The organism is Microlunatus aurantiacus, assembly GCF_039536605.1.
GTDB classification, from domain to species: Bacteria; Actinomycetota; Actinomycetes; order Propionibacteriales; family Propionibacteriaceae; genus Microlunatus; species Microlunatus aurantiacus.
The window spans coordinates 56,980-114,650 of record NZ_BAAAYX010000002.1 but is presented as its reverse complement, the minus strand read 5'-3'; the positions used below and the strand labels follow the sequence as shown (position 1 = coordinate 114,650).

General features: G+C 70.5%; 49 protein-coding genes and 1 tRNA gene (1 of these 50 running past the window's edge). 34 read left to right on the top strand and 16 right to left on the bottom strand.

Annotated elements, in window-relative coordinates:
- A protein-coding gene (locus ABD714_RS00630; protein WP_344810329.1) for an ATP-binding protein crosses the window boundary here: on the top strand, positions 1–1,980 show its end. Its footprint begins 3,558 nt before the window's first position; 1,980 of the gene's 5,538 nt are visible here — the last part of the coding sequence; its start codon lies off the left edge, out of view; it ends in the stop codon at positions 1,978–1,980.
- Between the two features lie 87 nt (positions 1,981–2,067).
- Here ABD714_RS00630 and ABD714_RS00625 read toward each other — a convergent pair whose 3' ends face one another.
- Positions 2,068–3,777: a protein kinase domain-containing protein gene (locus ABD714_RS00625; RefSeq protein WP_344810328.1), complete on the bottom strand. Its 1,710-nt coding sequence runs from the start codon at positions 3,775–3,777 to the stop codon at positions 2,068–2,070.
- Between the two features lie 247 nt (positions 3,778–4,024).
- Here ABD714_RS00625 and ABD714_RS00620 point away from each other — a divergent pair, with 247 nt between their 5' ends.
- Together ABD714_RS00620 and ABD714_RS00615 are read left to right on the top strand one after the other, a co-directional pair.
- Positions 4,025–5,005: a C45 family autoproteolytic acyltransferase/hydrolase gene (locus ABD714_RS00620; RefSeq protein WP_344810327.1), complete on the top strand. Its 981-nt coding sequence runs from the start codon at positions 4,025–4,027 to the stop codon at positions 5,003–5,005.
- A 12-nt stretch (positions 5,006–5,017) separates the two neighbouring features.
- The gene (locus ABD714_RS00615; RefSeq protein WP_344810326.1) at positions 5,018–5,266 is read left to right on the top strand and encodes a hypothetical protein; all 249 of its coding nucleotides are present in this window, start codon (positions 5,018–5,020) and stop codon (positions 5,264–5,266) included.
- A 126-nt stretch (positions 5,267–5,392) separates the two neighbouring features.
- Here ABD714_RS00615 and ABD714_RS00610 read toward each other — a convergent pair whose 3' ends face one another.
- Positions 5,393–6,538, bottom strand: coding sequence for a serine hydrolase domain-containing protein (locus tag ABD714_RS00610; RefSeq protein WP_344811252.1), 1,146 nt, complete (start codon positions 6,536–6,538; stop codon positions 5,393–5,395).
- 251 nt (positions 6,539–6,789) lie between these two features.
- On the opposite strand from ABD714_RS00610, the gene ABD714_RS00605 reads away from it, so the two are divergent.
- Entirely contained in the window at positions 6,790–7,281 is a 492-nt protein-coding gene (locus ABD714_RS00605) for a fluoride efflux transporter FluC (protein ID WP_344810325.1), read from the top strand.
- A complete protein-coding gene (crcB, locus tag ABD714_RS00600; protein WP_344810324.1) occupies positions 7,278–7,655 on the top strand; it encodes a fluoride efflux transporter CrcB in 378 nt (125 codons plus the stop codon). The genes ABD714_RS00605 and crcB overlap by 4 nt, the downstream gene beginning before the upstream one ends.
- Before the next feature lie 9 nt (positions 7,656–7,664).
- On the opposite strand, the gene ABD714_RS00595 is transcribed toward crcB, so the two are convergent.
- On the bottom strand, positions 7,665–8,342 hold the full coding sequence (locus tag ABD714_RS00595; protein ID WP_344810323.1) for a response regulator transcription factor: 678 nt from the start codon (positions 8,340–8,342) through the stop codon (positions 7,665–7,667).
- Positions 8,343–8,531: 189 nt separating this feature from the next.
- On the opposite strand from ABD714_RS00595, the gene ABD714_RS00590 reads away from it, so the two are divergent.
- The 4 genes from ABD714_RS00590 (at position 8,532) to ABD714_RS00575 (ending at position 13,330) form a co-directional block, all read left to right on the top strand.
- Complete coding sequence (locus ABD714_RS00590; RefSeq protein ID WP_344810322.1) at positions 8,532–9,284, top strand: phosphatase PAP2 family protein; 753 nt, start codon at positions 8,532–8,534, stop codon at positions 9,282–9,284.
- Between the two features lie 178 nt (positions 9,285–9,462).
- On the top strand, positions 9,463–10,926 hold the full coding sequence (locus tag ABD714_RS00585; RefSeq protein WP_344810321.1) for a sensor histidine kinase: 1,464 nt from the start codon (positions 9,463–9,465) through the stop codon (positions 10,924–10,926).
- A gap of 195 nt (positions 10,927–11,121) precedes the next feature.
- The gene (locus ABD714_RS00580; protein ID WP_344810320.1) at positions 11,122–12,114 is read left to right on the top strand and encodes a DMT family transporter; all 993 of its coding nucleotides are present in this window, start codon (positions 11,122–11,124) and stop codon (positions 12,112–12,114) included.
- Positions 12,092–13,330: a glycosyltransferase gene (locus ABD714_RS00575; RefSeq protein WP_344810319.1), complete on the top strand. Its 1,239-nt coding sequence runs from the start codon at positions 12,092–12,094 to the stop codon at positions 13,328–13,330. The genes ABD714_RS00580 and ABD714_RS00575 overlap by 23 nt, the downstream gene beginning before the upstream one ends.
- Before the next feature lie 11 nt (positions 13,331–13,341).
- Here the strand turns inward: ABD714_RS00575 and ABD714_RS00570 are convergent, their stop codons facing one another.
- Entirely contained in the window at positions 13,342–15,840 is a 2,499-nt protein-coding gene (locus ABD714_RS00570; RefSeq protein ID WP_344810318.1) for a hypothetical protein, read from the bottom strand.
- A gap of 264 nt (positions 15,841–16,104) precedes the next feature.
- Positions 16,105–16,186: transfer RNA gene (locus tag ABD714_RS00565), tRNA-Tyr, on the bottom strand.
- A 138-nt stretch (positions 16,187–16,324) separates the two neighbouring features.
- On the opposite strand from ABD714_RS00565, the gene ABD714_RS00560 reads away from it, so the two are divergent.
- Entirely contained in the window at positions 16,325–16,816 is a 492-nt protein-coding gene (locus tag ABD714_RS00560; protein ID WP_344810317.1) for a YajQ family cyclic di-GMP-binding protein, read from the top strand.
- 103 nt (positions 16,817–16,919) lie between these two features.
- Here ABD714_RS00560 and ABD714_RS00555 read toward each other — a convergent pair whose 3' ends face one another.
- Both ABD714_RS00555 and ABD714_RS00550 read right to left on the bottom strand, forming a co-directional pair.
- Positions 16,920–17,399 carry a hypothetical protein gene (locus tag ABD714_RS00555; RefSeq protein ID WP_344810316.1) on the bottom strand — a complete coding sequence of 160 codons (480 nt, stop codon included), beginning with the start codon at positions 17,397–17,399 and terminating at the stop codon, positions 16,920–16,922.
- Between the two features lie 377 nt (positions 17,400–17,776).
- Positions 17,777–18,334, bottom strand: a complete 558-nt coding sequence (locus ABD714_RS00550; protein ID WP_344810315.1) for a hypothetical protein — start codon at positions 18,332–18,334, stop codon at positions 17,777–17,779.
- A gap of 266 nt (positions 18,335–18,600) precedes the next feature.
- On the opposite strand from ABD714_RS00550, the gene ABD714_RS00545 reads away from it, so the two are divergent.
- The 6 genes from ABD714_RS00545 (at position 18,601) to ABD714_RS00520 (ending at position 22,908) form a co-directional block, all read left to right on the top strand.
- The gene (locus ABD714_RS00545) at positions 18,601–19,863 is read left to right on the top strand and encodes a DUF418 domain-containing protein (protein WP_344810314.1); all 1,263 of its coding nucleotides are present in this window, start codon (positions 18,601–18,603) and stop codon (positions 19,861–19,863) included.
- A 105-nt stretch (positions 19,864–19,968) separates the two neighbouring features.
- Entirely contained in the window at positions 19,969–20,421 is a 453-nt protein-coding gene (locus ABD714_RS00540) for a YtxH domain-containing protein (protein WP_344810313.1), read from the top strand.
- A 111-nt stretch (positions 20,422–20,532) separates the two neighbouring features.
- Entirely contained in the window at positions 20,533–21,027 is a 495-nt protein-coding gene (locus tag ABD714_RS00535) for an RNA polymerase sigma factor (protein ID WP_344810312.1), read from the top strand.
- Positions 21,024–21,632, top strand: coding sequence for a methylated-DNA--[protein]-cysteine S-methyltransferase (locus ABD714_RS00530; RefSeq protein ID WP_344810310.1), 609 nt, complete (start codon positions 21,024–21,026; stop codon positions 21,630–21,632). The genes ABD714_RS00535 and ABD714_RS00530 overlap by 4 nt, the downstream gene beginning before the upstream one ends.
- 97 nt (positions 21,633–21,729) lie before the next feature.
- Positions 21,730–22,287: an alpha-ketoglutarate-dependent dioxygenase AlkB gene (locus tag ABD714_RS00525; RefSeq protein ID WP_344810309.1), complete on the top strand. Its 558-nt coding sequence runs from the start codon at positions 21,730–21,732 to the stop codon at positions 22,285–22,287.
- Between the two features lie 21 nt (positions 22,288–22,308).
- Positions 22,309–22,908: a DNA-3-methyladenine glycosylase I gene (locus ABD714_RS00520; protein ID WP_344810308.1), complete on the top strand. Its 600-nt coding sequence runs from the start codon at positions 22,309–22,311 to the stop codon at positions 22,906–22,908.
- 97 nt (positions 22,909–23,005) lie between these two features.
- Here the strand turns inward: ABD714_RS00520 and ABD714_RS00515 are convergent, their stop codons facing one another.
- The 3 genes from ABD714_RS00515 to xylA all read right to left on the bottom strand — a co-directional run bounded on the left by ABD714_RS00515 (position 23,006) and on the right by xylA (position 26,299).
- Positions 23,006–23,515 (bottom strand): DUF805 domain-containing protein, encoded by a 510-nt coding sequence (locus tag ABD714_RS00515; RefSeq protein ID WP_344810307.1) that lies wholly within the window; start codon positions 23,513–23,515, stop codon positions 23,006–23,008.
- Between the two features lie 184 nt (positions 23,516–23,699).
- A complete protein-coding gene (gene xylB / locus ABD714_RS00510) occupies positions 23,700–25,109 on the bottom strand; it encodes a xylulokinase (RefSeq protein ID WP_344810306.1) in 1,410 nt (469 codons plus the stop codon).
- Positions 25,106–26,299 (bottom strand): xylose isomerase, encoded by a 1,194-nt coding sequence (gene xylA, locus ABD714_RS00505; protein WP_344810305.1) that lies wholly within the window; start codon positions 26,297–26,299, stop codon positions 25,106–25,108. The genes xylB and xylA overlap by 4 nt, the downstream gene beginning before the upstream one ends.
- 153 nt (positions 26,300–26,452) lie before the next feature.
- On the opposite strand from xylA, the gene ABD714_RS00500 reads away from it, so the two are divergent.
- The 8 genes from ABD714_RS00500 (at position 26,453) to ABD714_RS00465 (ending at position 36,808) form a co-directional block, all read left to right on the top strand.
- Positions 26,453–27,664 carry an ROK family transcriptional regulator gene (locus tag ABD714_RS00500; RefSeq protein WP_344810304.1) on the top strand — a complete coding sequence of 404 codons (1,212 nt, stop codon included), beginning with the start codon at positions 26,453–26,455 and terminating at the stop codon, positions 27,662–27,664.
- Positions 27,665–27,669: 5 nt separating this feature from the next.
- Positions 27,670–29,265, top strand: a complete 1,596-nt coding sequence (locus ABD714_RS00495; protein ID WP_344810303.1) for a beta-N-acetylhexosaminidase — start codon at positions 27,670–27,672, stop codon at positions 29,263–29,265.
- Between the two features lie 253 nt (positions 29,266–29,518).
- On the top strand, positions 29,519–31,645 hold the full coding sequence (locus ABD714_RS00490) for an ABC transporter substrate-binding protein (RefSeq protein WP_344810302.1): 2,127 nt from the start codon (positions 29,519–29,521) through the stop codon (positions 31,643–31,645).
- 46 nt (positions 31,646–31,691) lie between these two features.
- A complete protein-coding gene (locus ABD714_RS00485) occupies positions 31,692–32,678 on the top strand; it encodes an ABC transporter permease (protein WP_344810301.1) in 987 nt (328 codons plus the stop codon).
- Positions 32,679–32,687: 9 nt separating this feature from the next.
- A complete protein-coding gene (locus ABD714_RS00480; RefSeq protein WP_344810300.1) occupies positions 32,688–33,833 on the top strand; it encodes an ABC transporter permease in 1,146 nt (381 codons plus the stop codon).
- Positions 33,834–33,885: 52 nt separating this feature from the next.
- Complete coding sequence (locus ABD714_RS00475) at positions 33,886–35,061, top strand: ABC transporter ATP-binding protein (protein ID WP_344810299.1); 1,176 nt, start codon at positions 33,886–33,888, stop codon at positions 35,059–35,061.
- Complete coding sequence (locus ABD714_RS00470; protein ID WP_344810298.1) at positions 35,058–36,266, top strand: ABC transporter ATP-binding protein; 1,209 nt, start codon at positions 35,058–35,060, stop codon at positions 36,264–36,266. The genes ABD714_RS00475 and ABD714_RS00470 overlap by 4 nt, the downstream gene beginning before the upstream one ends.
- Positions 36,263–36,808 carry a hypothetical protein gene (locus tag ABD714_RS00465; protein ID WP_344810297.1) on the top strand — a complete coding sequence of 182 codons (546 nt, stop codon included), beginning with the start codon at positions 36,263–36,265 and terminating at the stop codon, positions 36,806–36,808. The genes ABD714_RS00470 and ABD714_RS00465 overlap by 4 nt, the downstream gene beginning before the upstream one ends.
- On the opposite strand, the gene ABD714_RS00460 is transcribed toward ABD714_RS00465, so the two are convergent.
- The 3 genes from ABD714_RS00460 to ABD714_RS00450 are packed head-to-tail and all read right to left on the bottom strand — an operon-like array spanning position 36,805 to position 40,303.
- Positions 36,805–38,181: a glucose-6-phosphate dehydrogenase gene (locus ABD714_RS00460; protein WP_344810296.1), complete on the bottom strand. Its 1,377-nt coding sequence runs from the start codon at positions 38,179–38,181 to the stop codon at positions 36,805–36,807. The two genes, ABD714_RS00465 and ABD714_RS00460, sit on opposite strands and share 4 nt — an antisense overlap.
- 29 nt (positions 38,182–38,210) lie before the next feature.
- Positions 38,211–38,825 carry a universal stress protein gene (locus tag ABD714_RS00455; RefSeq protein ID WP_344810295.1) on the bottom strand — a complete coding sequence of 205 codons (615 nt, stop codon included), beginning with the start codon at positions 38,823–38,825 and terminating at the stop codon, positions 38,211–38,213.
- Between the two features lie 8 nt (positions 38,826–38,833).
- Entirely contained in the window at positions 38,834–40,303 is a 1,470-nt protein-coding gene (locus tag ABD714_RS00450) for an MFS transporter (RefSeq protein ID WP_425562317.1), read from the bottom strand.
- Positions 40,304–40,634: 331 nt separating this feature from the next.
- Here ABD714_RS00450 and ABD714_RS00445 point away from each other — a divergent pair, with 331 nt between their 5' ends.
- The 4 genes from ABD714_RS00445 to ABD714_RS00430 all read left to right on the top strand — a co-directional run bounded on the left by ABD714_RS00445 (position 40,635) and on the right by ABD714_RS00430 (position 46,225).
- Entirely contained in the window at positions 40,635–42,647 is a 2,013-nt protein-coding gene (locus tag ABD714_RS00445) for a 2-oxoacid:acceptor oxidoreductase subunit alpha (protein ID WP_425562316.1), read from the top strand.
- 146 nt (positions 42,648–42,793) lie between these two features.
- Positions 42,794–43,861, top strand: coding sequence for a 2-oxoacid:ferredoxin oxidoreductase subunit beta (locus tag ABD714_RS00440; protein ID WP_344811250.1), 1,068 nt, complete (start codon positions 42,794–42,796; stop codon positions 43,859–43,861).
- 254 nt (positions 43,862–44,115) lie between these two features.
- Positions 44,116–45,240: a GNAT family N-acetyltransferase gene (locus tag ABD714_RS00435; protein WP_344810293.1), complete on the top strand. Its 1,125-nt coding sequence runs from the start codon at positions 44,116–44,118 to the stop codon at positions 45,238–45,240.
- Entirely contained in the window at positions 45,230–46,225 is a 996-nt protein-coding gene (locus ABD714_RS00430; RefSeq protein WP_344810292.1) for an alkaline phosphatase family protein, read from the top strand. Before ABD714_RS00435 ends, ABD714_RS00430 begins: the two co-directional genes overlap by 11 nt.
- 111 nt (positions 46,226–46,336) lie before the next feature.
- Here ABD714_RS00430 and ABD714_RS00425 read toward each other — a convergent pair whose 3' ends face one another.
- The 3 genes from ABD714_RS00425 to ABD714_RS00415 all read right to left on the bottom strand — a co-directional run bounded on the left by ABD714_RS00425 (position 46,337) and on the right by ABD714_RS00415 (position 49,628).
- Positions 46,337–47,161: an IclR family transcriptional regulator gene (locus ABD714_RS00425; protein WP_344810291.1), complete on the bottom strand. Its 825-nt coding sequence runs from the start codon at positions 47,159–47,161 to the stop codon at positions 46,337–46,339.
- Positions 47,158–48,345 (bottom strand): aromatic ring-hydroxylating oxygenase subunit alpha, encoded by a 1,188-nt coding sequence (locus tag ABD714_RS00420; RefSeq protein ID WP_344810290.1) that lies wholly within the window; start codon positions 48,343–48,345, stop codon positions 47,158–47,160. The genes ABD714_RS00425 and ABD714_RS00420 overlap by 4 nt, the downstream gene beginning before the upstream one ends.
- An 80-nt stretch (positions 48,346–48,425) precedes the next feature.
- The gene (locus tag ABD714_RS00415; protein ID WP_344811249.1) at positions 48,426–49,628 is read right to left on the bottom strand and encodes an NAD(P)/FAD-dependent oxidoreductase; all 1,203 of its coding nucleotides are present in this window, start codon (positions 49,626–49,628) and stop codon (positions 48,426–48,428) included.
- Between the two features lie 194 nt (positions 49,629–49,822).
- Here ABD714_RS00415 and ABD714_RS00410 point away from each other — a divergent pair, with 194 nt between their 5' ends.
- The 6 genes from ABD714_RS00410 (at position 49,823) to ABD714_RS00385 (ending at position 57,443) form a co-directional block, all read left to right on the top strand.
- Positions 49,823–50,218, top strand: coding sequence for a bifunctional 3-phenylpropionate/cinnamic acid dioxygenase ferredoxin subunit (locus tag ABD714_RS00410; RefSeq protein WP_344810289.1), 396 nt, complete (start codon positions 49,823–49,825; stop codon positions 50,216–50,218).
- The gene (locus tag ABD714_RS00405; protein ID WP_344810288.1) at positions 50,211–52,103 is read left to right on the top strand and encodes a BCCT family transporter; all 1,893 of its coding nucleotides are present in this window, start codon (positions 50,211–50,213) and stop codon (positions 52,101–52,103) included. Before ABD714_RS00410 ends, ABD714_RS00405 begins: the two co-directional genes overlap by 8 nt.
- Positions 52,104–52,223: 120 nt before the next feature.
- On the top strand, positions 52,224–53,141 hold the full coding sequence (gene rarD, locus ABD714_RS00400; RefSeq protein WP_344810287.1) for an EamA family transporter RarD: 918 nt from the start codon (positions 52,224–52,226) through the stop codon (positions 53,139–53,141).
- A 147-nt stretch (positions 53,142–53,288) separates the two neighbouring features.
- Positions 53,289–53,876 carry an HdeD family acid-resistance protein gene (locus ABD714_RS00395; protein WP_344810286.1) on the top strand — a complete coding sequence of 196 codons (588 nt, stop codon included), beginning with the start codon at positions 53,289–53,291 and terminating at the stop codon, positions 53,874–53,876.
- A gap of 229 nt (positions 53,877–54,105) precedes the next feature.
- On the top strand, positions 54,106–55,410 hold the full coding sequence (locus ABD714_RS00390; RefSeq protein WP_344810285.1) for a hypothetical protein: 1,305 nt from the start codon (positions 54,106–54,108) through the stop codon (positions 55,408–55,410).
- A gap of 68 nt (positions 55,411–55,478) precedes the next feature.
- Positions 55,479–57,443: a M13 family metallopeptidase gene (locus tag ABD714_RS00385; protein WP_344810284.1), complete on the top strand. Its 1,965-nt coding sequence runs from the start codon at positions 55,479–55,481 to the stop codon at positions 57,441–57,443.
- Positions 57,444–57,671 lie beyond the last annotated feature (228 nt).

Here is a 57,671-nt window from a genome sequence, read left to right as displayed (position 1 = left end):
GCGGCGGCCGGCGCGGCCGGTGAGCGGCTGGACATGAACTACGTCTGGGTCTACATCTGGCCGACCATCGACGCCGATCCCGAGCAGCTGACCGCGCTGCAGGGGCAGATCGCGCCGATGACCACCGGCGCCGGCATCGAGGAGCTGCTGATCGGCGGCGCGGTGGCCATGCCGGACGGGACCGAGCGGACCCTGGTCGCCGGCTTCCACTACCAACCGGGCTCCGGGGTCGTCACCACGTTGGGGGCGCCACCGCTGCACCGGTTGAAGCCGCTGGACGACTACGACCAGAAGGTGGTGCGGGCCAAGCGGCGCGGCGTGGTCTACCCGTACGAGCTGCAGTCCATGATCGCCGGACCGGGTGGCACCGCCACCGAGTACGACCTGGACGGCAGCGGTGCCCTGGCGCCCATCGAGCGCCCGTACGGTCGCAACTCGGCCGGCATCATCGCCGGGGTCATCTCCTCCCCCACCGACCGTTATCCCGAGGGCGTACGGCGGGTGCTGCTCTGCGGTGACCCGCTGCGAGCCCTCGGCGCTGTGGCGGAGCCGGAGTGCGCCCGGATCATCGCGGCGCTCGACCTGGCCGAGGAGATGGGCGTGCCGGTGGAGTGGTTCGCCCTGTCCGCCGGCGCCCGGATCTCGATGGAGTCCGGCACCGAGAACATGGACTGGGTGGCCAAGGCGCTGAAGCGGATCGTCGAGTTCACCCAGGCGGGCGGCGAGATCAACGTCGTGGTGGCCGGCATCAACGTCGGCGCGCAGCCGTACTGGAACGCCGAGGCGACCATGCTGATGCACACCAAGGGCGTGTTGATCATGACCCCGGACTCGGCGATGGTGCTGACCGGCAAGCAGTCCCTGGACTTCTCCGGTGGTGTCTCGGCCGAGGACAACTTCGGCATCGGCGGCTACGACCGGGTGATGGGACCGAACGGGCAGGCGCAGTACTGGGCGCCCGACCTGGCCGGGGCCCGCGAGATCCTGATGGCCCACTACGACCACGCGTACGTGGCCCCGGGTGAGGACGGTCCGCGGCGGGCCGACACGACTGATCCCCATGATCGCGACGTGACGACCTTCCCGCACGATCCGGAGGGCTCCGGTTTCGCCACGGTCGGCGACATCTTCTCCCCCCTCACCAACCCCGATCGCAAGAAGGCGTTCGACATCCGCACGGTGATGGCCGCCGTCGCCGATCAAGATCATCCGACGCAGGAGCGCTGGGCCGGGATGGCCGACGCCGAGACGTCGGTGGTCTGGGACGCGCACCTGGGTGGGCTGCCGGTGGCCATGGTCGGCATCGAGTCGAAGTCCGTGCCCCGGCGGGGGTTCCCGCCCACCGACGGACCGGACGTCTACACCGCCGGCACCCTGTTCCCCCGGTCGTCGAAGAAGACCGCCCGGGCGATCAACTCGGCCAGCGGCAACCGGCCGCTGGTGGTGCTGGCCAACCTGTCCGGCTTCGACGGGTCGCCGGAGTCGATGCGCACGCTGCAGCTGGAGTACGGCGCCGAGATCGGCCGGGCCATCGTCAACTTCGACGGCCCGATCGTGTTCTGCGTGATCTCCCGCTACCACGGCGGCGCGTTCGTGGTCTTCTCCAAGGCGCTGAACCCACGGATGACCAGCCTGGCGGTCGAGGGCTCGTACGCCTCGGTGCTGGGCGGCGCCCCGGCCGCGGCCGTGGTGTTCAGCCGCGACGTCGACGCCCGGACCGCCAAGGACCCGCGGGTGGTCAGCCTCGACCAGCAGCTGGCGGCGGCGTCGGGGGCGGCCCGGGCCGCCCTGGCCACGGAGCTGGCCGAGGTCCGGCGGGACGTGCGCAGCGAGAAGCTGGGCGAGGTGGCGACCGAGTTCGACCGCAAGCACAACATCCACCGGGCCGTCGAGGTCGGCTCGGTGGACGAGGTGATCGCCGCCGCGGAGCTGCGACCGAAAATCATCGGCGCGCTGGAGAAGGGCCTCGGGCTGGTCTAGCCGGTAGGCGCCGGTCCGACGGCCGCCGGTCGCGTCACACCTCGAGACTTTCCACGGCGACGGAGGGCTGAGGTTCGGTCGGCGGAATCACCCGACGGTGGAGTCCTTGGGATCGGGCTTGTCCCGCTTGGACTTCTCCGGCTTGTCCGGCTTGGACTCACTCGGCTTCGGCTTGTCCGGCTTGGACTCACTCGGCTTCGGCTTGTCCGGCTTGGACTCACTCGGCTTCGGCTTGTCCGGCTTCGGCTCACTCGGCTTCGGCTTGTCCGGCTTCGGCTCACTCGGCTTCGGCTTGTCCGGCTTCGGCTCACTCGGCTTCGGCTTGTCCGGCTTCGGCTCACCCGGCTTCGGTACGGACGGCTTCGGTGCGGACGGCTTCGGCTCACCCGGCTTCGGCTCACCCGGCTTCGGTACGGACGGCTTTGGTACGGACGGCTTCGGTGCGGACGGCTTCGGCTCCGGATCAGACGGCTGCGGCTGCGTCGGCTCGGGCGTCAGCGTTTCGGGCGCAGAGGCCACCGACTCGGGCTCGGGTTCCGAGTCATCCGGCATCGGCGTGATGGGGGCGCCGGCCCCCTTCGCCCGTGTCAGTCCTTCGGCGGACGTGAACGAGGTGGCTCCGGCCACGGAGCTCAGCAGGAAGGCGGCTCCGGGTCTGATGTCGCTGCCCGGCGGCGCCGAAGGCCCTGCCACCGTCGTCCTCTCCATGATCGGGCTGCGGGAGCCACCGATCAGGCTCGCCGCGACGGCGCCGCCGTCGGCCAGCTCGGCGCCCCGGAGATGGAACGCGCCGAACCCGGCGATGGGGAGCAGTGCGGCTGCAGCGCCGCTGATCACGGACACCATCCGACGACGGGGCGGGCGCCGCGCCGGTCTCAGCACCGTCACCGTCGCCCAGCCTGTGCTCTCGTCGGTGGGACTGGTGTCGGCGGGGTCCACCGGCGCCAGCACGGCGCGCGCTCGCCGGGACCGGATGATGTCATCGAGATCGTCGGTCATCGCCTCGGCCGAGGGATAGCGCTCACCCGGGTAACGCCGAAGGCTCCTCAGCAGGACAGCATCGAGATCAGAGTCGATGTCAGGATTGTGCTCGCTGGGTGGCACGGGATCCTCGAACAGCCGCTCGATCAGCACCTCCGTTCCCTCTCCGGCAAAGGGGGGGCGGCCAGTCAGCGCCTCGTACAGGACGCAGCCCACGGAGTACACGTCGCTGCGCGCGTCAGCGGGCAGCCGTTGCACCTGCTCCGGAGACGCGTAGGCGTTGCTGACGAATCGTGAGATCTCATCCGACGGCTCGCTCGCGTCACCCGGGTGTCGCGCAACGCCGAAGTCGACCAGACGAACGCGACCTGCGGGAGTCACCATCACGTTGCCGGGTTTGACGTCGCGGTGGACGATCCCGACCGAATGACAGTAGGCCAACGCCCCGAGTAGCTGGACTGCGAGGTCGAGAGCCGTGTCGAGGTCCACCGTTCCTTCACGGAGCAGTGCTCGCAAGGTCTTCCCAGGAACGAAGTCCATCACGAGGTACGGAACCGAGACTCCGGTGTCAGCGTCCTTCGCATGACCGCTGTCGAGCACCCGTACCACCGACGGGTGGTCGAGACTTGCCGTCAGCGCCTCGGCCTGGAACAGACGCCGGGCGTCCTGGTCGTGCAGGAGCTCGTCGAGGAGATACTTCACGGCCACAGCTCGGCCGGTCTGCACGTCGAGCCCCAGCCGGACGTGTGCCATGCCCCCGCGGCCCACCAGTCGGCCCACCCGGTAGCGCCCCGCACTGATGACCTGGTCGATCATGTGTTCCCCCCCGGGTTCGAGTGCGAGGTCATGCATCCTCAGTTCACTCGGAGGTCACCTTAATCGCCTCCAGGAACCCCGTCCAGTGACGATCACCTGTGGTGGACCGGACCGAACGATCGTCCGCCCGGGTCCGAACGACCCTGTGCCTCCAATGCAGCGCTGTGCGCGATCGTGCGCGACTCCCGGTTCCACTCTGCCGCCGTCAAGTTTGACTTGACGCCACCGTCAAGCAATCCTTGACGACATGACCCAGTACCCCCTGACCATGTACGGCATCCGCGAGCTCAAGCCCGGCCCGCGCTGGCGTGCCTTCTTCGACGCCACCTGGCCGGCGTACCGCCGCTGGTACCTCTCCGAGGGCCGCGCCGCCCGGCCCGGGCTGCGGACCGCCGGGGCTGCGCTCGCGCACCACATGCCCGAGCTGCTGCCCACCTGGGGCCAGCTGTCCGAGCAGACCGGACACGATCTGGACGCCGCCGCGCTGCTCACCCACTGGAACCTGCCGACCTTCCTGCCGGCGGGCTGCAGCCAGGTGGTGACGCCGGACCCGAAGCCGTCGCTGCTGCGCAACTACGACTACGCCCCCGCCCTCTTCGAGGGCGTGTCGATCTCGACCGACTACCTGCAGCCGGTGATCGGCACCAGCGACTGCCTGTGGGGACTGCTGGACGGCATGAACGGCTCCGGCCTGGTCGTGTCCCTGACCTTCGGCGGGGAGCGGACGGTCGGCGAGGGCTTCGGCATCCCCCTGGTGGTCCGCTACCTGCTGGAGACCTGCCAGCGGGTGGACGAGGCGGTCAGCGCCCTACGCCGGCTGCCGATCTCGATGTCGTACAACCTGACCATGCTCGACGCCGAGGGGGCGGTCGGCACCGCGCACGTCGGCCCGGGCCGGACCGTCGAGTTCAGCGAGCAGCCGTGCGCCACCAACCACCGGTGGCGGACGCCGCTCGACCCCGCCCACGCCGCCCGGTTCCGCAGCGTCCAGCGGCTGGACCACCTGGACGACCTGTTGGACCACCGGGCCAGCGCCGACGACATCGCGCTGTCCATGCTGCAGAAGCCGCTCTACAGCCGGGAGTTCAGCCAGTCGTTCGGCACGCTGTTCACCGCCGACTACCGGCCCGCCGAGCAGAGCGTCACCTACCACTGGCCCGAGCTCAGCTGGACCCGGACGTTCGACTCGCCCGACGCCACCGTGGACGTGGTGCTCGCCGACGCCTGAGAATGGGTGACCATGGCCGCACCGCAGGACTCCCTGGACCAGCTCAGCGACGGCGAGCTCGACGCCCTGATCCGGGCGGCCGTGGCCGAGCTGACCAGCCGGGGCACCACCGAGTCGTTCGCGCTGCTCGTTGCCCTCAGCGGTCTGGTCGGGACCAGCCTGGGCGAGGCCGCCCGGCTGGTGGCCGAGCGCGGCTCCTGGAGCCAGGTGGCGCAGATCTCCGGCACCACCAAGCAGGCCGCTTGGTCCCGCTGGCGCTGAATCTGGCTGGGCTGGCACCGGGGCGGCGGCGGTTCCTGGCTCCGAGCGGGCCAAACGGGGGTCTCAGTGGTGCTCCCGCGGCGTGTCGCGGCCCACGAGCCCGTTGAGCCGCGGGTCTGTCCCGATTCACCGCGCCAACGGCGCGAGCACCTCGTCGAAGAGCAAGGGTTCGAGGACGGGACCGACGCCGTCCTCGGGGACGTCGACGTCCTCAGCGGTGACCACCAGCACCACCCGGCGCGACGGGATCACCATGATCCGCTGGTACCACGAGCCTGCCGCTCCGTATCCGCGCACTCCCGTTCCGGGGTTGTCGATGATCCACCACAGATAGCCGTACTGGCCCTCGACCGCCTGTTCCGGCGTCAGCTGCGGGGACGTGGAGCGGGCCACCCAGTCCGCCGGGACGAGCTGCTGACCGTTCCACTGCCCGTCGTCCAGGTAGAGCTGCCCGAGCCTGGTCAGATCCGGCGTGGTCAGCCGCAGCCCGAACGCCCCGGTGTGGGTGCCCGCACTGTCCCGCATCCAGGCGAAGCCCGCTTGGTCGAAGCCGCCGCCCTGCTTCTCGTCGCTCTCCTCCCACGCGGGCCGGGTGACGATGCCGAGCGGGTCGAACAGCTTCTCCCGGGCGTAGTCCAGGATCGGTCTGTCGATGGCCCGGTGCAGCACGGTCGCCACGAGCTGGGCGCTGCTGTTGGAGTAGAGGAACGTGGCGCCGGGGTCGTTGCTGAGCCCGTACGCGAGCAGCTGGCCGGTCGGGTCGTCGGACTCCAAGCTGAGGCCGCCGTCGTCGCCCGGCATCCCGGCCGTCATGGTCAGCAGCTGCTCCAGGGTGATCGTCTGCTGCTGCGACGTCATCACGGCCACGTGCTCCGGCAGCAGCTCGGCCAGTGACTGATCGAGCCGGAGCCGGCCCTCCTCCACGGCGATCCCGACCAGGATGCTGAGGACGCTCTTCGTCACCGACCACACGTGGGCGTGATCGGTCGGCTTCCGGTCACGGTAGATCGAGATCTTCGTGGCGCCGTCGACGGTGAGCACGATCGACCGCACCGCCTTCTGCGTGTCCGGCGCCGCCGCCAGCCGCGACTGAAGGTTCTGCTGCAGGGCCGCGTAGTCGACGCCGGTCGGTGGGTGAGGCGTCTCGGCAGCGGAAGCCACGGGACTGCTGCTCGGGGCGGGCGGGGCCGTGGTCGAGCAGCCAACCATGAGCGAGGCGAGCACGGCGAGTCCGATGACCGCCGGCCGCCAGCGCCGCACCCCCACGCGCATGGTCACCTCCGCGGTCCCCTCAGGGCGGCGCACCAGCGGTCGCCGCGCGACGGGCAGTGCCGCCACCGGCCCGGGAAAGCTGATCGCGGCACTGCTGAACCACGCTAGCCAGCCGCCCGTGCGCTCAGCCACGTGCAGCGGTCGGACAAATTCAGCACCTCCACCTCGTCCCGAGCGCCGGGCGCGGTCCGTCGACACCCGCGGACGCGGGCGATGATGTCCTCGATGACCACTGAGCGAGGCAGTCGTTCGTGAGAGGTCCGCGCGAGGAGCTGCCGAACGACCCGGACCGACCCGCGAGCAGCCGCGGGTCGACCCGTCCGCCGCCGTTGACCCCGGCGGTCCTGGGCCTGGTCGGGCTGGGCGGGATGGCCGGCACCGCGGCGCGCTACGCGACGAGCCTGGTGGTCCCGGAGCGACACGGTTGGCCGCTGGCCACCCTGGCAGTGAATCTCGTCGGCGCCTTCGTCCTCGGGCTGCTGCTCGAGGCCCTGGCCCGCGGCGGGGAGGACGGGCCGGGGGCCGCGGTCCGGCGGCGCGCCCGGTTGGTCGTGGGCACCGGGTTCTGCGGCGCCTTCACCACCTACAGCGCCCTGGCGGTCGACCTGGACCTGCTGCTCCGGGGCGGGGAGGCCGGGACCGCGGTCGCGTGCGCCACGACCACCGTGGTGGTCGGCTTCCTGCTCTGCTGCTCGGGCATCTGGCTCGGCGCCCGTCGTCCTGGACCCGCGGCGGCGGGATGAGCGCGCTCGTCGTCGTCCTGCTGGTGGTCGCCGGAGGTCTGGGGGCGGTGGCCCGTTACGTCGTCGACGCCGCCGTGCGGAGTCGGTCCGCCGTCGCCTTCCCGCTGGGCACCGTGGTGGTCAACCTGACCGGCTCGTTCGTGCTCGGGCTGCTGACGGGGCTGGCGATGGCGCAGCTGCTGCCCGACCCCGTACGCCTGGTCGCCGGCACCGGCTTCCTCGGCGGCTACACCACGTTCAGCACGGCGACCTTCGAGACCGTACGGCTGGTGCAGGAGCGCCGGGTCGCCGCCGCCCTGCTCAACGGACTGGGCACGCTGCTGGCGACCACCGCCGTGGCCGGGCTGGGGCTGGTGATCGGGCTGGCGGCGTGAGGGTCCGTGTCAGTGCAGGTCGCTGTCGAGGCGGTACCCGAGACCACGCACGGTCGACAGGGTCGTCAGACCGTACGGGGTGTCGATCTTGCGGCGGAGATAGCCGATGTAGACCTCGACGATGTTGTCGCTGCCCTCGTAGGCGGAGTCCCACACGTTGTCCAGGATCTCCGCCTTGCTCACGACGTCTCCGGCCTTGCGCATCAGGAAGTGGAGCAGCCCGTACTCGCGGGCGGTGACGATGACCGGCTCCCCGCGGCGCTGCACCGACCGACGCGCCGGATCGAGCACCAGCGACCCGACGGTGACCTGCACCGGTCGCTCGGGAGCGCCGCGCCGGATCAGGGCCCGCAACCGGGCGATCAAGATCATGAAGCTGAACGGCTTGGTGAGGTAGTCGTCCGCCCCGAGGTCGAAGGCGTCGATCTGGTCGAGCTCGCCGTCCTTGGCGGTCAGCATCAGGACGGGGGCCCAGACCTTGCGAGCCCGCAGCTCCTTGAGCACGTCGTAGCCGCTGAGACCGGGCAGCATGATGTCCAGCACTATGGCGTCGTAGCCGTTCTCGGTCGCCGCCCACAGACCCACCACGCCGTCGGAGACGACGTCGACCTCGAAACCCTCGGCCTGCAGGCCCTCCTTGACCACGGTGGCGAGACGGTGCTCGTCCTCCACCACCAAGACCTTCACGTCTCTTCCTCCGGCTCGACAGCTGTCATGAGGATTCTCCGCCGGCGGACCTGAGCCCGACCTGAGGGGCGCCCCGACCCGGTCGGCGGCGGTCAGTCCTCCGCGGTGGCAGCGCCCACAGCGTCGTCTCAGGATGTTTCGACGATGCTGGGTGGAACCGCTGCCGCAGCGGGGACGGAGGGGTCGGTGATGTCGGACCGCGGATCGGTGACCAGTCGTCGCTGGCTGGTCGTGGCTGTCCTCGGCTGGGTGGCTTTCCTCCTGATGACCCTCTGGGTGCAGCAGCTGGGGCGACCACCGGTCCTCGACAGCTCGGTCCTGACCATGGTGCTGCCCACCCGTACCGCCCTGGCCACGACGGTGGCAATCGACGTCACCCGGTGGGGCTCGTACCCCGTGGTCTATCTCATCGCGCTGGTCATCGCGGCCCTGCTGTGGTGGCGCACCCGGCGCCTACTCCTCCCGCTGACGTTGATGATCACCGTCGTCGAGACCGGGGCCTTCGTGACCCTGGTCAAGGAGGTGATCGCCCGGCAGCGACCACCCCTGTCCGCGGCTCTGGGCGCACCCGCCACCGATGGTTCGTTCCCCTCCGGGCACACCACCAGCGGAGCGGTGGTGTGGGTTCTCGGCGCCGCCTTCCTGGCCTCGACCCTCACCGCCCGCTGGGCCCGGGCGGCGGTGGTGACGGCCGGGGTCGTGATCGCCGTCGCCATCGGCTTCACCCGGGTCTACCTGGGCTACCACTGGACCACCGACGTCCTCGGCGGCTGGCTCCTGACCCTCGCCGTCGGCGCGACGGCCGCGTGCTTCGTGGTCCGCTTCACTCCACCTCGGGAGCCGCTCGGAGGGCTGCCCCCGGGAGCGATGCTGGGGGCCGGTCCGGCGCTGCCCTGGGCGACGACGGGGTCCTCACTGCCCGGGGCCCCCGTGGTCCGGTGACGAGGGTCGAGTACGGTGCGGGTCCGAGGGCGAGCGCCCGGGTCAGGGAGGCTCGAGGGCGGTGGTGTCCGGGTCGAGACCCGGCGCTGCCCCGGTCCGGCCGTCGGCCGGTGGCGCAGACTGTGACGGGTCGGAAGACCCCGACACCCGGACCGTCCGTGCAGGAGCTCGAACTGCCGTGAAGCTGCTCGCCGACCGCCACGTGCCGGCTCCCACCCAGGCGGGGGCGGGACCAGGTCGATCCAGCACGCCGTTCCGGCGTCTGCTCCGGTCCGGTCAGCGGATCGGCGTCCGGGCCCGCTCGGTGTTGGTCGCGGTCGTCGTCGTCTTCGCCGCCCTGCTGGTCGGCGGGGCCGGGCTGCTGTACACGCTGGAGAACGACCTCGAGCAGACCGCCACGGCCAACGCCCGGGCGCGTGCCTCGGAGGTGGTCGCCCAGCTCACGACCGACGGCCTCGCCGCGACGGAGGAAGCCGTCAGCCAGCAGACGCGCGGGAACTCCGTGGTCCAGATCCTCGACGCCGACGGCACCGTGCTGGCCGCCTCCAGCAACGACCTGTCCCGGGAACCGATGTCGTCACAGCGCCCCGATGTCGGTGCGTACGCCGCCGCCGAGGTCGACCTCGACCACATCCAGCACGGTGTCGGCGGCGAGTGGACGGTGGTGAGCACCGCCACCCGGCTCGACGACACCACCTACGTCGTCCAGTCGGCGGTGCCCATCGGCATCCAGCGGGACACGATCCAGACGGTCGCGGTCTTCCTGCTCGGCGGGACCCCCCTCCTCCTCGGAGCCGTCGCCCTCGCGGTCTGGATGCTGGTCGGGCGGGCCCTCCGTTCGGTCGAGAGCATCCGGGCCACCGTGGCGGAGATCGACAGCCACCGGCTGACCGAGCGGGTGGCCGTGCCACCCACCCGCGACGAGATCGCCGCACTCGCCCTCACCATGAACACGATGCTCGACCGGCTGCAGGTCTCCGACGCCGCCCAGCGCGCCTTCGTGTCCGACGCCAGCCACGAGCTCCGCAGCCCGCTGGCCACCCTGACGTCGGCCGGCGAGCTGGCCGTGGGGGCGACGCCCGAGCGGCAGAGCGCGCTGCTGGAGACGATGAACCTGGAGATCGCCCGGTTGCGAGGGCTGGTGGAGAACCTGATGACGTTGGCCCGGGCCGACACCCAGGAGCTCGCAGCCCAGCGGTCCGAGGTCGACCTCGACGACCTCCTCGCGGAGGAGCTCCGCCGGCTCCGGCTCACCGGCGGCCTGCAGGTCGTGGTCGAGATGGTCTCCGCCCGGGTCCTGGGCGACCAGCAGAGCCTGGGTCAGGCGCTGCGCAACGTCGTCGACAACGCCGCCCGGCACGCCCGGACCACCGTACGGCTGATCCTCACCGTGACCGCGACCGATGCGATCGTGTGGGTCGACAACGACGGTCCGGTCATCCCGGTCGAGGACCGCGAACGGGTCTTCGAGCGGTTCGTCCGGCTGGACGAGGCCCGGACCCGCGACGCCGGCGGCAGCGGTCTCGGGCTGGCCATCAGCCGGGCGGCGCTCCGGGCCCACGGCGGCGACGCTCTCGTGGTCGACGGTCCGGACGGGTGGTGCCGCTTCCAGCTGCGACTCCCCCGCGTCACCGAGACGTAACTGCGTCACCGAGACGTAACCGCGTCACCGAGACGTAACCGCGGCTTCGCCGAGGAATCATCCGGACCTCGCGGCGTCACTCAGGTTCGGCACAGCCACCATCGCCGATGCTGAGGCGGTGATCTTCGTCCGGCCGCCCGCCCGGCGCGCCTGCGCGCACCGCGGGTGCGCACCGCGCCGCTCGGCAGCAGTCCGATGACGGTCATCGCGGTCGTACTGGCGGTGACCGCGGCCATCACCTTCGGCGTCGCCGCCGTCAGCCAGCACCGGGCTGTCCGGACCACCCTCGAGTCCGCGGCGGAGGACGCCACCCCCGTACGCCGACGGCTGGCTGTGGGCCAGCTCGGCACCCTGGTCGCCGATCCCCGCTGGCGACGCGGGTTCGTCCTGATGACGCTCGGCACCGGCTGCCACGTCCTCGCCCTCTCGCTCGCGCCGATCAGCCTCACCCAGCCGATCAACGTGCTCGCCGTCCCCACCACGATCATCGCCACCGCCGTGCTCGCGCACCGTCGACCGCCCCGGTCGGTGATCGCCGCTGCCGCCGCGGTCGTCCTCGGCGTCGGTGCGTTCGTGTTCGCGGTCAGCGATGCCCCGGCCGGCACGACTCCCACCCCGGACCTGTTGATCATCGTCGCGGCGACGGTCCTGACCGCGACCGTGCTCCTGCACCTGGTCGCGCGCCGGCTCGCCGGTGGTCGGGCGGCGCCCCACTGGCTGACGCCGGTGCTGCTGAGCGTGGCGGGTGCGGCGAACTTCGGTACCGCCTCCTCCACCTTCCGGCTGCTCGCCCAGGACCTGATGGCGACGCACGACCTGTCGAGGGGCACCCTCGTCGGCTTGGTCTGCTTCGTCCCGCTGGCCCTGGCGGCCGGCGCCTGGTCGATCCAGCAGGCGTACGCCGCCGGGGCGGCCTCCGCGGTGACGGCCACCAGCGCTCTCACCGACCCGGTCGTCGCCCTGGTGATCGGGATGGCGGTCCTGGCCGAGACACCTCAGCTCACGCCGGTCCGCGTCGTGATCATGATCATCGCCGCCACCGCTGCCGGGGCCGGTGTCATCCGCCTGGCCCGCCACGACGACGCCGTCGACCCCGGCCCCGCCGGGGACGGTCCCGCTCGTTCGTCGTCACGCCCTCTCGCCGTGCCCCACACAAGGAACCACCATGCGCATCCTGCTCGCCGCTGACCAGTACCCGGAGTTCCTGAACGGCGCCGGGGCAGCCACGGAGCGGTTGGCCGCCGGACTCGCCCGGCGCGGCCACGACGTGACCGTCGCCTACCCCTCGGTGGCGGGTCCCCGCTCCCGCCGGGTCCGTCACGGGCTGGTCGACGAGCGCTTCACCTCGGTCAGACTCCCCCACGGTCAGGGGGTGCGGATCTGCCTGCCGGTCAGCGTCGCGCGCGAAGCCGACGAGCTGCTCGGCTCCACGTCGTACGACGTGGTCCACGTCCAGTCGCACCTGCCGGTGGGCCGCGCCGTCCTCGCCGCGGCCCGGCGGGCCGGGATCCGGGTCGTCGCCACGAACCACTTCATGCCCGAGAACCTGCTGCCGCACGTGCCCGCTCCCGAGCTGGTGCGTCGTCGGCTCGGCGCCTGGGCCTGGCGCGACCTGGCGCGGGTGTTCGGTCGGGCGGACGTGCTGACCACCCCGACGCTGCGGGCGGCCGAGATCCTGGCGGAGCGGGCCGATCTGCCCCTGGCCCAGGTGATCTCCAACGGCATCGACCTCGACCAGTTCCGGCCCGATGAGTCACGCCGCGGCCCCGGTGGGCCCGCTGAGGGTGTCGGCGACCCGTTCGTCCTGTTCGTCGGTCGACTCGAGCAGGAGAAGCGGGTCGAGGCCCTGCTGCGCGCCTTCGCCGACCTGCCGGCGGAGGTGCCGGCCCGGCTCGTGTACGTCGGCCAGGGCAGCCTGCTCGGCGAGCTCCGCCGGATGGCCGCCGACCTCGGCGTGGGCGACCGGGTCGAGTTCTGGGGCACCGTCTCCACCGAACGCCTCCGTCGCGCGTACGCCGACTGTGCGGTGTTCTGCGCGCCCGGGATCGCGGAGCTGCAGAGCCTGGTCACCCTGGAGGCGATCGCGTCGGGAGCCGCGGTGGTGGCCGCCGACGCGGTCGCCCTCCCCCACCTGGTGCGCCACGGACGCAACGGCTACCTCTACCCACCGGAGCAGCCCGAGCAGCTCACCGACCACCTCCGCCACCTGCTCACCAGCCCGGAGCTGCGGGAGCAGATGGGCGCCGAGAGCCGTCGGCTGGCGGCGGCGCACGACGTCGAGGCCACGCTCGACGCCTACCTGGCCTGCTACGCCCGGGCGATGGATCGGCCCCTGGTGGGCTCGTCGCCCGGGCGGTCGGGCACCGGGGCTCGCCGATCGGGTGGGGAGGCGCTGGCCGCCTGAGGACGGCCGGCTCACACCCCACTGCGCTTGGCCGCGCCGGCGAGGCTCGCGGTGAGCGCCGCCTGCGCCCGGTTGCGCTGGGTGGCGTCGTCGATCAGACCGGGGAGTCGGTGGAGCAGCGCCGGATCGAGCTTTCCCAGCTCGTCGTCGGTCAGCTGCCGGACGAAGTCGGCGGCCACCGCCGTACGGTCGTGCCCGGCGACGCCGATCGCCGCGGCCACCACCGCCGCCGGTTGCCCCTTCAGCCGTCGGGCCAGGTTCGGATGATCGGTGTAGCGGTACGTGTCCCGCAGCGCCGCCCCCTTGCCGATGTCGGCGCTGGTGGTGATCACCGCACCGGCCTTGGTGGCGGCGGCGAGGGCCGCGGCGTAGCGACGTCGCTGCTGTCCGGACGGCAGGTGCTTGGCCAGCGACTCGAGCAGCGCCGGATCCAACGCCGCCATCTCGGCGTCGCTGTGCTGTGCCGCGTAGGGCACCAGCCACGCGGCCCGCTCCTCGGGGAAGATCATCATCTCGATCACGCCGAGCACCGTGGCGGCCGGCTGACCCTTGGCGGCCACCGCCAGGTCCTTGGGTTTGTACACGTCCCGCGCCGTGCCGGCGACCAGGGTGCCGGCGTCGGCGCCGAGCCTGGCGCGGGCATCGCCCTGGGCGTGCAGCGCGGTGAGGATCTTCTTAGCGGCGCCGCGTTCCCCGGCCGGCATCTCGGCCACCAGACCTTCCCCGGTCTTGATCACCAGCGCGGTCTTGATCCGGTCGATCGCCGACCCTTCGCCGCCCCAGGTCACGCCGCCGGACATGGCGGCGCTCAGCGCCATCAGGAGCTGCTGGTCCAGCGCGACCAGGCCCGCGCGCGTGGGGTGCCGGTCGGCGATCGCCAGGGCGAGGTCGTCGTCCAGGTCCTCGGGTTCGAGACGGTCGAGCATGCTGATCGCCAGATCTGGCGAGGCCGTCCGCAGCGCCCGGGCCAGCGCCGCGACGTCGGCGTCGTCCGGCCCCTTACCGGCCGCGAAGTTCTTGCTGTGCTTGCGCAGCAACGCATCCACCGCCGAGGCCTGCGCCGTGCGCCGCGTCGCGGTTCGGCGTTCTTCCTGCGCGATGATGCCGCTCACCAGTGACAGGTTCTCGACGAGCAGCTGGTAGAGCGGGCTGGTGATGCCCTGCGCGAAGACGAGGGTGCGCAGCAGGTCCTGCACCCAGGACGGGTCCGAGACGGCCGTGCCGACCTCGCGCTTCTGCCCGGCAGGGATCTCGGCGAACTTCGGGGCGAGCCGCCAGGGGTTGTTGAGCTTGAGGAAGGCGTCGACGTCGGGCTTTCCGCCCACCGTGGCGATGCCGTGATTGGCCGCCAGCTCGATGTTGGACACCGAGTTCTTCAGCGCCGTCACGGCCTTGCCGGCGCTGCCCCCCTTGGCCATCGAGTTGTCGCCGAACGTACGCCACCCGGCGCTCGGGTCGGCCTCGCTGAACACCACCGCACCGTTGGTGTTCAGGTAGTCGTGCACCAGCTTGGCGCCCAGATTGGCCAGCTTGTCCGGTTGGTCCTGCAGCCGGTCGAGGACCTGGTCGATCACCCGACTGATGGCGACCTCCCGGCCGAGCACGTGCCGGAGGGCGAACGCCTGGGGTCCGGACAGGCTGGGCAGGACGTTGATCTCGATCTCACGCCAGATCCGGGCCTGGTCGCTGCGGGCGGCGGCCTGGATGTTGGCCCGGGCGACCGTGCCGACTCCGCCGGACCAGAACTGCAGAGTGGCCAGCCGGATCATGGACTTGTTCACCAGGTGCCCGGCGGCGAAGGCGTCCTCGAGGAAGTGGTCGGCCTCGGCGTTCATGCCCAGCGCCTCGTCGCCGGCCGCCTTGGCCCCCGCCGCGTCGCCTCTGCCGGTGAGCGCGAAGGCCTCCAGCGCCTTGGCCAGCGCGGCCTTGTGCGCGGCCGTGTAGCGCTCCCGGTTCGCCGGGGTGAAGTGGGCCGTGTTGTCCTCGGCCAGCTCCAGGTAGGTCCGGGTGGCGCCGCCGGGTTGCACCGCGCCGGTGCGCCGGCCCGCTGTCGCCGTCTCCCACTGCGTCTCCGCGGGCACCGGTGCGCCCTTGGCCCTGGCCGCCTGCTCGTCGGAGACCAGCGCCGCCAGCCGTTCCACCTCCGGCGCCGGGGCCTTCTTCAGCTGTGCCCACCCCTCGTACAGGTCACCCAGCAGGGCGTTGACCGTCCCGTAGCTCAGGGTGACCTTCTTGGTCTGGTTCAAGGGGTTCGGCGGACCGGTCCACAGGTCGAGGGTGATGGTGCGCGAGGTGGCGGCGTCGCCCAGGTCCTTGTGCTCGCTGGAGGCGTAGCGCTGGACCACCCGCCGGGATCTCGAGGCACGGACCGGGCGACGCCGGGCCGCGGTCAACGCTCCGGTCACCGCCGCGTTGCCGACCAGCCGCTGCAGGGCCCGCAGGCTGGACGACGGCAGCGTGGTCCGCCCGGCAGCCAGCGCCGCGGCGGCCAAACCCGCTTGCTGCGGCACCGGAGGCGCCACGCGGGCAGGCGGAAGGGCCGGGGGCGGCGCCTTCCTGGCCCGGTTGCTTCGCGCGCGGTCGTGGTTCATGACATCCTGCCCGTCACTCTCGCCCTCCACGGTAGGGGTCGATCGCGGGCAACGGTGACCGGCGACCCCAAGAGGCAGCGCGACGTGCCCTTCCAGACAGGACGATCAGGCCGCGAGCGCGCTCTTCACCGGCCGGTGAACACAAAGGTCGAACGCCCTGATCAGAGGACGTTCGACCTGGTGTGGCAGGTGTTGGGTTCGAACCAACGTAGGCGATGCCGGCAGATTTACAGTCTGCTCCCTTTGGCCACTCGGGCAACCTGCCATGCCACCTCGACCCTCGCGGGCCCCGGCGACGATCGCAAACAATAGCAACTCCCGTCTGGACCGCCCAATCCGTCGGTTGCGCTCGGCGCTAACGTACGGAGGAGCCCAGTGACCGACCCTCAGGAGGAGACAACCGATGGCCGCGGAGAGCTCGTTCGACATCGTCAGCAAGGTCGACCGGCAGGAGGTGGACAACGCGCTGAACCAGGCTGTGAAGGAGGTCCGCCAGCGGTTCGACTTCAAGAACACCGACGCGTCCATCGCCTGGTCGGGCGAGGCGATCGAGCTGGAGGCCAACTCCGAGGAGCGGGTCAAGGCCGTCCTCGACGTCTTCCAGTCCAAGCTCGTACGCCGCGGCGTCAGCCTGAAGTCGCTGGACGCCGGTGAGCCGCGCTCGTCGGGCAAGCTCTACAAGATCACCGCCACCACCTCCGAGGGCATCACCCAGGAGAACGCGAAGAAGGTCTCCAAGCTCATCCGCGACGAGGGCCCGAAGGGCGTGAAGACCCAGATCCAGGGAGACGAGCTGCGCGTCAGCTCCAAGAGCCGCGACGACCTGCAGACCGTCCAGGCCCTGATCAAGGCCCAGGACTACGACTTCGCGGTGCAGTTCAGCAACTACCGCTGACGCGCCCGGTCGGCGCTGCTGGGAGTCCCGCCCCGTCATCGAGTGGTGAGTTGTGGCTGCTCCCGAAGCAGCCTTTACTCACCACTCGATGTGCGTCCGGCGATCACCGGACCAGAACCTGCACCTCACCCACCGGGAGCGGCGCCGTGGCGACCCGCGGGACGGTGATGACACCGCTGGTGCCGTTGACGTTCCAGGTCACCGCCCAGTAGGCGATGGCTGTCACCGTGTAGTTCCCCTTGGGCAGGCTGGGCTTCTCATAGCGGTAGCCGCAGTCAGGAGAGGGCGTCGCCGCTTTGACGCCCTTTCGGTACGGCGTGCCGCCGCCCGTGCAGGTGACCGTCTTCCCGTCACCCATCTGGAACACCGTCTTGGTCAGCTGGGCGTCGAGCGAGACCGAGAGCCCGGCCACGCTGTCGCTGACGGGCCCGACGCGCTCCGGACCCTCCGCCCACACCCACAGCGGGTAGCCGACCGCCGCCATCTTCCACTTGTTCACGTCGGGGTCGGGCCCGATCGTCGGCGCGTTGAGCGGGAGCTGGAGGCGGGCCACAGCGATCGCACCGGCCTGACCGGGCGACATGAGAGGCGGTCCGCCGGGTGTGGCGGTGATGGTTCCGAGGGACCCCGTCAACCGCGCCACCTCCGCGGGAGCGGAACAAGCCTCAGCCTTCCCTCCAGCGACACAGTCGCGGTAGGAGTTCAGCTGCGTGTCGTAGGCCTTCCACGCTCGCCGATAGGCGGCGAGTTGCTGCTCAGGGGTGGGACCGGTGTCGCCGCCTCCCGAATCCCTCCCCACGGAAACTTCGTTACTGCTCTTCGACGGTGTCTCAGCCTTGCTTTTGCACTTTCCAGTAACTCTGTTGCACCTTGCGCCGCCGGCAGCGTCTGCAGTTGGGAGCGATGTGCCAATGACGGCGAGACTCAGTAGAACGACAAGAATCGCCGCGCGTGCCCCGTTCACGCTGCGCAGCCAGACTCGTTGTCGAAGGTCTTGACGACCCTCGAGTCGACGTCGCTAATCTTCCAGCGACCGTCCGCTCGCGTGGCGGTTAATTCTTGGAGGAACTTCCGCGGGCGGTTCTTCTGAACCTCTCGTCCGCTGCTGTCGAGCAATTTGACTGCCGAGGTGTCCTCGCAGGCGGTGAATGTGAGCTCTCTGTCGGTCCAGCCACCGGATGCAGTCACTGCAACGACCCCAGCTCGGCTTGAGCGCCAGCCCTCCTCTTTGAGAGCACGAAGCCCTTCCATCTGCAGATCGAGATAGGCACCCATCGTGTTTTCTATCAGGGGTCTAGTGGCCTTTGACGCGCCACCGCTAATTGCAATTCTGTCCGTCTCCGTGAATGCCGTGAGATACGCCTTCTCAGCCGCCTCGAAATCCAATCTCTGCTGACGCTCCTGAGCGTTCTCCGTCGGCGTCGGACTCGGCGTCGACGACGACACCCCAGGTGAGGGCGACGTCCCTGGGCCCGGGCCGGGGTCGGGGGTGCAGCCGGCCACGAGCAGGCCGATCACCAGGGCTGACCCGCAGGCTCCCATCATCGAACGACTGACCACACTGCCACCTCCGCTATGGCGCGCGACCCTATACAAGACCGGTCTCCGACGCGAACCGACGGCTCGCGGCGATCGCCCACATCATGACGAACGTCACATCGCTCCCTCCCCACCGCAGCCCACCAACAACGAGCATCGCTGACACGTGTTGGCCGATGTGTCTCCCGAAACAGATCGGTGTTGTCCGTTGACCTGATGCCACCCTCGTCTGGCACAGTCTCCGGATGGCGACCCAGACGCCCACCCCGTCCACACCCACCCCGTCGGCGCTCACCCCGTCCGCGCTCACCACGGGCAGCCGGGCTCTGGCCCCCGATCTGGCTCGCGGCGTCATGCTGCTGCTCATCGCGCTCGCGAACACGCCCTGGTATCTCTACGCCACGACCACGAGCAACTCGTCCATCCACCCCACCGACGGTTCGACGCTGGACCGGGTCGTGCAGTTCGCCATCATCACGACGGTCGACTCCCGGGTGTATCCGATGTTCGCGTTCCTGTTCGGCTACGGGATCGTGCAGATGTACCAGCGCTCCCTCGATCGCGGCGCCGATCCGCAGGCGGTCCGCCGGGTCCTCCGTCGGCGGCACCTGTGGATGATCGCCATTGGGTTCCTGCACGCGGCGCTGCTGTGGATGGGCGACATCGTCGGCGCGTACGGGATCGTCGGTTTGATCTTCACCGCCGCCTTCCTCCAACGGAGGGACAGGACCCTGCTGGTCTGGGCCGGCGTGCTCACCGGCCTGCTGACCCTGGCGGCCACCGCCGCGACCGTCGGCAGCGTCTTTGCCGCCCAGGCGCCGCCGCCCGCCGAGGCCGACGGCTTCCTGGCCTGGATCAAGGACATCAACGGGATCGAGTTCTGGCCGGCGAGCATCCTCCCCCGGCTGATGGTCTGGGTGTTCCTGCTGACCTTCCAGGGTCTGCTCAGCCTGGTCATCCCGATCGCGGCCCTGCTCGCCTTCTGGGCGGCCCGGCACCGCGTGCTGGACGAGCCCGAACGCCACCGCCGACTGCTCACGACCGTCGCCGTGGTGGGGATCGTGGTCGGTTGGGGCGGCGGCGGAGTGCACGCCCTCCAGCACGTCGGGGTGCTGCCGATCCCCGACCACGTCAGCTGGGTGTTCTCCACCACCCAGCCCCTGACCGGGCTGTTCGGCGGCCTCGGGTACGTCGCGCTGTTCGGTCTGGTGGCGGCTGCGCTGGCCCGCCGCGGACCGACCGTCGGTCCGGTCACCACCGCCGTCACCGCAGTCGGCAAGCGGTCGCTGTCGGCCTACCTCGCCCAGTCCGTCCTCTGCGCCCCGCTGCTGTCCGCGTGGGGACTGGGCCTGGGCGCTGTGCTCGGCAGCGCCGGCGCGGCCGCCCTGGCGATCGGCGTCTGGCTGGTCACCCTCACCGGTTGCTCGCTGCTGGAACGGCGGGGTCGCCGCGGACCCGCCGACTGGTTGCTGCGTCGGCTGGCGTACGGGCGATCTGCGGGTTCCTGACCAGCACTGCGGAGGAGCCCCTGCTCGACGGACCTGCCTGCGGCCTAGCATGACCGCCAGGATCCGCTCCGCGCGACGCGGCGGGCGAAAAGAGAGGCAAGCGGCATGGGGTTCCTGGACGAGATCAAGAACAAGGCCGAAGAGCTCGGCGAGAAGGCGGGCGACGCCTTCGAGGCGGCCAAGGACAAGGCCGGCGACCTGATCGACACCGGCAAGGAGAAGGCCGGCGATCTGGTGGACGCGGCGAAGGAGAAGCTGGACACCGACGGCGACGGTGACGTGGACCCGTCGGATGGGTCGCACGCGTTCAACCAGCTCAAGGATCGCGCCACCGGCGGCGGCGAGTCCCCGGCCGACCAGGTCGCGGCGGCGGCCGGCGCCGCCGGCACGAGCGCATCCGACACCGGCGGGACCGAGTACACGATCCCGTCGGAGGACGCGACCGATCCGTTCGCGATCCCGGCGGACGATCCGGTGTCCTCACCGGAGGCCGCCAAGGACGAGGCCCTGGCCGATCTGCAGGCCACGGCCGAGGACCTGAAGTCCGACGGCGCCTGATCGGCCGGCACCAGTCGAGCACCACCACCCCCGTCGCCTCGGTGACGGGGGTGGTGTCGTTCTCGGCCGACGACCTCACGTTTCACCCCTGCTGAGACGTCTTCTCCGGTGATGACTGCGAAACCGCCCTTCGACCAGCTGGTCCGGTACCACGGTGCCCGGGTCTGGCGGGTCTGTCGCGCCGTGCTCGGACCGGTCGACGCCGACGACGCCTGGTCGGAGACGTTCCTGGCCGCGCTGCGGGCCTACCCCGAGCTGCCGTCCGGGGCCGACCACGGGGCGTGGCTGGCCACCATCGCCTACCGCAAGGCCGTCGACGCCGCCCGGGCCCGTGAGCGGCGGGCCACCCCGACGCCCGATCACGGCGACCGGGTGTCCATCCTGGGTCAGCCCGGCACCGGTGACGACGAGCTCACCGACGCGGTGCGGTCACTGCCCGACAAGCAGCGGCAAGCGGTCACGCTCCACTACCTCGCCGACCTCCCGTACGCGCAGGTCGCCACCGAGCTCGGTGGCACCCCCGAAGCTGCCCGCCGGGCAGTGTCGGACGGCCTGCGTACGCTGCGGAAACGGTTGGCGGGACCACCCTCAGGAGGACGACCATGACCATCACCGACCGCCTCGACGCCCTGCGCGCCGTCGACGACGCCACCTTGCAGCGCCTCCGCGACGGCCTCGCCCGCCGGGCCGCCGAGTCCCATCTGCTCGACCTGGCCTACCGGACGGTCGACTCGCCCGTCGGACCCCTGCTGCTGGTCGCCAGCGAGCGCGGACTCACCCGGGTCGCCTTCGCCAGCCAGGACCACGAGCAGGTGCTCGGTCAGCTGGCCGCCACCGTCAGCCCCCGGGTGCTGGAGGCGCCAGAGCGGCTGGAGCCGGCCGCCCGCGAGCTCGGTGAGTACTTCGCGGGCCGCCGCCGGATGTTCGACCTCCCGCTCGACCTCACCACCAGCGGGGAGTTCCGGCGCGCGGTGCAGCTGCTGCTGCCGACGATCGGCTACGGACGCACCGTGTCCTACACCGAGCTCGCGACGCTGGCCGGGCGTCCCGCCGCCGTCCGGGCGGTGGGCACCGCCTGCGCCACCAACCCCCTGCCCGTCGTCGTGCCCTGCCACCGGGTGCTGCGAGGGGACGGGAGCCTCGGTGGCTATCTGGGCGGCCTGGAGGCCAAGCGGACGTTGCTGGAGCTCGAGATGCGGGTAGCCGCATGACCTTGTTCGACGTCGTGCGCCCGGGTGGTCCGTACGAGGTCGCGCCCGGCGCCGTCCACCGCCGGGCTGGCTCCCGCCGGCTGAGCAGCGCGGACTGGTGGCGGCCTTCCACCAGTGGGCGGCCGGCCCGGTGCCGATCCGGTCCGCCACCGTCCGGGGACACCCCATGTCGGTCAGGACGGTCTGTCTGGGCTGGCACTGGCAGCCGTACCGGTACAGCCGGCATGCCGGCGACGTGAACGGAGCGCGGGTGCTGCCCCTGCCCGAGTGGCTGATCGAGCTGGGCCGTCGGGCCCTGGCGTCCGTGGGGTGGCCGGATGCAGCCGCCTACCGGCCCGACACGGCGCTGATCAACTTCTACGACGCCGGCGCGAAGATGGGGCTGCACCAGGACAAGGACGAGGTGTCCCCGGACCCGGTCGTCTCGCTCTCGGTGGGCGAGGCGTGCGTGTTCCGCTTCGGCAACACCGAGAACCGCAACCGCCCCCACACCGACGTCGAGCTGCGGTCCGGCGACCTGTTCGTGTTCGGCGGACCGGCCCGGCTGGCGTATCACGGGGTGACGACGATCATCCCCGGCACCGCCCCGGACGACTGCGGGCTGACCGACGGCCGGATCAACATCACGCTGCGGGCCACCGGCCTCCGTGACTGAGCCGACAGCTGAGGAGCGAGGATGACGGACAACCCGGATCTGGTGGTGGGCGAGGACGGCCTGGCGCGGCCGACCTGGGCGACCGGGGAGCCGCTGCGCTCCTACTACGACACCGAGTGGGGCCTGCCGGTCCGCGACGAGCGCGGTCTGTTCGAGCGGCTCAGTCTCGAGGCGTTCCAGTCCGGCCTGTCCTGGGTGACCATCCTGCGCAAGCGCGAGTCCTTCCGCGCGGCGTTCGCCGACTTCGACCCCGACACCGTGGCGGCGTACGGGGACGAGGACGTCGAGCGGCTGATGACCGACGCTGGGATCGTGCGCAACCGGGCCAAGGTCAACGCCACCATCGCCAACGCCGCGGCGACGGTGGCGCTGCGGGACCAGGGTGGGCTGGCCGACTTCCTGTGGTCGTTCCGACCGGCCGAGACACCGAAGCCCGTCCGGTACGCCGACGTCCCGACGAGCTCCCCGGAGTCCGTGGCCCTGGCCAAGGCCCTGCGCAAGCGGGGATTCCGGTTCGTCGGTCCGACCACCATGTACGCCCTGATGGAGGCGGTGGGGATCGTCGACACCCATCTGCTGGGCAGCCACCGGCGCGGGAGCTCCGGCGTCTGGCCCGCCTGATCGGGCGGCCCGAGACCGTTTCGGAGCCGAGACGGCGGAGCCGCCGCGGACCCGGAGGTCGGCGACGGCTCCGACGAGTCGGTAGGAGTCAGGAGGTTCAGTACTGCTGCTGCCCGGGAGGCGGCCCGTAGCCCTGGTTCGGGGCCGCGTAGCCGTAGCCGCCGGGCGCGTAACCCTGCGGGTAGGGCGGCCCGTACGTGGCGGCCGCGGGCGAGGTCTCCATGGCGCAGAGCACCAGGGTAACGATGCCCAGGCCGAACACGCTGAACAGGTAGAACCAGCCGCTGTGGCCGGCGTCGTGCAACCGACGGACGCTGACCGCGATGGACGGGACGACCACTGCCAGGGCCCAGACGACCAACAGGATCGTCGGGGCGATGGCGGCCATCCCGGGCTCGCCGTCGGGTGTCCGGCCGGCCACGGCCAGCACGGCGATCAACGCGTACAGCACGCTGACGACGATGCCGTTGGCCAGCATCCACCACCAGAACTCGCTCCGGCTGGCCCGGCCGGAGAAGGTGGCGTACTTCTGGAAGACCCGCTTCACAGCGGGGACGAAGGCGATGCCGGAGTGCGGCCAGTCAAGCGGAGGAACCTGGGTGCTCATAGTGATCGGCATTCTTCCGCTCGCCGGGGTCGGTCCGCCGGGCCCGCGTGCGTGATCTGCACCACCGGCTCGGCACCAGCCATGGGTCCCGCTCGGCTGCAGCCGCCCTCCGAGGCCGGCGGGCCGGCGGGCCGGCGGGCCGGCGGGCCGGCGGGAATCGTCGGACTGCGTCAGCTCGGCCGGTTCACGAACGAGCAGCGACCTCGGCCAGCGCCGCGCGGTAGCGCGCGTCCAGCGCGACGGCCTCCTCGGCCTCGCCGGGCTGGGGCTCGTACGTGCCCGAGACCGGGGCCGCCCAGTCCGGCAGCGATCCGGTCAGCACCCAGGCGGCCTGGCGGGCGGCGCCGACGGCGACGCTCTCGTACGGGTCCGTGGCCAGCACCGGCACCCCGAAGACGGCGGCGGCGATGGTCCGCACGGCGGGCGACTGCGCCGCTCCCCCGGTCAGCATCACCCGGTCGACCGGCGAACCCTGCTCCCGCAGGACCTGCACCCCGTACGCCAGGCTCCACAGCACGCCCTCGATGGTCGCGCGGGCCAGGTTGGCCGCGGTCAGGTTGGACAGCGTCGCCCCGCGGAGCTCACCACGGGCGTCCGGCAGCGGTGGGGTCCGCTCTCCCTCCAGGTACGGGAGGAAGACCAGGCCGTCGCTCCCGGCCGGCGCCGAGACGGCCAGCGCGCTGAACTCATCCAGCGAGACGTTCAACGCCTTGGCCATGGCCACCAGGTTGCGCGCCCCGTTCAGGGTGCAGACCAGCGGCAGGAAGGCACCCGTGGCGTCGGCGAAGCCGGCCACCACGCCGCTGGCGTCGTGGGTCTGGCGATCGCTGCGCAGACAGGCCACGCCGCTGGTGCCCAGGGAGATCAGCGCAGTGCGATCCGGCACGACCATGCCGAGCATCGACGCCGCGTTGTCGCCGGTGCCGGGGCCGATCGCCATCCCCTCGGGCGACTCGCCGACGACCTCGTCCGGGGCGGCCACCCGGGGCAGCTCGAGACCCCGGCCGAAGGCCAGCTCGACCAGGTCGTCGCGGTAGCTGTTGGCCACCGCGTCGAAGTAGGCAGTGCCCGAGGCGTCACCGCGGTCGGTGACCGGGTCGAACGACCGACCGCCGATCTCCCAGGTGAGGTAGTCGTGCGGCAGCACCACCCGGTGCACCCGGGCGGCGTTCTCCGGCTCGTGGCGAGCCAGCCACCTGATCTTGGACGCGGTGAACGAGGCCACCGGCACCGCCCCGACCGCGTCGGCCCAGGCCTGGGCACCGCCGAGGTCGGCGATCAGGTCCCGCGCCGCCTGCGCCGACCGGTTGTCGTTCCACAGCAGGGCATCCCGGACCAGCTCGCCGTCGGCGTCCAACGTGACCATGCCGTGCTGCTGGCCACCGACGCTGATCGCCTCCACCCCGTCCAGCAAGGACGGATCGGCCGTCGCCTCGCGGTAGGCGGCCAGCCACGCGGCGGCCGACACCTCGGTGCCGTCGGGGTGCGGGGCGCGGCCCGAGCGGACGACCTCGCCGGTCTCGCTGTCACAGACCACGACCTTCACGGACTGGGTCGACGAGTCGACCCCGGCGACCAGGCGGCGAGAGGTCACCCGCGGGCACCCATCAGGTGCTCGAGCATCAGCTGCTGCAGCTTCACGAAGCCGAACCCGCGACCGTTGAAGTAGGGCTCTGCGTCGAAGTCCTCATAGGCAGAAGCATCGGCCAGCAGCTCGGTGTAGGTCTCACCGGGGTCGAGGGTCGGCTCGGACAGCTCGGCTACCCGGGCGGCGGCCAGGGCCGCCTGGACCTCGGGGTCGGCCCGGAAGGCGGCCGCCCGCTCCTTCAGGATCAGGTACATCCGCATGTTGGCCGCGGCCGACTCCCAGACGCCGTCGTAGTCCTCGGTCCGGCTCGGCTTGTAGTCGAAGTGCCGCGGGCCCGTGTAGGCCTGACCGCCGCCGGGACCACCGTTCTCCAGCAGGTCGACCAGGGAGAACGCGTTCTGCAGGTCGCCGTGACCGAAGACGAGGTCCTGGTCGAACTTGATGCTGCGCTGACCGTTGAGGTCGATGTGGAACAGCTTGCCGGCGTCGAGGGCCTGGGCGATGCCGTGGGTGAAGTTGAGCCCGGCCATCTGCTCGTGGCCGACCTCGGGGTTCACGCCGAACAGGTCGGGCTTGTCGAGGGTGTGGATGAACGCGATCGCGTGCCCGACCGTCGGCAGCAGGATGTCCCCCCGGGGCTCGTTCGGCTTCGGCTCGATGGCGAAGCGCAGGTCGTAGCCCCGGTCGGTGACGTACTCGGCCAGCATGTTGACGCCCTCGCGGTAGCGCGCCAGCGCGGCCTGGACGTCTTTGGCCGCGTCGAACTCGGATCCCTCCCGGCCGCCCCACATGACGAAGGTCTCCGCACCCAGCTCAGCGGCGAGGTCGATGTTGCGGAGCAGCTTGCGCAACGCGAACCGGCGGACCGCGCGGTCGTTGGAGGTGACGCCACCGTCCTTGAACACCGGGTGGCTGAACAGGTTGGTGGTGATCATCGGCACGGTCACGCCCGTGTCGGCCAGCACCTGCTTGAGCCGGTCGATCTGGGTGGTCCGCTCGGCGTCGGTGGCCTCGAACGGGAACAGGTCGTTGTCGTGGAACGTTAGCCCGTACGCCCCCAGCTCGCCCAGCTTCGTCACCGCCTCGACCACGTCGAGGGGAGCCCGGCTCGCGCTGCCGAACTGGTCCTGGCCGACCCAGCCGATGGTCCACAGACCGAACGAGAACTTGTCGGCGGGCGTGGGGGTGAAGCTCATGCGGGGGCCTCCGTCGGCGTCGAGATCAAATGTTGACTACGACAACATATTGACCACTTGACGATCCGTCAACCACCCGGTGCGCTACGGTACGGACTGTCGCCGCATGTCGTCGCCGACAACAAACCCCGTCGCACAGCGAGAGGAACGCCGGTGAGCCAGTCCGAACCCGCCACCGGTCCGGCGTCCTCGGCGCGGCCGCGCAACCTGAGCCGGCTGCTCACGATGACCCACCGCGAGGGACCGCAGTCCCGGGCCGCCCTGACCCGCCGGACCGGACTCAACCGGTCGACGATCGGCGGACTGGTGGCCGAGCTGTCCGCCCGCGGTCTGGTCAGCGAGACCGGACCGGCCGGCTCGTCGGGTGTGGGGCGGCCGAGCCCCCTGGTCGCGGCGACGGACACGGTCGCCGCACTGACGGTGAACCCCGACATCGACGCGGTGACCGTCGGACTGGTGGGACTCGGCGGGGTCGTGCACAAGCGGGTCCGCTACCCCACCGGTGGCTCCCTGAGCGCCGACGAGGCGGTCAACCTGGTGGCTGCCCTGGTGGCGGGCATGCGCTCGGAGCTGGACACCCGCTTCTCCGTCCTCGGCGTCGGGATCGCGGTTCCCGGTCTGGTGGAGCGCGGCTCGGGCACCGTGACCCTGGCCCCGCACCTGGGCTGGCGGGACGAGCCGTTCGGGGACCGGATCGCGGCCGCCACCGGCTACCGGTGCACCGTGGCCAACGACGCCCGCACGGCCCTGCTGGCCGAGGCCTGGTTCGGTGCCGGCCGCGGCCGGCAGGACTTCGTCTACCTCAACGGCAGCGCCAGCGGCATCGGCGGTGGGATCGTCGCCGCCGGTCAGCCGGTGCTCGGCCGACACGGGTACGCCGGGGAGTTCGGCCACCGCGTCGTGCACCCCGGCGGCGAACCGTGCCACTGCGGTCGGGTCGGCTGCCTGGAGACCGAGGTGCGGCGTGACCGGCTGCTCGCCGCCGTCGGTCTGGACGACACCAGCGCCGAGCAGCTGCCCGCTGCGCTCGCCGGGGACCACGCCCCGGGGGTCGCCGCCGAGATCGACCGGCAGCTGGGTTGGCTCGCCCAGGGCCTGTCGGACGTGATCACCGCGCTGGATCCGGAGGCCGTGGTGCTGGGCGGCTTCCTTGCCGACCTGGCCGAGGCGTCCCGTGGACGGCTGCAGGAGCTGGTCCGCCACACCGGGTTCGCCGCCCTCGCCGCCGACGTGGAGGTGGTGTCGGCCGCCCTCGGGCCGGACGTGCTGACCATCGGCGCCGCCGAGCTCATCGTCGCCGACCTGCTGGCCGATCCCCAGGCGTACCCGCTCGCCCGACCTGACGGGGACCAGCGCCTAAGGTGAAGCAGGTGACCTCCCCGACGACGTCGTCCCCCCGCTCCGTCCTGCCCGTGCCGGTGCGCACCGAGCCGCAGGTCGGACGCTTCACCCTCACACACGACCTGGCCATCGCGACCGACCAGCCCGGCTGGGCGGCGGTCGTCCGCCGGCTGCTGTCCCCCGGCACCGGGCTGGAGCTGCCCGCCGCCGCCCACGGAGCGCTGCGGTTGGTCCGGGACGACAGCCTGGCCGACGAGGCGTACGTCGTCGAGGTCGACAACGACCAGATCACGCTCACGGCCGCCAGCCCGCGGGGCCTGAACTGGGCCACCCAGACCCTGCGCCAGCTCCTCCCGCCGTCGGCGCTGCGACCGGCCCCCACCGGGGAGGCGCTGCACCTGGATGGCGTCAAGATCGTCGACGAGCCGCGGTTCGGCTGGCGCGGCGTGCACCTGGACGTCGGTCGGCACTTCATGCCGCTGACCGACCTGTTCCGTTTCGTCGACCTGATCGCGCTGCACAAGTACAACGTGTTCCACCTGCACCTCACCGAGGACCAGGGCTGGCGGTTCGCCTCACGGAAGTACCCGAAGCTGCAGGAGCGGGCCAGCTGGCGGGCCGAGACCCAGCGCCATCACCAGGACTTCGCCGACGGCACCCCGCACGGCGGCTTCTACACCCACGACCAGCTCCGGGCGCTGGTGCGCTACGCCGCCGACCGCGGGATCACGGTGATGCCCGAGCTGGAGTTCCCCGGTCACGTGCTGGCCCTGCTGGCCGCCTACCCTGAGCTTGGCAACCACCCGGAGACGGGCTACGCACCGGCGACGACCTTCGGCGTCTTCCCCGAGGTGCTGAACATGACCGACGACGCGATGACGGTGATCTTCGATCTCTACACCGAGCTGCTGGAGGTGTTCGACAGCCCCTACGTGCACGTGGGCGGCGACGAGTGCCCCCGCGACGAGTGGATCGCCAGCCCCGCCGCCCGGGAGCTGGCGGAGCGGCGAGGTCTACCCGGACCGGAGTACCTGCAGCGCTGGTTGACCGAGCAGCTGCGCGACTGGCTGGCCGCCCGGGACCGCCGGCTGGTCGGCTGGGACGAGATCAACGACGAGGGTCCGCTGGAGGGGGCCGTGGCGATGGCGTGGCGGGACGCCTCGTACGGGATCGCCGCGGCGAAGGCCGGCCTGGACGTGATCATGTGCCCGGTCACCCACACCTACTTCGACTACTACCAGAGCGACGACCCGACCGAGGCGTACGCCATCGGCGGCCACCTGCCGCTGGAGCAGGTGTACGCGTTCGAGCCGCTGACGGGGCTGCCGGCCGAGGTGCACGACAAGGTGCTGGGCACCCAGTGCCAGCTCTGGCGCGAGTACATGCCGGACACGCGGCGGGTCGACTACATGCTCTTCCCGCGGGCCTGCGCCCACGCCGAGGTGGCTTGGTCGTCACCGGAAGGACGGTCGTACGAGGAGTTCCTCGGGCGGCTCCCGACCCACCTGGACCGGCTGTCGACGATCGGCGTCGAATACCGACCGCTGGCCGGTCCGCTGCCTTGGCAGCAGGGTGGCACCGGGCCGCTCCGTCGTCCGGTCGAGCACGGCGGACCGTCCGTCTGATCAAGGTCTGAGACCCGGTCGTGATCATCGGACCGTCCGCGGCCGGGATAGTTCCACGACCGATGCAGGTCTTTTTCGTGGCAGGGCTTGCGCTTCGCGGTGCCATCGGTAAAGTCTCGACACGTTCGGGTGGTACGGCGGAACGAAGCGACAGATCGGTGGGCGAGGTTCGTTCCTCGCCTGACCGCAGGTCCATGATTCCAACGTTGCAGTCCGGGCGCTGACACTGACGTCGGATGCAATGGAGGACTCCATGGATAACGGCCGTTTCTCTCGTCGCAGCTTCCTCTACGGCTCAGCGGTGCTGGCCGGATCGGTTGCCCTGGCCAGCTGCACGCCGTCGGGGGGTGGTGGTGGTTCCGACCAAGGCGGGCAGGGTGGCAGCGGCTCCCAGGCCGTCGGCTCCGAGTCGAAGCCGGTCGCCAAGCCCGGCAAGTACCAGCAGGCCCCGATGCTCGACAGCATGGGCCTCCCGCCGGTCGAGGAGCGGTTGCCGGAGAACCCGTACGTGATCCCGCACCTGTGGTCGAACGACGGCAAGTACGGCGGCAAGCTGAACATGAACACGTTCGGCACGACCGGCGCCGCCAAGGCCGACTCCAACCGTGAGTTCTTCTACGGTCACACCCCGCTGCGCTACCTCAACGACGGCAAGGACGTCGTGCCCGGGCTGGTCGAGTCGTGGGAGTCCAACGACGACGCCTCGGAGTGGACCTTCACGTTCCGCAAGGGCCTGAAGTGGTCCGACGGGGAGCCGTGGAGCACCGCCGACATCATGTTCTGGTGGAACGACATCGTCGCGGGCCAGCACCTGGCGCAGACCGCCCCCGACGAGGCCCGCTCCGGCAAGGGCACGCTGGCGAAGTTCACCGCCGTCGACGACCTGACCCTGAAGATGACCTTCGACGCGCCGGCCCCGCTGACCGCTGACCGGATGGCCATGTGGGTCAACGGCAACATCGGCAAGAACGGGCCGATCTGGATGATGCCGAGCCACTACGTGAAGCAGTTCCACCCGAAGTACGGCAAGGACGTGCCGGACAACTGGGACGCCGTCGGCGGTCTGATGGAGCAGAAGGCCGACTGGATCCGCAACCCCGACTGCCCGACGATGACCGGCTACATGTGCAAGACCTTCGACAACACCAAGGGGGTGGTGCTCACCCGCAACCCCTACTACTACGTGGTGATGCCCAACGGTGACCAGCTGCCCTACATCGACGAGATCCAGATCAGCATGGTCAGCGACGCCGAGGCCAACAAGCTGCAGGTGCAGCAGGGCTCGGTCGACCTGTGCATGGGCTACTTCAACCAGATCACCCTCAACGACGTGCAGGGCATCCGGGACAGCGCGGAGCGCGCTGGCACCGAGATCTTGTTGTGGGACAGCGGATCGGGCACCGGGTCGATCTTCTTCTTCAACTACGACTACGTGGACGAGGACCTGCGCAAGCTGATCCGCGAGCCCAAGTTCCGGCAGGCCATCTCGCACGCCTTCAACCGGGAGGCGGTGCAGAAGTCGGTGTACTTCAACACCGGCGAGCCGACCACCGGGACGCTCAGCCCCAAGGCCATCGAGTACTCGGTCGACGACACCGGCAAGGCCGCCTACGCCAGCTGGCGCGACTCCTACGTCGCCTACGACCCGGAGAAGGCCAAGTCCCTGCTCGACGAGCTCGGGGTCAAGGACACCAACGGGGACGGCTTGCGTGAGCTGCCCAACGGCAAGAAGCTGGCGCTGCGGATCGACATCCCGGCCGACGCGTCGGTGGAGCACAAGACCAAGGACAACCAGCTGATCTCCGACCTCAAGGCGGTCGGTCTGACGATGACGAGCAACCCGATCGCGCCGCAGGCCTTCGACGACGAGTGGAAGACCGGCACCCTGATGGGCCACAGCAACTGGGAGGTCGGCGACGGGCCGAACCACCTCGTCTACCCGCAGTGGCTGGTCCCGCTGGAGTACACCCGGTGGGCCCCGCTGGAGGGCCAGTGGTACCAGCAGCTCGGCACCGACACCAACAGCAAGCAGCTGGACGTCGACCCGTGGAAGCGGAACCCGCCCCGGATCAAGCCCGAGCCCGACGGCCCGATCCAGAAACTCTGGGACATCTACGACGCCAGCAAGGTCGAGCCGGACCAGATGAAGCGGAACCAGCAGGTCTGGGACATGATCAAGATCCACGTCTCCGACGGCCCGTTCATGATGGGCTCGGTCGCCAACTACCCCCAGGTGGTGGTCAAGAAGACCGATCTGAAGAACCTCCCCACCAAGGAGAACCTCGCTCAGGGCGGCATGGTCAACCCCTGGATCCACCCGACCCCGGCCGTCTACGATCCCGAGTCCTGGTACTGGGACAACCCCGACGACCACAAGTAGGCAGCGGCCCTCCGAGCTCGACCCGCACTGATCGAAGGGATCGTTGATGCTGCTCTTCATCCTCCGGCGCCTCGGCTACGGCCTGATCACGCTGTTCTTCGTCTCGCTGCTGACCTTCTTCATCATCGAGCTGGCCCCCGGTTCGGCGGTCGACTCGGAGATCTCGCGGTTGCGGGCGCAGGGCAACAACGTCTCGACCCAGCAGGTCGAGGCGCTGGAGGCGCAGTACGGCGTCAACGACACCTGGGTCGTCAAGTACGGCAAGTGGGCCAGCGGCCTGGTCCGGGGCGACTTCGGCATGTCGTTCGCCTTCCGCCAGCCGGTGTCGGACCTGATCGGGTCCAGGCTCGTCCTGTCGCTCGCGTTGGGGATCGGTGCCACCCTGATCGCCTGGGCGGTGGCCATACCCATAGGCGTGTTCTCGGCGACCCACAGGTACACCCTGGGTGACAACGTGATCACGGTGATCCAGTTCATCGGACTGGCCATACCCGAGTTCCTGCTCGCCCTGGGGGTCATGGTCGTGTCGGTGAACTTCCTCGGGCTGGACGTCGGGGGTCTGTTCTCCAACGAGTTCCGCAACGCGCCGTGGAGCGGAGAGAAGCTCGTGGACCTGATATCCCATCTGTGGATGCCGGTCCTGGTTCTCTCGGTGGCCAGCACGGCCTGGCTGACCCGCGTGATGCGGGCCAACCTCTTCGACGTCCTCGGCCAGCAGTTCGTGCAGACCGCGCGGGCCAAGGGGGTGGCGGAGCGCAAGGTGATCTGGAAGCACGCGGTGCGCAACGCGCTGCACCCGCTGGTGATGACCCTCGGGGCCACCTTCTCGGGGCTGCTGGGTGGCGAGCTGGTGATCTCGATCATCTTCAATTTGCCCACCCTGGGCCAGGCCCTGTTCGAGACCCTGGTCACCAAGGACACCTACGTCGCGGCCACCATCCTGGTGATCATGGCTGCGCTGCTGATCCTCGGCAACATCATCTCCGATCTCCTGCTGACGTGGGTCGACCCACGGACTCGGGTCCTGGACTAGGAGGGTCAGATGTCCACAGACCAGATCACGGGTGCCGGTCTCGACCAGACCACCACCACCCCGGCGGCACCACCCGAGGGCACCACCGGCAAGCCGGTCGGCGAGGTCTCCCAGACCCAGCTGATGATCCGGCGGTTCAAGCAGAGCAAGCTCGCCGTCGTCGCCCTGTTCATCCTGGCGCTCCTCTACCTGACAGCGATCTTCGCGCCCTTCCTGGCCACCAACGACCCGGTGCAGATCAACCAGGCCTACAAGTACGCGGCACCGACGCCACTGACCTGGTCGGGCGGGCCGGCGATGTGCACGGTGACCCAGGAGATCGACCCGATCAACATCACCACCACCTACGTCAAGGACTGCAGCAACCCGATCCGGCTGCAGTTCTTCGGCCAGGGTTACGAGTACAAGCTGCTCGGACTGATCCCGACCAGCCGGCACCTGCTGGTCGCACCCGAAGGTGAGGCCAAGCTCTACCTGTTCGGCGCGGACGGCAACGGTCGGGACATCTACTCCCGCACCCTGTACGGCGGCCGGGTCTCGCTGACCATCGGCGTGCTCGGTGTGGCCATCGCCACCGTACTCGGTTCGATCATGGGGACCTGGTCCGGCTACGCCGGTGGTCGGACCGACAACCTCATCCAGCGCGTCATCGAGATCATCACCGCCATCCCCACCCTGCCGCTGTGGGCGACGATGGCCGCCGTGCTGCCGCAGGACACGTCGGTCACCGAGCGCTTCTTCCTGATGAGCGTGATCCTGTCGCTGGTCGCCTGGACCGGCCTCGCCCGCCAGCTGCGCGGCAAGGTGATGGGCTACGTGCGGTCGGACTACGTCTCGGCGGCCAAGTCCGCCGGGGCCAAGGCACCGCGGATCATCGCCACCCACCTGCTGCCCAACTCGGCCAGCCACATCGTGGCGGTCGCCATGCTCGCCATCCCGGCCGCGATCATCGCCGAGACCACGCTGTCGTTCCTGGGGATCGGGATGACCGAGCCGGCGATCAGCTGGGGCGTGCTGCTCAAGGACGCGTCCCGGATCGACGTGCTGCAGCAGTACCCGTGGGTGCTGCTCCCCGCTCTGTTCGTGATCGTGGCCATCACCTGCTTCCAGCTGCTGGGTGACGGCGTCCGCGACGCCGTCGACCCGTACAGCTGAGGCGACCGACCATCCCCCACCGGCCCGGCCGCAGACCCGAGGAGGACCAGACGTGAGCACGAGGCGCAGAGGCAGTGGTGGTCGCGGCGACAGCGGCCACCGGACCGGCGAGCACCCAGCCGGGAGCACCCGCGAGGACGCGATCATCTCGGTCCAGGACCTCCAGGTCGAGTACAAGACCACCCTGGGCACGGTCAACGCGCTCAACGGCGTGAGCTTCGACGTCACCCGGGGCAGCGTGCTCGGTGTCGTCGGGGAGAGCGGCAGCGGCAAGAGCGTGACGGCCCGGGCGATCATGCAGATCCTGGAGCGCTCCGGCCGGATCACCGACGGGTCGATCCAGTTCCGGCGTCCCGGCGACCAACGCCGCGAGTCCCTGCCCGACAGCGCCGAGCTGGACTCGGCGATGGGTTCCTCCGGCGAGATCGACATCACGGACCTCAAGCCCACCAGCGACGCCATGCGGGCGATCCGCGGCTCGGAGATCGCGATGATCTTCCAGGAGCCGATGTCCTCGCTCAACCCCGTCTACAAGGTCGGCTCCCAGATCCAGGAGGCCATCCAGCTGCACCAGACGCCGGACAAGAAGCAGTCCTGGGACCAGGCGGTGGACATGCTGCGCCAGGTCGGGATGCCGAACCCGGAGCGGATCGCCAACTCCTACCCGCACGAGCTGTCAGGTGGCATGCGGCAGCGGGCCATGATCGCCATGGCGCTGTCGTGCCACCCGGCGCTGCTGATCGCCGACGAGCCGACCACCGCGCTGGACGTCACCACCGAGGCCCAGATCCTCGCGCTGATGCTGCGGCTGAAGGAGGAGATCGGCATGTCGATCATCTTCATCACCCACAGCATGGGCGTGGTGGCCCAGCTCTGCGACGAGGTGATCGTGATGTACCAGGGCCGCGTGGTCGAACGCGCGTCGGTGGACGACATCTTCTACCACCCCAAGCACCCGTACACCCGCTCGCTGCTGCGGTCGATCCCCCGGATCGGGGCGGCCGAGCACGCGCCGCTGGAGGTGATCAAGGGCTCGGTCCCGGACCCGTACTCACAGGTCACCGGCTGCAGCTTCCACCCGCGCTGCCCGGACTTCATCGGTGACGTCTGCCAGACCGTCATCCCGCCCGAGACGCTGCTCCCGGGGGCGCACCGGCACGGCGTACGGTGCCATCTCTACGACGACGAACACGCCCTGGCCGGCTCGACGGCGGAAGGACGTCCATGACCGACACACAGCACACCGACGCAGGGCACACAGCTGCCCCACCGAGCCGCCGCCGGCGGACCGAGCCGGACGGCGCTCGTCCCCGGGAAGCGGCCGAGGGTCCGCTGCTGGAGGTCCGCGACCTGAAGAAGCACTTCGCCATCAAGGGCGGGGCGCTGCGCCGGGTGATCGGCCAGGTGAAGGCCGTCGACGGCGTCTCGCTGAGCGTCAACCGCGGTGAGACCGTGGCCATCGTCGGCGAGTCGGGCTGCGGCAAGTCCACCACCGGCCGGACCATCATCCGGCTGGAGGAGCCCACCGGCGGCGAGATCATCTTCCGCCACCCCGAGCTGGGTCCGGTGCACCTCGAGGGGGCCGACAGCAAGACGATGGACAAGGTCCGCCCGCGGCTGCAGTTCATCTTCCAGGACCCGATGGCCTCCCTCGACTCCCGGATGACCGTGGGTCGGGTGATCGCGGAGCCCCTGGTGATCAACAAGGTGCTGAAGGGCCAGGCGCTGCGCGACCGGGTCGCCGAGCTGCTGACCATCGTGGGTCTGCGGCCCGAGCACGCCAGCCGCTACCCGCACGCGTTCTCCGGCGGCCAGCGGCAACGCATCGGCATCGCCCGGGCCCTCGCCCTGGAACCGGACATGATCATCTGCGACGAACCGGTGTCGGCGCTGGACGTGTCGGTGCAGGCCCAGGTGATCAATCTGCTCGAGGACCTGCAGGAACGGCTCGGGCTGACCTACCTGTTCATCAGCCACGACCTGTCGGTGGTCGAGCACATCTCCGACCGGGTGGTGGTGATGTATGTCGGCCGCGTGGTCGAGACGGCCGACACCAAGGACCTCTACACGCGGCCGCTGCACCCGTACACCGAGGCGCTGCTGGCCGCGGTGCCGCAGCCCGATCCCCGTAACCGGCACACCAGCGAGCCGTTGCGCGGCGAGGTCCCGAGCCCGGCCAACCCGCCATCGGGGTGCTACTTCCACAACCGCTGCAAGTACGCCCAGCAGAAGTGCTCCGACGAGACCCCGGAGCTGCGGGAGATCCCCCACGGTCAGGGTGGCTCCGACGAGTCCGCCGCGCGGCCGCGGTTGGTCGCCTGCCACTTCGCCGAGACGCTGGAGCTGACCGGCGCCGTGGTCCCCTCACCGGAGGCCTTCCGGGCCGTAGAGGTCGACGCGGCGGAACCGACGACGAACGGAGAGCACCGATGAGGGTGCGCCCCACTCGCACCGGACGACCCCGGTTCACCGGGGTCACCACCTACACCGACCGGGACGGACGCTACGAGTTCCGGCACCCCTCGGACTGGTTCCGAGAGGACCTGGACGACGGTCTCGACGGCGTCATCGTGGGGCCGGACCGCGACGACGAGGCGACCCACTTCGCGGTGGCCGTCCGGGACCTGGGGTTGGACGTGACCGCTGCCGACCTGCCACCGCTTCGGGAGGGGTTCGAGGAAGGCATCAGCCAGCTCGCCGACGTCGCAGTCGAGGCCTCGTCCGACACGACGTACAACGACATCATCAAGTTCGAGCGCACCATCAGCTTCACCGAGGACGGCGAGACCCGCAGGCGTCGGATCTGGAACATGTACGCCGACCGCTGGCAGTTCACCGCCGTCTACCAGGGGGCGACGGTGGAGGAGTTCCGGTACTGGCTGCCGATGGGCAACTACTGCTTCAGCGCCTTCCAGCTGCCGCTGGCCCTCTGGTACGCCACCGACCCGTCGGTCCGGGAGCAGCCCGCCGGCTAGGCCTTCGGCCAGTCCGGCGGCCCGGTCGAGCCGGCCGGGTAGCTGTCCAGCGGCACCTCGCCGCTGCGCCAGGCACCGATCACCGGCTCCAGGATCCGCCAGCACTGCTCCGCGGTGTCGCCGCGGACGGACAGGAACGGGTCGGCGTCCAGGACCCCCGCCAGCACCTCGCCGTAGGCCGGGAGCCGGCCCGGGCTGAGCTTGGTGTCCAGCGTGACCCGGTCCAGCGTGAACGGGTCGTCGGGACCGTTGACGTTCATCTCCCAGGACATCCGGTCCGGGCCGAGCGCCAGCCGCAGCCGGGCGGGCGCCGGATCCCCACGAAGGCCTGACGGCACGTGTGGCGGCGGCTTGAAGGTGATCACGATCTCCTTGCGACGCCGCTCCAGGGCCTTGCCGGAGCGGAGTCGGAACGGCACCCCGGCCCAGCGCCAGTTGTCGATCTCCAGGTCCACCTCGGCCAGGGTCTCGGTCTGGCGGGCGGGATCGACCCCCGGCTCGTCGACGTAGTTCGGGACCTGTCGGTCCTCGATGGTGCCCGCGGTGTAGCGGGCCCGCCGGCTGGCCGCGACCGGGTCACCGCGCCAGGGCCGGCAGGCTCGGAGCACCGCGGCCTTCGCGTCCCGCAGGTCGCGGGCGTTCACCGTGGCCGGTGGCTCCATCGCCACCAGCGCCATCACCTGCAGCAGGTGGCTCTGGATCATGTCGGCCATCGCCCCGGCGCCGTCGTAGTAGCGCGCCCGGTTCTCCAGGGTGAGCTGCTCGTCGTAGACCACTGTGACGCTCTCGACGTGCTGGTTGCTCCACAGCGGCTCGAACAGCCGGTTCGCGAACCGCACACCGAGCACGTTCAGGACCGTCGAGCGGCCGAGGAAGTGGTCGACCCGCTGCACGTGCTCGTCGTCGACGAGCCGGGTCAGCAGCTGGTTGAGGGAGGCGGCGCTCGCGGCGTCCGTGCCGAACGGCTTCTCCAGGGCCAGCACGGTGCCCGCGGGCAGCTCGACCTCCCGGAGCGCCTCGCAGGACGCCACCGTCACGGCCGGCGGCAGGGCGAAGTAGATGGCCGGTGCCGGTGGTCCCTCGCCGAGCAGCCGCCGCAGGTCCTCGGCCTTGGTCACGTCGGCCTGCAGGTAACGGGTCGTCTCGAGCACCGCCGTCACGGTGTCGGACGCGACCTCGGCGCTCGCGAGAGCGGTCCGGACGTGGTCCCGCCACTGCTCGGCGTCCCACGGCTCGCTGCCGGCGCCGATCAGCACCGTGCTCCGCCGCTCCGGCTCCCGGTCGAGCAGCTGACCGAGAGCGGGCAGCAGCAACCGCCCCGCCAGGTCGCCGCTGGCCCCCAGCAGGAGGAACGTCCCCACCTCGTCCGACATCAGGCTCCTCTCGTCGGCGTCCGATCGTGTCACTGCCGGGGCGGCGGTCGGTAGCCGGGTCGTCCCGCGGTGCCCGCTGCCGCCACGACGCCACGACCCAGGGCCCCGGCCACCCGGGTGAGCGCCGAGGGCGGCTCGCCGGACAGCCGCGGCGGCATGGTGATCACCGGACAGTCGGCGGCGTAGAGCAGCCGGTGGGCGAACATCGGGCCGGCCACGAGCTGCCTCGGGGCGTCGACCACCAGCAGGTCGGCGCCGGTGGCCGCCACCAGCAGCACCTTGAGCTTCCCGCCCCGCACCAGCCGGACGTCGACGCCGTGATCAGGCCCCAGAGCGGCGACGACATCGGCCTCGAGGACCCGGCGGGCCTCCGCCTCCACGTCCTCCGCCCGCGAGATCCGGCCCGCCGGCGTGCCGGCCGGGGTGGCCTGGGGGTTGGGCATCCGCCAGGCCCGCACGGCGACGACCCGGCCCCCGGTCCGTCCGGCCTGGGCGGCCGCCCAGGTCAGCGCGGCCGGCGACTTCGACGTGGCGCTGACTCCGACGACGATCGTGTACGGCCGGTCCGCTTCTGCCGCCGCGGACGCTCCGGGCGCCTCGGACACGCCGGCGGTGCCGGCCGGGACGGTGGGTGACTGTGTCATCAGGGCTCCTAGACCGGCAGCTTGGTCAGCTGGTTGCCGTGCTCGTCGTAGCTGCTCAGCGGCGGCGCGATGTCCTCCAGGGCCTTGCCCTCGGCGTCGACACCGAACTTGAACGCCACCAGTCCGCCGAAGAGCATGATCGCCGACGCCAGCACGTAGCCCCAGAACAACGGCACCCGGTCGGTGCCCTCACCGATCAGGATGCCGAAGATGAGCGGCCCGATGGCGCCGAAGCACTGGGCGATGGAGAAGAAGTAGGAGATGGCCTGCCCGCGCACCTCGAGCGGGAAGATCTCCGACACGGTCAGGTAGCCCGCCGACGCCCCGGCCGAGGCGAAGAAGAACGACACGCACCAGAGCGCGGTGTGGGTGCCCGCGGTCAGCAGGTCCGCCTTGAACAGCCAGCCCGAGATGAACAGGACCACGGCGGCCAGCGTGTAGGAGCCGCCGATCATCTTCCGTCGGCCGACGGTGTCGAAGAACCGGCCCAGCAGCAGCGGCCCGAGCAGGTTGCCCAGGGCGAAGGGGAAGAAGTAGAGCGCGGCGCTGGAGGAGGTCTTGCCGTAGAAGTTCTGCAGCACCAGCGAGGAGGTGAAGAAGATGGCGTTGTAGAGGAACGACTGGGTGACCATCAGCGTGAGACCCAGGAAGGTGCGGGACGGGTAGAGCTTGAAGAAGACGTACGCCAGCTGCTTCGGCTTCAGGCCCTCGTGCGCCTTGATCCACCAGGCCTCGGAGTCGGCGATGTGCGGCAGCTGCTTGCCCTGCGCCTGGACATCGCGCTCGATCCCCTCGACGATCTTCTCGGCCGCCTCACCCTGACCGTGCGTGACCATCCAGCGCGGGCTCTCCGGGATGTACCGGCGCAGGTAGATGATGCCCAGACCCAGCACCGGGCCGATGAAGAAGGCGATCCGCCAGCCGACGTTCTCGGCGAACCGGTCGGTGTCCAGCAGCCAGAAGCTGCCCAGCGCACCGAGCATCGCGCCCGCCCAGTACGTGCCGTTGATCGCGAGGTCCACCCGGCCGCGGTACTTGCCGGGGATGAGCTCGTCGATCGCGGAGTTGATGGCCGAGTACTCACCGCCGATGCCCATGCCGGCGATGAAGCGGAACACCCACAGGAACCACACGTTGGGGGAGAGGCCCGCGATGGCCGAGCCGATCAGGTAGACCGCGAGGGTGATGACGAAAAGCTTCTTCCGGCCGAGCTTGTCGGTCAGCCGTCCGAAGATGAGGGCGCCGCTGACCTGACCGAGCAGGTAGATGGTCGACGTGAGTCCCACCTGGGCCGAGCTCATCCCCAGCGACTTGGCGTAGCCGGCCGAGGCCACCAGCTGGATCTCCAACCCGTCCAGGATCCAGGCGGTGCCCAGGCCGACGATCACCAGCCAGTGGAATCTCGACCAGGGCATCCGGTCCATCCGAACGGGGATCAGGCTCTTGACGGGCCGTTCCTCCGGCAGCGCAGCCGACACGTGCGTCCTCCTCGACGATCCCTGGCCCCGGCCCCCGGGTGACTCAGGAAGTTCTCAGTACTGACCTGAAGACCATAGCCCCAGCATGCATTCCTGGGCAGGATGCCGTCCGTAGGACCGCGTCCAGACCGGCAGTACCCCTGAAGCGGTCACCCAAACACCGCCTGAGAGTTTCCTGGGACTCACGGTGCTCGCCTGGGCAGGTCCGCGATCGGGCTGCGCTCGGTGCACCCGTCTGGGGCGCCGCCGCAGCCGTTCCGGGCGTGGCGTCGGTCACGCCGGGCCCTTCACGCCTGAGAAGGTCGTGGTTCCCGGTGAGGACGCCCTTATCATGGCTGAGGCGCTGACGCGTCCGGCGGCGACAACCGCACCGAAGGTCCGACGCTCGCACCACCAGCGGCGGACCGTCCCACGCCCACCGGTGCGGGACCATCCAGACGGAAGAAGGCTCCACGCAGTGCGACAGGTCCACACCCTCGACCGGGTGGTCATCCGCTTCGCCGGCGACTCGGGCGACGGGATGCAGCTGACCGGCGACCGGTTCACCGCCGACTCCGCGACCTTCGGCAACGACATCTCGACGCTGCCGAACTTCCCCGCCGAGATCCGCGCTCCCCAGGGCACCCTGCCCGGCGTCTCCAGCTTCCAGCTGCACTTCGCCAACTACGACATCATGACCCCGGGTGACCGCCCCGACGTGCTGGTGGCGATGAACCCGGCGGCCCTCAAGGCCAACCTCGAGGACCTTCCCCGGGGCGGTCTGCTGATCGTCGACACCGCCGACTTCACCAAGCGCAACCTGGCCAAGGTCGGATACGAGGCGAGCCCGCTCGAGGACGGTTCGCTCGCCGACTACCAGCTGCACGCCCTCGACCTCACCGGGATGACCGTCGAGGCCGTCAAGGAGTTCGGGCTGTCCCGCAAGGACGCGTCCCGGGCCAAGAACATGTTCGCGCTCGGGCTGCTGTCGTGGCTCTACGGCCGTCCCACCGAGGGCACGCTGAACTTCCTGTCCACCAAGTTCGCCAACAAGCCGGCGATCCGCGACGCCAACCTGACGGCCTTCAAGACCGGGTTCGCCTTCGGCGAGACCACCGAGGTCTTCGCGGTGACGTACGAGGTGCCGCCCGCCCCGATGCCCGCCGGCACCTACCGGCAGATCTCCGGCAACGTGGCGCTGGCGTACGGCCTCGTGGCGGGCGCCCGCAAGGCGAACCTGCCCATGTTCCTCGGGGCCTACCCCATCACCCCGGCCTCCGACGTGCTGCACGAGCTGAGCAAGTACAAGAGGTTCGGTGTCACCACCTTCCAGGCCGAGGACGAGATCGCCGGCGTCGGAGCGGCCCTGGGCGCCAGCTTCGCCGGCCACCTGGGGGTCACCACCACCTCCGGCCCGGGCGTGGCGCTCAAGGCCGAGACCATCGGGCTCGCCGTGATGACCGAGCTGCCGCTGGTGATCTGCGACATCCAGCGCGCCGGACCCAGCACGGGCATGCCGACCAAGACCGAGCAGGCCGACCTGCTGCAGGTGATGTACGGCCGCAACGGCGAGGCGCCGGTGCCGGTGCTCGCCGCGCAGACGCCGTCCGACTGCTTCGACACCGCCATCGAGGCCATCCGGATCGCGGTGAAGTACCGCACACCCGTGTTCCTGCTGTCTGACGGCTACATCGCCAACGGGGCCGAGCCGTGGGAGGTGCCCGACCTGTCGGCCATCCCGCCGATCGACCCCGAGTTCGCCACCGAACCGAACGCCACCGACAAGGCCGGCAAGGACGTCTTCCTGCCCTACAAGCGCGACCCGGAGACCCTGGCCCGGCCCTGGGCGATACCCGGCACCGCCGGCCTGCAGCACCGGATCGGCGGCATCGAGAAGGCGCGCGACACCGGGGCCGTGTCCTACGACCCGGCCAACCACGACGAGATGGTGCGCACCCGGCAGGCCAAGATCGACGGCATCGTCCGCGACATCCCCGACGTCGTCGTCGACGACCCGGACGCCGGCGAGGGCTTCGGCGCCAGCGTGCTGGTGCTCGGCTGGGGGTCGACGTACGGTCCGATCACCGCCGCCGTGCGCCGGGTCCGCAAGTCCGGGCGCCGGATCGCCCAGACGCACGTGCGCCACCTCAACCCGTTCCCCGCCAACCTCGGCGAGGTGCTGCGTCGCTACGAGCGCGTGATCGTCCCGGAGATGAACCTGGGCCAGCTCGCCATGATGCTGCGCGCCAAGTACCTGGTGGACGTGCACAGCTACTCCCGTGTCCGCGGACTGCCCATCTCGCTGAGCGAGCTGGCCGCGGACCTGGAGGCCGAGATCGACTCGATCGAAGGAGTACCCGCGTGACCGCGCTCAACGGAAACGACACCGTCAGCGGAAACGGCACCACCGACGGTCAGCAGACCGAGGGCCGCACCAGGACCACGATCCCCCGCACCGACCGGCCCGCCGGCCGGCCGGGAGGTCCCGCCGGGCGTCGGGCTCCGGCGGCCGTGCCCACCGCCCCGATCGGTCCCGGCCTCTCCGGTGTGCCGCTCGCGCTGGAGCCGCTGAGCCGCAAGGACTTCACCTCCGACCAGGAGGTGCGCTGGTGCCCCGGTTGCGGTGACTACGCCGTGCTGGCCGCCTTCCAGGGGTTCATGCCCGAGCTGGGGATCCGCAAGGAGAACACGGTCATCGTGTCCGGGATCGGCTGCTCGTCGCGGTTCCCGTACTACGTGGACTCGTTCGGCATGCACTCGATCCACGGTCGCGCCACCGCCATCGCCACCGGTGTGGCCACCGCCCGCTCCGACGCCGCGGTGTTCGTCATCACCGGTGACGGCGACGCGCTGTCCATCGGCGGCAACCACCTGATCCACGTGCTCCGGCGCAACGTGAACCTGACGATCCTGCTGTTCAACAACCGGATCTACGGGCTGACCAAGGGGCAGTACTCCCCCACCTCCGAGATCGGCAAGATCACCAAGTCGACCCCGATGGGCTCGCTGGACAACCCGTTCAACCCGGTGTCCCTGGCGCTGGGAGCGGAGGCCACCTTCGTGGCCCGGACGGTCGACTCCGACCGCAAGCACCTGACCGAGGTGCTGCGCGCGGCGGCGGCGCACCGCGGCACGTCGTTCGTGGAGATCTACCAGAACTGCCCGATCTTCAACGACGACGCGTTCGCCTCGATGAAGGACGCCGAGACCTCGGCCGAGGCGATCATCCCGCTCCGGCACGGTGAGCCGATCCGCTTCGGGGTCGACCAGAGCAAGGGCGTCGTCCGCGACCCCGTCTCGGGCGCCTTCGAGGTCGTCGACGTGGACGCGGTGGGCGCCGACCGGCTGGTCGTGCACGACGCGCACAACCCGGACCCGTCGTTCGCGTTCGGGCTGTCCCGGCTGACCGACTCGGGCATCCTGCACCGCGCCCCGATCGGCATCTTCCGCGACGTCGAGGCCCCCACGTACGACGACCTGGCCCGCGAGCAGGTCTCGCTGGCGGCCGACAAGGGCTCGGACGACGACGCCCTGCAGGCCATGATCGCCGGACCGGACACCTGGACCGTCGTCGGCTGACGCCCGGCCCACCCACGCAGATCTCCGCTCGGGTTCGTCGGTTCTGCTCGGTCTATAGATCGAGCAGAACCGACGAACCCGAGCGGATCCCGTTTGTGGTCGGTTCAGTTCTCGCTCGGGGTGAGGGGCGGGGGCCGCGGTCGCTCAGGTTCATCACAGCCGGATGCCGGATCCTGGTGATCCCAGGCACGCGGCCTGCGGAGGATCGAGCCCTCGGGGTCAGGTCGTCCGGGGACGGAACAGTGAGGACGCCGATGACCGAGCTCGGACAGGCGAAGAGCCCAGCCGACACCCGGCCGGCCGGCGTCGTCTCGTCAGTGCCCGTCGCGTCCGCCGACCTGCGGCTGATCGAGCCCGGACCCGACGACCGGCGCGCGTGGTGGCGGGCCGTCGTGGACAGCGACCCGGACGCGCTGCCCGAGCACACCCCGGAGTGGGTGGACGCGATCTGCGCGAGCGGGAGCTACCAGGACGCCACCCGGTTCTACGCCGACGCCGACGGTCGCCGGTTCGTCGTCCCCCTCGTCCGCCGGACCGGGGTGGCCGGCTGGGGCGGCTGGCTGCTCTCCCCGCCCCCCGCCTGGGGCATGGGCGGGGTCGTCGGCCGCGGCCTCGACGAGAGCACCCTGCGACAGATCCTCACCGACCTGGTCGGTCTCGGGGCCCAGCGGGTCTGGATCCGGCCCGATCCGACCCGGGCGGGTCTGTGGGAGGCCGCCACCGACGATTCCTCCCTGGCCGTCGGCCGACACGCTCACGTCGTCGACCTCGACGGCGGAGTCGATGCCGTCTGGGCGCGCCTGCACCGCGGGACCCGGAAGTACGTCCGGCGCGCCGAGCGCGCGGGGGTCCGGATCGAGGTGGACCGCGCCGGAGACCTCCTGGACACCTACTACGACCTCTACCTGACCTCGGTGGACCGGTGGGCCGCCCGGCAGCACGAGCCGCTGCGGCTGGCCCGCTGGCGGGCGCGCCGCCGGGACCCGCTGGAGAAGCTGGTCCGGATGTCCCACCATCTCGGCCCGGACTTCGTCCTCACCATGGCCTTCGTCGACGACGAACCGGCGTACGGCTCGATCATGCTGCTGGGACAGACCGCCCACGTCACCCGCAGTGCCATGGACGTCGACCGGGTCGGCTCGACCAAGGCCGGTTCGCTCGTCCAGTGGAGCATGCTGCAGCTCGCCTGTGCGCACGGCTGCCGGACCTACCACCTCGGCGAGTCCGGGCGGTCCCAACCGCTGGCGCAGTTCAAGGAGAGCTTCGGCGCCGTCGGGATCGACTACGCCGAGCACCGGTACGAGCGGCTCCCGTTCACCGTCGCGGACCATCGACTGCGGGCCGTGGCCAAGAAGGTCCTGCGGTTCCGTGACGTCTGAACCGGCGACGACCGCCCGGGGTGCCCGCCGGGCCCGGCCGGGGGCGGGGGCCGCTGTCCTGGCCGTCATCGTGTCGGTCCTCGCGGTCAGCGGTTGCGCGCCGCCGGCGGCGGACCCACCTGCACCGATCTCCACCGCGCCGGCCCGTTCCGGCTCCGCCCCTCCGGCGGCCGCCCCGGCCACCCCAGCCCCGATCGCGGTGGACAAGGTCCTCGTGATCATGGAGGAGAACCGCAGCGTCGGCGACGTGGCCACTCATCTGCCGTACCTGATGTCGCAGGCCCACCGCTACGGCTACGCCACCGACTACCACGCGATCCGTCACCCTTCGCTGCCCAACTACCTCTCCATCGCGGGTGGCTCCACCTTCGGGGTCACCGATGACGAGGACCCCGCCGTCCACGAGATCGCGGGGCGGTCGGTGTTCGGGGCGCTGCTGGCCGGCGGGCACACCGCCATGACGTACGCCGACGGCATGCCCACCACCTGCGCCCTGCACAACCACGGCGACTACGCGGTCCGTCACAACCCCTGGACCTACTTCGCCGACCCCGGCGAACGGTCGGCCTGTCGTCGACTCGATGTCCCGGCCGGTACACCGACCCGCGGTGCGCTCGCCGCCGACGTGTCCGCCGGCCGGCTGCCGACCGTCGGACTGCTGGTGCCCGACGTGTGCCACGACGGCCACGACTGCTCCGCCGCCGTCACCGACCGGTGGCTGCGGTCCTGGCTGCCCACGATCACCGCGGGCCCTGACTTCCGCTCCGGACGGTTGGCGGTCGTCGTCACCTGGGACGAGGACGACGACCACTCGGGGAACCGCGTGCCCCTGATCGTGCTGCACCCGTCCCTCACGGGCCGCACCGTCGGCGGCCGTCTGGACCACGACGCGTTGTCGGGCAGCCTCCTGCGGGTGGCCGGGGAGAAGCCGCTCCGGAAGGGAAAGGGCACCCCCGACGTGCTCGAGGCGTTCGGTCTCCGCTGATTCCCAGCGCGGCGGCACCCTCACCCAGGTCTGCTCGGGTTCGTCGGCTCTGCTCGGTCTAGAGATCGAGCGAAACCGACGAACCCGAGCAGATCTCGTTGGTGGTCGAGCTCAGTCCTCGCCGTAGCCCATCCGTGCGCTCGCCTCCGCGCCGGCGGCCCGCAGGGCGGCGGTCACCGCCGCGTCGGCGGGGTCGAAGCGGATGTCCGGACCCGACAGGCTGATCGCACCGGCCACCACACCACGGTGATCCAGCACGCCGACGGCGATCGCGTTCAGGCCCTCGACGAGCTCACCCCGGGTGCTGGCCAGACCGCTGGCGGCGATGTTCCGCAGCTCGACGTCCAGCTCGCGGCGACCGGTGACGGTGGCGTCGGTGTGCGGGGCGAGCGGTCGACGACCGAGGGTCCGGGAGCGTTCGGCGGACGACATCGCGGCCAGCAGGATCTTCCCGCTGGCCGTCGCGTGCAGCGGGGTGGCGTTGCCGATCCAGTCGTACGTCATCAGCGGTGAGCGCCCCATCGCCTGGTCGACGTTGACCGCCTGACCGGACCGGCAGACGGCCAGGTTGGCGGTCTCGCCGAACTCGTCGGCCAGCCGCTCGAGCACCGGCCGGACCCGCTGCACGATGCTCAGCCGGGCGCTCACCGTGCTGGCCAGGCGCAGCAGCCCGACGCCGACGTCGTACTTGCCGCGCACGCTGTCCTGCTCCACCAGACCGCGGCTCTCCAGCGCGTTCAGCAGCCGGGAGGCCGTGGACTTGTGCACCCCCAGCTCCGCCGCCACCTCACCCACCGCGGTCCGGCCGTCCCGCGCCAGCAGCTCCAGGATCTGCACGGCCCGGTCGACCGACTGGATCCCACCCGTGCGCGCCTGGTCGTCCTCCTCGATCTCCAGCGGGACGACCGTCGACGTCCGGGCCGCCACCGCCTTCACCGTCGGCCACCCTGCGCCGCGCGCGCCGCTTCGATGGACGGCCCGACCTGCGCGGTGATCCAGTCGTGGAAGGCGCCGATGTGGTGCTCGCTGGGCACCAGCACCCCGCCGTCGGCGTACACCCGGGACGACATGGCGGGCTGGCAGCGTTCGCACGCCTCGAAGTCCTGCTGGTTGACCCGGTGGAACAGCTCCACCGACGCGTCCAGGTCGCGCTCCTCCGCCACCACCGACGGCAGGTAGAGCCAGTCGCACTCCACGACCGTCCGGTCGGCGGCCAGGGGGAACATCCGGTGGATGATCACGTGGTCGGGCACCAGGTTGATGAACACGTTCGGCTTGATGGTGATCGCGTAGTAGCGGCGGTCCTGGTCCTCGGTGATCCCGGGCAGCCGGTCCAGACCCTCCGACCCGTCGACGGTGAAGCCCTGGATCTCGTCGCCGAACTCCGCCCCGTGACCCACGAAGTACTGCGCGGCCAGCCCGTCGGCGAACTCGGGCAGCACCTCGGTGAGCTCGGGGTGGATGGTCGCGCAGTGGTAGCACTCCATGAAGTTCTCCACGATCAGCTTCCAGTTGGCGGCGACGTCGTAGACGATGCGCCGCCCCAGGGCGAGCTGCGCGATGTCGTAGCCGTCGATCAGGTGCTCGTCCCCGAGACGGTCCCGGACCGCGCCGATCACCTCGTCGTCGAACGACGGCGGCTCGTCGGCCAGGCAGATCCACACGTACCCGAGGTACTCCCGGACGTGCGGCTGCACCAACGCGTACGTCTCCCGGTCGATGTCGGGCATCTTGGTCAGGTTCGGTGCGGCGATGAGCGTGCCGTCCAGGTCGTACGTCCACGCGTGGTACATGCACTGGAAAGCCCGCTTCAGCTGGCCCTCCGGCTGCACGCAGAGCCGCACGCCCCGGTGCCGGCAGATGTTGAAGAAGGCGCGGATCTCCCCCCGCCGGTTGCGGGAGACGATCACGCTCTCCCGACCGATCTGCACCGTACGGAACGCACCCGGACCGGAGAGGTCGGCGGCGCGCACGGCGCAGAACCAGCTCCGCTCGATGATCGAGGCCTGCTCGGCGGCGAACACCTCCTCGGCGACGTAGCTGATCCCGGGCAGCGTCGAGATCAGGCTCTCCGAGATCTGCTCCCGAACGGTGGTGAGCGAGGGATCGAGGATGGTCATGCGGTCCTCCACGGGGTCACGGCGGTGGCGTCAGGCACTTCGGCGGTCGGGACGTTCACGGTGGTCAGTCTTCTCGGCGATCAGGGAGCGCGGATGAGCTCGACCGGCAGGTGACCGAGCTCGGCGGTCAGCTGCTTGCGGGCCCGGGTGAACTCGCGGGGGCGGCCCACCGACAAGATCGCCACCGACTCGCCGTCGCGGCGGTAGTGGGCGACGAACCCCGCGGCCGGGTCGGCCACGTCGCCGTCGACCTCGATCCGGTCGGCGAGCGTGGGGTAGCCGGCCAGCTGGATCCTGCGGCCGTACTGGTCGGACCAGAAGTAGGGCAGGTACGGCCGCGCCCGACCGAGCGGCACCCCCAGCAGAGCGGAGACCACGATCGCCGGTCGCTCCAGGGCGTCGGTCCAGTGCTGGGCCCGATGGTGCCGACCCAACCGCGGGTCCCACCACGAGGCGCAGTCGCCCACCGCACCGACCCCGGCCGCCGAGGTCAGCCCGCGCTCGTCGCAGACCACGCCGTCCACCACGGTCAGGCCGGACCCGGCCAGCCAGTCGACGTCCGGAGCGCCCCCGACGGACACGACGACCACGTCGGCCCGCACCCGCCGCTCGCCGGCGGCGGTGCCGACCACGAGCTCGCGGACACCGTCGCTCCCGCCGATCCCGGTCACGGAGGTGCAGTGCACGAACTCCGCCCCGTGCTCGCGGTGCCAGTCCAGGAACACCTGGCCGAGCTCGTCCCCGTACAGGCGGCCCAGGGGGTTCGTCTCGTTGCTGAGCAGGGTGACGCGGCAGCCCAGGGTCAGCGCGGCCGAGGCGAGCTCGGAGCCGATCAAGCCGGCGCCGACGATCGCCACCGCGACACCGGGCCGGAGCAACGACCGCAACCGGTCCGCGTCGTCCAGCGTGCGCAGGGTCGCCACGTTCGGTCCCGCCACGCCCGGCAGCTGCCGGGCGGTGGAGCCGGTGGCCAGCACGACCGCGTCGGCGTCGAGCGTCGACCCGTCGGCCAGGCTCAGCCGGCGTCGTCCCGCCTCGAAGGCGGTGGCCACCGAGCCCAGCCGCCAGTCGACCTGCAGGTCCTCGGTGGAGCCCTCCAGCCCGATGTCGCCCACTCCGACCGTGCCCAGCAGGTAGTCCTTGGACAGCGGCGGCCGGTCGTACGGTCGGTGCGTCTCCGCGCCGACGACGGTCACCGACCCGGTGAAGCCGGCTTGCCGGGCGGCGCGGGCAGCACCGAGGCCGGCCAGACCGGCGCCGACGACGAGCAGGGAGGAACGCACACTCAACCGCCTGACGAGTAGCACATGGTGGAACGCGTCGAATCTACCGCAACGAACAACCGAGACGCCAGCAGGCGGATTGCCTGGTCAGAGGGCAGATGGCCGGTTTTTACAACTGTGTGACACGTGCAGCGATCGACACCGATCCGCCTTGACATAATCGACCGCGCAGCGGATTCTCTTGGGGACCTCTCATGTCGAACGACCCCCACCTACCTCGACGGAGGCTCGAGTTGCTCGAAGTCGGTCCCCTCACGGCCATCCCCGCCGGCGAGGGTCTGCGCGTGGACGCGTCCCCGCCCATCGCGGTCTTCCACACCGACGACGGTGCGGTGTACGCGATCGACGACACCTGCACCCACCAGGACGCCTCGCTGGCCGACGGCTGGCTGGAGGGCTGCCTGGTCGAGTGCCCGCTGCACGCCTCGTGCTTCGACCTGCGCACCGGCGCGGTCGACCAACCGCCGGCGAAGCGCCCCGTCCGCACCCACCGGGTCGAGGTGGTGGACGGCGTGATCTTCGTCGAGCTGTCGACCGACGCCCCGAACCTGCCCCCCGGCGTCACCCTAGGAGACCCCGTCCATGACTGACACCCGCCACGTGACCACCGAGCCCGTCGAACCCGCCGTCGAGGAGGACTACTCCGAGGCGGCGGTCACCCGGACCGAGCACGAGGGCGACCGGGCCCTGCTGCGTCGGCTGCTCGACCACCGCCCCGACAACCTCAAGCTGGACGCCATCGGCAAGGGCGTCGACAAGCTCATCTTCGGCGTGGTCGGGATCTTGACCATCGCCTTCGTGGTCTGGGGTTTCATCGGCACCGAGAGCCTGTCGACCGCCTCCACCACGGCCCTGGGCTGGGTGATGAGCGCGACCGGCTGGGCGTTCGTGCTGACCGCGTCGGTCTTCGTGGTCTTCGTGCTCTGGCTCGCCGCCAGCCGCTTCGGCAACATCCCCCTGGGTCAGGACGGCGAGAAGCCGGCCTTCCGCACCTGGTCGTGGATCTCGATGATGTTCGCGGCCGGGATGGGCATCGGGTTGATGTTCTGGGGTGCGGCCGAGCCGCTCTACCACTACGTCAACCCGCCCCCCGGCACGGTCGACGGCCAGACCGCCGAGGCGGCCCGGATCGCCATGGCCACGTCGCTGTTCCACTGGACGCTGCACCCGTGGGCGATGTACGCGGTGGTCGGCATGGCCATGGGCTACGGCACCTACCGGATGGGTCGCCGTCAGCTGCTCTCCGACATCTTCACCCCGCTGTTCGGCAAGAAGGTGGTCAACGGGGTCGGCGGCAAGATCATCAACATGCTGGCGATCTTCGCCACCCTCTTCGGCTCGGCGGCGTCGCTCGGTCTCGGCGCGATCCAGATCGCCTCGGGGCTCCAGGCCAACGGCGCACTCGCCCAGCCGACCGGCATCCTCTACGTGATCATCATCGCCGTGCTCACCTGCGCGTTCGTGGCCTCGGCCGTGTCGGGCATCGAGCGCGGCATCCAGTGGCTGTCCAACATCAACATGGTGCTGGCCGCCGCCCTCGCCCTGCTGGTGTTCGTGGCCGGACCGACGATCTTCATCCTGAACATGATCCCGACCGCGATCGGGGAGTACTTCCAGGACCTGCCCGGGATGGCGTCGCGGACCGCCGCGGCGGGTGGACCGGAGATGTCGGCCTGGCTGTCGGGCTGGACGATCTTCTACTGGGCGTGGTGGCTGAGCTGGACGCCCTTCGTCGGCATGTTCATCGCCCGGATCAGCCGCGGCCGCACCATCCGCCAGTTCGTCTGCGGCGTGCTGCTGGTGCCCAGCGCCGTGTCGCTGCTGTGGTTCGCGATCTTCGGCGGCTCCGCGATCGGCCTCCAGGAGTCGGCCCAGGCGGCCGGCACCACCACTCCCCTGGTCACCGACGTCAACGGCACGCCCACCGTGGAGACCGGGATGACGCTCTACAACCTGATGGACGCACTGAACATGCCCGGCTGGATCACCGGCGCCAGCATCGTGCTGATCATGGTCCTGGTCGGCATCTTCTTCGTCACCGGCGCCGACTCGGCCTCGATCATCATGGGGTCGATCAGCTCGTACGGGGTCGAGGAGCCGCGCAAGCCGATCATCGTCTTCTGGGGCGTGATGATGGGCGCGGTCGCCGCGGTGATGCTGCTGGCCGGCGGGGACGACCCGTCGGAGGCGTTGACCGGGCTGCAGCAGATCACCATCGTGGCCGCCCTGCCGTTCGTGATCGTGATGGTCGGCATGTGCATCGCGCTGACCAAGGACCTCTACGCCGACCCGCTGATCCTGCGCCACAAGCTGGCCTCGTCGGTGGTCACCCGCAGCATCCGCAGCGGGGTCAGCCAGCACGGCGGTGACTCGTTCGACATCGTCACGCTGCCCAACGCCGCACCCGGCGAGGACGGCCGGCAGACCTCGGCCGACGCCACCCCGGCCGGCACCCTGCGCACCCACCAGGACTGACGGTCCGGCGGACGTACACTCCCTGCGGCCTCGTCGTCGCTCGGGTTCGGGGTCCTCGTCCGGTCGACTGACCTGAGGAGCCGGCGGACCCGGGCGCAAGCGGCGTACGGAGGGTGAGCGGTGGACGAGCGGGAACGGCACCGGCGCGGGATCGCGTACGGGCTCGGCGCCTACGGGATGTGGGGGCTGGTCCCGCTCTACTGGCCGCTGCTGGCCGCCGCCGGTCCGCTGGAGATCCTGTCCCACCGGATCGTCTGGTCGCTGGTGCTCGCCGGTCTGCTGCTGGTGGTCCTCCGCCGCCGTGGCTGGTGGCGCACGATCGCGCGGCCGCGCACCCTGCTGCTGCTCACCGCCGCCGCCGCTCTGATCGCGGTCAACTGGGGTGTCTACATCTGGGCGGTGAACAGCGGCCACGTGGTCGAGGCGGCGCTCGGCTACTACATCAACCCGATCCTGTCGGTGCTGCTCGGCGTGCTCGTGCTCCGGGAGCGCCTGGGTGCCGGTCAGTGGTCGGCGGTCGGGCTGGCCGCCGTGGCCGTGCTGGTCCTGGCCGTCGAGTACGGTCAACCGCCCTGGGTCTCCCTGGTGCTCGCCGCCAGCTTCGCCACCTACGGTCTGCTGAAGAAGCAGATCAACTCCGGCGCCCTGGAGACGCTGACCGTGGAGTCGGCGGTGCTCACCCCGGTCGCGGTGGGTTACCTGCTCTGGCTGCAGTCCACCGGCGCGCTGGTCTTCGGTCACCAGGGCGTCGCGCAGTCGCTGCTCCTCGCCTCCTCCGGGCTGGTCACGCTGATCCCCCTGCTGCTGTTCGCCGCGGCGGCCACGAGACTGCCGCTGAGCACGATCGGGCTGCTGCAGTACCTGACCCCGACCGCCCAGTTCCTGCTCGGCGTCCTCTACTTCGGGGAGGCCATGTCACCCGCCCGCTGGGTCGGCTTCGGGTTGGTCTGGGTCGCGTTGATCGTGCTCACCGCAGCGGGTCTGCGCAGCGCCCGCCGTCAGGCGGCCGAGCGCCTGACCGCCGGCGAGCCCATCTGAGCGCGCCGGCGCGAGTCCTCCACGCCGATCTGCGCCCGAACTGTGATCTGGGCAAGGCGAGAAGGTCCCCCACCCCGACGGCGGACGGCGTCACGATGTGACCGCCCCCTACGAGAAGCGGGCTCGTCGGAGTCAGAAAGGACCGTCATGTCCACCCTCTCGAACAACCCCATCTCCACGCAGTACGCCGAGATCGCCCGAGGTGCCTGGATCTGGGCCGTCGTCCGCGGCGCCCTCGCCATCGTGTTCGGCATCGTCGCGCTGGTGTCCCCGATCACCACCGCAGTCGTGCTGGCCATCGTGATCGGCGTGTTCGCCGTCGTCGACGGCATCGTCGACCTCGTCGACGCGATCCGCCACCGCGGCTCCCCCGGCGTCGGGCTGCGCGTCTTCCTCGGCGTGGTCAGCCTGCTGTTCGGCATCATCATCCTGGTGTGGCCGGGCAAGACCCTCGGCTTCATGGTCGTCCTGATCGCGATCTGGTCGATCCTGATCGGCCTGCTGCAGATCGTCGCGAACGTCAGCATCCGCAAGGACGCACCGGGGGCCTGGGTCTGGGGTGCCGTCTCGGGCGCCCTCGGCCTGATCTTCGGCATCGTGGTGCTGTTCAACCTCGGCATCGGTCTGGTCGCCCTGATCTGGCTGATCGGCATCTGGGCGATCGTCTTCGGCCTCGCTCTGATCGTCCTCGGCGTCCAGGTGCGCAAGGCGTCCACGGCGGTCACCGCCGGCTGAGAACGGTCCGACCGACATCGACGGCGTCGACCCCACGGGGTCGACGCCGTTGCTTTTGTACGTCTTCACTCACAATTCGGGGAAGTCCCTGCCGCTGGCCCCGTCCTTCGGTAACCTCGTGCCGGTCACTCGGAGTCCAGCACCCCACCTGCCGCCGCCGGGCCGCCTGTCTCAGGCCGTCGGCACGCACTGGGCCGCTGACCCACCACGACGAACGAAGCGAGTCACAGTGAGCGGGAACAACCCCTTCGGAAACCAGCCCGGCCAGCCCCACCAGGGACCGCCCCAGCCGGGTCAGCCCCAGCCGGGTCAGCCGACACCTCCCGGCCAGCCGTACGGCGGCCCGGGCTACTCCGGACCGGCGTACGGTCAGCCGACTCCGAGCGGCCCCTACCCCTCGTACGGGCAGGGTGGACCGCAGGGACCGGGCGGACCCCAGGGACCGCAGGGACCCGGCGGACCGCAGGGACCCGGCGGACCCCAGCAGCCGTACGGGGCGTACAACCCGGGTGGGCAGCCCCCCAAGAAGTCCAAGGCGGTGCCGATCATCATCGGCGCGGTCGTGCTGGCACTGATCGTGGCCGCCATCGGCATCGGTGTCGCGGTGAGCCGGAACGGTGACGACCCGGTCGCGACCGGCGGCACCGGCGGTGGCGGCGGCGCCACCAGCGCGCCGCCCGTCGAGGCCAAGAAGGCCTCGGACGCGGTGAAGGGCTACCTGGACGCGCTGGCGGCCGGGGACGCGCAGGCCGCTCTCGGCTTCGCGTCGACCGCCCCCACCGACACCACCTTCTTGACCAACGAGGTGCTGGCCGCGTCCAACAAGACCGCACCGATGAGCGCCATCAACGTGCCCGAGGTCGACGACGAGTACGCCTACCGCGTCACCGCCTCGTACACGCTGGGCAGCCAGGACGTCAACGCCGACTTCTCCGTGGAGAAGGAGGGCGACGTCTGGAAGATGCGCGAGGTGGCCGCCGACCTGGACCTGCAGTCGAAGCGGGACAAGACGCTGCCGATGATCATCAACGGGGTCCCGGTGGAGAGCAACAAGATCTCCCTGTTCCCCGGGTCGTACACGTTCACCAGCGGCAACAAGCTGGTCGACTACGGCAAGAGCAACACGCTGGTCGTCAAGAGCGCGTCGGACTACCCGACCGGCCTCTCCGACATCGAGCCGACGCTGACCTCCGCCGGCGAGAAGGCGTTCACCAGCGCGGTCAAGGACAACGTGAAGAAGTGCATGAAGTCCAAGGACCTGAAGAACGCGGGGTGCCCGAACAACGTGACCAAGGTCAGCGGCGTCACGCCGAAGGAGGGCACCTTCAAATGGTCCTACGACGAGGACGCGTTGGACAACCTGAAGATCCGGCTGGACTACGACAACCCGGCGATCGCCGAGTCGTCGGTCTACCTGTCGATGAAGGCGGAGGGCGACTGCAAGCAGGGCGGCTGCCGCATCACCCCCTTCTACAGCCCGAAGCCGACGGCCAACATGACCCAGGACCCGCTGAAGATCGTCTGGAAGCGGTGACCCCGCTCCGCGGCTGAGCCGTGGGCGAGCGGGACCGACGAGGGCCGGGCGTGGGTAGCATCACAGACGTGACGCACTCCACCCCGGCCCTCGACTTCTCCACCTTCGACACCGACGTGCGGGTCCAGGACGACCTGTTCCGGCACGTCAACGGCACCTGGATCGAACGGACCCCGATACCGGACGACAAGCCTCTGACCGGGTCCTTCATGGTCCTGCGCGACGCCGCCGAGGCGGCCGTCCGCGACATCATCACGGGCATGGACCGCTCGGCGGCGGCCGACGGCAGCGACGAGGCCAAGATCGCCGACCTCTACGCCAGCTTCATGGCGACCGACGTGATCGAGGCCGCCGGCACCCAGCCGATCAGCGAGCTGCTGGCCCGGATCGACGCGGTGACCGAGGTCGCCGAGCTGATCGAGCTGATGGGCGGCCTCGCCCGGATCGGCGTCCGCGGTCTGGTCGGGGTCGACACCGAGTCCGACCCCGGCGACCCGGACCGCTACGTGATGTTCGTCGGCCAGAGCGGCCTCGGGCTGCCCGACGAGGCCTACTACCGCGAGGACGAGTACGCCGACGTCCGCGAGGCGTACCAGGGGCACGTCGGCCGGATGCTCGAGCTGGTCGGGGTCGACTACCCGGCCACCCAGGCCCAGCGGATCGTCGAGCTCGAGGCCGAGATCGCCGCCTGCCACTGGGACAAGGTCAAGACCCGCGACATGCGCCTGATGTACAACCTGACCTCGTTGACCGACTTCAGCGACGCCAGCCCTGCCCTGCACTGGCGGGCGTTCATGGCGGGCGCCGACATCGACGACCGCCACATGGCCGAGGTGGTCGTGGAGCAGCCGTCGTTCTTCACCGAGGTCGCCGACCTGCTGGTCGAGAACCGGCTGCAGACCTGGAAGGTCTGGCTCAAGTGGCGGGTGGTGGGGTCGTACGCCCCCTACCTGTCCAGCGCCGTCGTGAACGAGAACTTCGCCTTCTACGGCACGACCCTGCAGGGCACCCCCCAGCTCCGTGAGCGCTGGAAGCGCGGCGTCAGTCTGGTCGAGGGCGCCCTCGGCGAGGCGGTCGGCAAGGTCTACGTGGAGCGCCACTTCTCGCCGGTGGCCAAGCAGCGGATGGACGAGCTGGTGGCCAACCTGATCAAGGCCTACCACTCCTCCATCACCGAGCTGGCCTGGATGACCGAGGAGACCAAGGCCGAGGCACTGACCAAGCTGGCCAAGTTCCGACCGCACATCGGCTACCCCACCAAGTGGCGGGACTACGCGGCGCTGCAGATCGACGTCGACGATCTGCTCGGCAACGTGCAGCGCGCCTCGTCCTTCGAGCTGGACCGGTCGCTGACCAAGATCGGTCAGCCGGTCGACCGTGAGGAGTGGCTGATGACCCCGCAGACGGTCAACGCCTACTACCACCCGCTGAAGAACGAGATCGTCTTCCCGGCCGCCATCCTGCAGCCGCCGTTCTTCAACGAGCACGCCGACGACGCGGTCAACTACGGCGGGATCGGCGCGGTGATCGGCCACGAGATCGGCCACGGCTTCGACGACCAGGGCTCGACCTGCGACGGCGACGGCGCCCTGCGGGACTGGTGGACCGAGGCCGACCGGGCCGCGTTCGAGCAGCGGACCGGTGCCCTGATCGGGCAGTACGACGCCCTCTCGCCGGTCGAGGCGCCGGACTCGCACGTGAACGGGAAGCTGACCATCGGCGAGAACATCGGCGATCTCGGTGGCCTCTCGATCGCGCTCAAGGCGTACCGGATCGCCCGTGGCGACGCCAGCCCGCAGCCGATCGACGGCTACACCGACGAGCAGCGCCTGTTCCTGTCCTGGGGCGCGATCTGGCAGTCGAAGTCGCGGCCCGAGCTGATCAAGCAGCGCCTGGCCACCGACCCGCACTCCCCCAGCGAGTTCCGGTGCAACCAGATCGTGCGCAACGTCGACGACTTCTACACGGCGTTCGACGTGACACCCGATGACGCGTTGTGGCTCGAGCCCGCGGAGCGCGTCGCCATCTGGTGACCGGCTGACCGGTCGGGGTGCCGGGTTTTCCGACCACGGACGGGATCGCCGGCACGTCGGCCGGCGCGGCACCCGGGTTCTCCGACCACGGACGGGATCGCCGGCAGCTCCGCCCACCCGGCACCCGGGTTTTCCGACCACGGACGGCATCGCCGACAGGTCCGCCCGCCCGGCACCCGGGTTTTCCGACCACGGACGGAAGTCCTTCTCGGCCCCCTCCGCCCCTTC

What these genes read in the sequence shown, in the direction of transcription:
- ABD714_RS00625 (WP_344810328.1), bottom strand. Translation starts at nt 3,777, where the DNA reads ATGATCGACCAGGTCATCAGTGCGGGGCGCTACCGGGTGGGCCGACTG.
- ABD714_RS00620 (WP_344810327.1), top strand. Translation starts at nt 4,025, where the DNA reads ATGACCCAGTACCCCCTGACCATGTACGGCATCCGCGAGCTCAAGCCC.
- ABD714_RS00615 (WP_344810326.1), top strand. Translation starts at nt 5,018, where the DNA reads ATGGCCGCACCGCAGGACTCCCTGGACCAGCTCAGCGACGGCGAGCTC.
- ABD714_RS00610 (WP_344811252.1), bottom strand. Translation starts at nt 6,538, where the DNA reads ATGCGCGTGGGGGTGCGGCGCTGGCGGCCGGCGGTCATCGGACTCGCC.
- crcB (WP_344810324.1), top strand. Translation starts at nt 7,278, where the DNA reads ATGAGCGCGCTCGTCGTCGTCCTGCTGGTGGTCGCCGGAGGTCTGGGG.
- ABD714_RS00590 (WP_344810322.1), top strand. Translation starts at nt 8,532, where the DNA reads ATGTCGGACCGCGGATCGGTGACCAGTCGTCGCTGGCTGGTCGTGGCT.
- ABD714_RS00580 (WP_344810320.1), top strand. Translation starts at nt 11,122, where the DNA reads ATGACGGTCATCGCGGTCGTACTGGCGGTGACCGCGGCCATCACCTTC.
- ABD714_RS00575 (WP_344810319.1), top strand. Translation starts at nt 12,092, where the DNA reads ATGCGCATCCTGCTCGCCGCTGACCAGTACCCGGAGTTCCTGAACGGC.
- ABD714_RS00560 (WP_344810317.1), top strand. Translation starts at nt 16,325, where the DNA reads ATGGCCGCGGAGAGCTCGTTCGACATCGTCAGCAAGGTCGACCGGCAG.
- ABD714_RS00555 (WP_344810316.1), bottom strand. Translation starts at nt 17,399, where the DNA reads ATGTCGCCCGGTCAGGCCGGTGCGATCGCTGTGGCCCGCCTCCAGCTC.
- ABD714_RS00545 (WP_344810314.1), top strand. Translation starts at nt 18,601, where the DNA reads ATGGCGACCCAGACGCCCACCCCGTCCACACCCACCCCGTCGGCGCTC.
- ABD714_RS00540 (WP_344810313.1), top strand. Translation starts at nt 19,969, where the DNA reads ATGGGGTTCCTGGACGAGATCAAGAACAAGGCCGAAGAGCTCGGCGAG.
- ABD714_RS00535 (WP_344810312.1), top strand. Translation starts at nt 20,533, where the DNA reads ATGACTGCGAAACCGCCCTTCGACCAGCTGGTCCGGTACCACGGTGCC.
- ABD714_RS00530 (WP_344810310.1), top strand. Translation starts at nt 21,024, where the DNA reads ATGACCATCACCGACCGCCTCGACGCCCTGCGCGCCGTCGACGACGCC.
- ABD714_RS00520 (WP_344810308.1), top strand. Translation starts at nt 22,309, where the DNA reads ATGACGGACAACCCGGATCTGGTGGTGGGCGAGGACGGCCTGGCGCGG.
- ABD714_RS00515 (WP_344810307.1), bottom strand. Translation starts at nt 23,515, where the DNA reads ATGAGCACCCAGGTTCCTCCGCTTGACTGGCCGCACTCCGGCATCGCC.
- xylA (WP_344810305.1), bottom strand. Translation starts at nt 26,299, where the DNA reads ATGAGCTTCACCCCCACGCCCGCCGACAAGTTCTCGTTCGGTCTGTGG.
- ABD714_RS00490 (WP_344810302.1), top strand. Translation starts at nt 29,519, where the DNA reads ATGGATAACGGCCGTTTCTCTCGTCGCAGCTTCCTCTACGGCTCAGCG.
- ABD714_RS00485 (WP_344810301.1), top strand. Translation starts at nt 31,692, where the DNA reads ATGCTGCTCTTCATCCTCCGGCGCCTCGGCTACGGCCTGATCACGCTG.
- ABD714_RS00480 (WP_344810300.1), top strand. Translation starts at nt 32,688, where the DNA reads ATGTCCACAGACCAGATCACGGGTGCCGGTCTCGACCAGACCACCACC.
- ABD714_RS00470 (WP_344810298.1), top strand. Translation starts at nt 35,058, where the DNA reads ATGACCGACACACAGCACACCGACGCAGGGCACACAGCTGCCCCACCG.
- ABD714_RS00465 (WP_344810297.1), top strand. Translation starts at nt 36,263, where the DNA reads ATGAGGGTGCGCCCCACTCGCACCGGACGACCCCGGTTCACCGGGGTC.
- ABD714_RS00460 (WP_344810296.1), bottom strand. Translation starts at nt 38,181, where the DNA reads ATGTCGGACGAGGTGGGGACGTTCCTCCTGCTGGGGGCCAGCGGCGAC.
- ABD714_RS00455 (WP_344810295.1), bottom strand. Translation starts at nt 38,825, where the DNA reads ATGACACAGTCACCCACCGTCCCGGCCGGCACCGCCGGCGTGTCCGAG.
- ABD714_RS00445 (WP_425562316.1), top strand. Translation starts at nt 40,635, where the DNA reads ATGGCTGAGGCGCTGACGCGTCCGGCGGCGACAACCGCACCGAAGGTC.
- ABD714_RS00435 (WP_344810293.1), top strand. Translation starts at nt 44,116, where the DNA reads ATGACCGAGCTCGGACAGGCGAAGAGCCCAGCCGACACCCGGCCGGCC.
- ABD714_RS00420 (WP_344810290.1), bottom strand. Translation starts at nt 48,345, where the DNA reads ATGACCATCCTCGATCCCTCGCTCACCACCGTTCGGGAGCAGATCTCG.
- ABD714_RS00410 (WP_344810289.1), top strand. Translation starts at nt 49,823, where the DNA reads ATGTCGAACGACCCCCACCTACCTCGACGGAGGCTCGAGTTGCTCGAA.
- ABD714_RS00405 (WP_344810288.1), top strand. Translation starts at nt 50,211, where the DNA reads ATGACTGACACCCGCCACGTGACCACCGAGCCCGTCGAACCCGCCGTC.
- ABD714_RS00395 (WP_344810286.1), top strand. Translation starts at nt 53,289, where the DNA reads ATGTCCACCCTCTCGAACAACCCCATCTCCACGCAGTACGCCGAGATC.